The organism is Shewanella sp. SM87, assembly GCF_025653705.1.
Taxonomy (GTDB): Bacteria; Pseudomonadota; Gammaproteobacteria; order Enterobacterales; family Shewanellaceae; genus Shewanella; species Shewanella oncorhynchi.
Genome location: NZ_JAKKSC010000018.1, coordinates 1 through 57,671 on the forward strand (window position 1 = coordinate 1; position 57,671 = coordinate 57,671).

Consider the following 57,671-nt stretch of genomic DNA (forward strand, 5'->3'; position numbering starts at 1 on the left):
CAAATCATCGCGTCCATCGGCAATTTACGCCGTCTTAACGTCGCAACGCCCTGAGAGTCTAGGCAAGATTGAATTAACTCAGGTTCTAACACATCTGCTAAGCAGGTGAATTCGGTTAGGCGGGTAATATGAGTACGGGCGAGTGCTTCTGAGAGTTGCATAAAAAAATCCGATGACATGAGGTCATCGGATTTTGATCTTTTCAGCGAGATCGTCAAGCGATCTGTCTTAACTGATCGGCATTACGCCAATGGCGGTTTTTTTAGTTAACGAACCAGCAATAAAAGCTCCCTATGCTTTGACACTCTTAGCCGCTGCAATTTCGAGGGCAATATTCTGTTCGGCGATTACGGCGCTTTGATCTATGTCGGCATTATAATGCGCCATATCCAGCTCATCTTCAGACTTTGCAATAACAGTCGTCGCCACTAAGTCACCGGAGACGTTTACCACAGTACGCACCATATCTAAAATACGGTCAATTCCCGCAATCAATGCCACCCCTTCTAAGGGAAGCCCTACGGTTGTAAGTACTAAAGTCAACATCACTAAACCCGCACCGGGCACTCCCGCAGTACCAATAGAGGCCAACGTCGCCGTTAAAATAATGGTGAGATAATCGACGACAGTCAGGTCGATACCAAACGCCTGTGCCACAAACAGCACTGTGACACCTTGGTATAACGCTGTGCCATCCATATTGATTGTGGTGCCTAGCGGTAACACGAAGCTAGAGATCTTCTTATGAACTCCCAAATTTTCACTCGCACACTTCATACTCACAGGAAGCGTGCCCGCAGAGCTCGACGTGGTAAACGCCACTAACATGGCATTGCTAATCCCTTTAAAAAACTGCAGCGGGCTTAACTTCGCAAATCCGCGCAGTAAAAAACTATAGAATCCAATCACATGAATAATACAGCCAAGGTACACAGCAATAATGACTTTGATCAGTGGCCAGAGCATATCAATCCCATACTCCCCCGCTACCCAAGCCATTAGCCCAAATACACCGTAGGGTGCGAGCTTCATCACCATGTCGGCCATTTTATACATAGCCTCAGCTAAACTTTCGAACACTTTAATTGCAGGTTTTCCATGCTCGCCAATCAGCACTAAGGCGATACCTAAAACAATCGCAAATACTATAACTTGCAAAATTTGCCCGCTTGCTAAAGCCGCAATAGGATTCGTCGGTACTATGTCGATCAAAGTATCGACTAAAGAAGGTATTTCTTTGGCAGTTTGAGCCGTGCCATCTGCCAATGACAAACCTAAACCTGCACCGGGTTGAAGAACATAACCGACAATCAAACCGATAGTGATCGCGATAGCCGTGGTAAAGAGATAAAACGCAAAAGATTTAAAACCAATACGCCCCATCTTGTTCGTATCTTGCATCGAAGTGACGCCCACAATCAGTGAGCAAAATACCAATGGCACAATCAGCATCTTAATGGAATTAACAAACAAGGTGCCTATCGGTTTTAAGTGAGTCGCTTGCTCACCGAAGATGATGCCCACTAAAATACCTAGCACCATACCGATAACAATTTGCAGCCACAGCGGCACTGACATCCAGCGAGACCAAACACGGCCTAATGCTGACGACTTTTGTTTTGTCATATTGATAACCTTGAATTCGAAACTATGATGGGGCAAAGACCAAAACTAGCGCGCTAGTTTCTCAGTCTAAATGGGGCAATCGCCGAGTCTAGCAGAGGGGTTTTAATCGAGGGATGATCTGGGTCACGTTGAGCTAAACCGCCTTAAAATCAGTAATATTAACCAAACCAAGTTTGTTAAATTGGCCGCTGAAATGTTAGTTTTCCTGCTTAAGCATCAAAATATTCTGTGACTTTTTTTGGTGCTATTTGCTGACGATAAAGCGACGCAGGCGGTTGCTCACGCTCAATCAAATAACTCCAATAATCGTCATCAAAACCACTGAAAATAAAGTCGGACTTACCGTTAGCTTTTAAGACCAACCACCACCAAACTAAACCCCATAAACCGAAGCTCAACAGCGTTAAAATAAAATGCAGAAGATGATTTATCTGTTCATCAGCAGCAATATCATAGACGGGTAAAATTTTAAGTTTATAGCGGCGAGTAGACTTAATAAATCCCATCATTAACTCACTTAGTTCAGCGAAAGGACACTAAAGATAAGCCTAGCAGATAAGACTTTAGTCGTACAAATATCCACAGCAATAAATAATATCAGTGCCTAACTTGCCACAGCCAAACTCGTTATCCCTCGTCGTTCCATGATAAAGTGAATCACAAAATGTTGTTTACTAAGCAAGAGCGGTATTGCCAAATAACCGCCTAGGAGTTGTAGTATGTTGATTCGTAAAGCTAAGGCTCAAGACCTAATCGCCTTAGTGCAGTTTAATCAGGCCATGGCCCAAGAAACCGAAGGCCTAGCCTTAGATGAAGCGACACTGACTCGAGGTGTGGGCACGCTACTTGAGAGCCCGCAAAAAGGGTTTTACCTGGTCGCTGAAATCGCAGGTGAGCTAGTCGGCTCGCTCATGGTGACATTTGAATGGAGCGATTGGCGTGCGAAGGATTATTACTGGATCCAGAGTGTGTATATTCGCCCGAAAAATCGTCGCCAAGGCATCTATGCCAAACTCTACAGCGAAGTCAAACAACTGGCCGAAGCCAATGGTGGTGCCGCAAGCTTCCGTTTATATGTCGAGCAAGAAAATCTCGCCGCACAGCAGACCTATCAAGCGTTAGGGATGAAGCAGAGTTACTACTTAATGTACGAAGAAAAATAAGCGATTCAAATGTTATACGTAATAAAAAAGGATCGGGCCAATGGCACGATCCTTTTCTTTTTACGACTCACGATTCACATTCAAACCGCGTTTCTACTAAGATTAAAACTTAACGAAAGAAGCCAAACAGAATAGCCGTCATTGCCAATAAACCCGCTATAACCACGAAGATATTGCTGATGCGACCACGGTGCGCTTTTAATGCTGGCACTTTGTATACAGCGTACATAGGCATCAAGTACAGGATAGCCGCGATAATTGGGCCACCTAAAGCTTCAATCATATTCAAAATACTTGGGTTTTTGATTGCCACGGCCCAAATCGTCACAAACATAAACACCAGAATAAATTTGTTGATTTTTTGCTCTGAAATGCCTTTTTTATTCGTGTCTAACTGCTTAACAATAATCCCCTTCATGCCTTCTGTCGCGCCCATGTAATGGCCAAAGAAAGAAGACACAATCGCGATAAAGGCAATTAATGGACCAAAGTAGCTCACAAAACCACTTGAATGCACGTTGGCGAGATAAGACAAAATCGGTAGATTCTGAGCTTTCGCTTCGGCCAATTGTGCTGGCGATAATGACAGCACACAAGAGAACACAAACAACATCACAAAGCCCACTAACATCATGGAAGTATTACGTAAAATAACATCAGCTTTGCGAGAAGCATTCGCGCCATGGTCACGTTTCAATGACACAGAAAACTGTGAAATCGCTGGAGAATGGTTAAAGGCAAACACTAAAACTGGAATCGTTAACCAAACTGTGCCTAAAAATGCACCCGCTTCTGGTACAACGAGTAAAGCATCCATTTTCCATTCAGGGATCAGGTAGATAGACATAAAGGCCAAAATACCCACCAGCGGATACACCAGCAATTGTGTCACTTTGAGCATGAATTTCTCACCTGCGACCATTACAGCCATCATACCGAGGATCAATACACCCGATAGAATGAAGCGTGGTGGCGATGCCATGCCTAACTGATTGACGATAAAGCTATCAACAGTGTTGGTAATACCCACACCGTAAATTAATACAATCGGATAGATAGCAAAGAAATACAGTACGGTAATGGCTTTACCCGCGCCAACACCAAAATGCTCTTCAACTACTTGAGTAATGTCGCTACCAGGAATGCTTGATGAACAAACAAAACGAGATAAACCACGGTGGGCAAGATAGGTCATAGGACCAATGATCACTGCCATTAACACAAGAGGCCAAAAGCCGCCCATGCCCGCATTGATAGGTAAAAATAAAATTCCAGCGCCAACGGCAGTGCCGAACAAACTCAACATCCAAGTCGTGTCTTGGCGAGTCCAAGGTAAGTGTTTCGTTGAATCTAGATTCTGTGTGCTTTGAGGTGTTCCAAGAACACTGGTCGCATCTTTTTGCATATAAAAGTTACCTTACGGTGTGACTAGCATAATAAATTCGCGCTAAGGATAACCAAAAAAAGCCCATAAAAGTTGATCTGACACGGCTTTATGTAAGGGAATTTCATAATAAACTGATATTGAGATCTAGATCGCTGATTTAATGTAATAAGTTTTCAATACAGCATCAAAACATATACATAAAAAGCCACTTAAAAATACAAGGTATTCACCTCAAGCCAAATCCAGTGACATCGCATAAGCGCCGAGAAAAACAGCTAACCGGGCATGCGTCACAAAAATTAACAAAACGAGACCAGTCGCCACATACTCACACCTAAGGTAGATCGAGATCACAGTCGTTAATGTTAAATTTTTACAAATCGCTATCAGTCGCAAACACGCATAAAAAACGGCTCATCCAGATTCAACTCCGAAGTGAGCCGCTAACGATTAAAGCGCAAAATCTGACTTATGGTTTTTGTAGTGTCAGCTCCGTTGTCGACACTACAGCAGGTGCTATGTCAGCCTCTTTGAACAACAAAGGACGGAAGCTTTTAGCACTCGAGTAAAAGATACTTTGATCGGCAAACGCAGGCGTTAAGATATTACTCGACTCAGAGTAAGTTAAAATCCCCCGCGCCACAGGCCCCTCGTCGGTAAAGTTCACCGCCATCATCCAACTCGACCCGTAACGCACTTGGTACCCTTTCGCCGTTAAGCCAGAACTCATCGCCTTGCCAGTGACCACATCCATCACAGCAGCGTATTTGTGCTGCGGGATCAAAGTGTCATCACCCGACAAACTGGTTGAAAACACGTTGAATCCACCTTCAGCATTATGACTACCCGGCCAAGGTAAACGCGACCCGCTTGGCGTTCCATCTGGCAGCGATTTCTCCACAAATTGCACATCCCCTAATGGCGCATCTAAGGCAAAGCCTGCGGCCTCAAGGTTAAGCGCACTGTGCGCCAAGGCCTTTAAGGCACTACCATCCGTAGTCAAGGTTTTAGGTGTCGTTGCCGCATTAGCGGGATCGAATCCTTGGGTCAACATGGTTGTTTGGCTGAATAGATGGGCAAATTCACGTAGTAAAGCACCACCTTTACTGTCGTTATCTTGCTTACCGTTCCACGCCTTTAAAGCCGCACAAGCCGAAGAGATATCCTTAGATAAACTCGCCGACACCACCACAGGTGTACTGCCTTGGGCATCACACTGGGCAATCAAGTCAGGCAGCACTAACTCGGCGAGATAACTGCGATTCGACAGCACAGCCGCTTCGAGTTCTTCCAAGCTGAACTTGCCATCAGCCCCCGCGGCATCCTGCATTAAACTCAAGCCCATCCGTGTCCGCAGTGATAGCTGTCCAGCCTCTGCGCCGTACATAGGCGAGAAGTAAGTCAGCGGTTCATTCAAGTTAGTCGACCAAAAGGAGTCATTGGAGTTTTGCACAAAGTCGCTGCGCTCAAGCTTGGGCGCACGCTCATAGGGCGTAGGACCATCGAAGCTAAACAACGAAGTGTTACCGGGTAAAATCGTAAATCCGGCTTTTGCCTTAGCCGCTTTAATATCCGGTGAGGTTTTTAACAACACAACTGCCGATTCAGATAATCCTGGCACAGTTGAGTCGTCGATATAAAAAGCATTGCCCTCTTTATCGGCGTACATAGTGTTATTGAAGATGACACCATCGTAGTCCTTAAATGCCTGTTGGAACTCTTCTTTGTTCGTCGCCATGTTCATGGCTAACCAATGGTCAACAGGGTCCATAGTCCCCATATTGGCATCTTGGATCATAAAGGCACTGCCATCATCCCAACCAAAAGGCGCTAAAGCAGGAGGAGCTTCGACCATAGGGCCTTTGGCCGTAGTATAAATATCTTTCTCGGCGACCAGCATGCCCGCAGGACCTGCATTCACTAGAACCGATACTGTCTCTTTGGTGATCGGCATAGGTTTACCATCAAACAAATACTGCATCCGATCACCCGAGACTAACTCAAGGTTATACATCACAAAATGCTCAGCGGTAGAGAAGGTATGAGTCCAAGCTAGATCTTTATTGAAACCAATATTAATCGGTCCAGGCATACCCACTAACGAGCCGCCCATCATATCTAAATGCCCTGGGATCGTAATATGGGATTGCCAAAAACGCAGGTTACCCGTATGCGGGAAATGCGGATTACCTAGCACCATGCCCTTACCATTTTCGGTTTTATCCTTGCCTAAACCCCAACCATTTGAACCTAAATCGCGGGGATTGGTTTCTGGTGTCGTGATACGAGCCGCGCGGGCAATCAACTTAGACTGCATATCGGCCACAAACGCAGTTTGGTCTTGGCTAGGCGCGGGCCCAACGATACGCGGCATGTATTCCTGTGCATCTCCTGGGTTAGCGTAAAAAATCAGATCGAGAAAGTTAGCTGCGCCCGGTAATAAGGCGATAGAAAACAAATAAGTCACCACATCTTCTGGCACTATGGGTTTCACCCAAGGCTGACCGCCACAGAAAGGTTCTGCCGTTTGTGTGCCCGCTTCGACATCAGCAAGATATTGGTTATAACCAGAGGTAAAACCTTGGATAAGTGCCCGAGAGTTTTCACTAAATTTCGGCCATTTTTCTTCGGCTTGCGCTCTGATCTTTAACGCTTTATAGGCAAAATCTGAGATAAGGTTACCGTTATCTTCCGCCGTAGGTTGACCCGTAGTGAAGTCAATCGACGCATGGGGACCAAAGTACATAGAACGCTGTGAGTTCGCCTTGATAAAACCATCGGCTAATACACATAAGTTGTCCTGTGCCTGCGCATAACCACTACCAAAACCTAAACTTTCTAAGTTGTCTGCTTGGATATGCGGCACGCCATAGGTAGTACGGCGAATACTGGCTTTGAGTAAACCATTGGGGGCAAAAGCTTGCAGTTGAGTTTCAGGTTCGGTAGGCGTAGTGCTATCTTCGCTATCGTTACAGCCGGTCAGTATTACACCGCAGGCCATTCCCATAGCAATCACGAGTTTGTTGAATTTCATTATTATTATCTCTTGGTTTTGGTTCCTTCAATGACATAGCCTTACTGCCTATTCCAGCCCAAATTACTGAAGGAGCAATAGTTGCATGTCGCTTCCTAGTCCCTAAGGCTGGCTATTGCCTCCCCTACTGTTGGCTTTTTTACTGAGCTTCGCCGACGACTGTGGCAGAATAGAAAACCCAAACGCTTAGACACCTCAGACCATTTAAGCAATGATTCAAACGAGCGTCCACATTAAAATCCAAAATAAATAACTTATATGCAACAAAACATTATTAAGATAAAAGTGGGTTCTAAAAACCCAGTAAAAATCAACGCGGCAACTAACGCCATAGCACAGCTGTTCCCTGAGAGCATCATAGAAGCCAGCGGCATGGATGCCCCTTCTGGTGTTGCGGCGCAGCCAATGACAGATCTCGACACTCGCCAAGGGGCGATCAATCGGGTGCGCTATTGTCAACAGCAGGACCCGCAAGAGACTAAAGCCGATTACTATTTTGCGATGGAAGGCGGTGTCGATTGTTTCGACTTTGGCCCTGCCACATTCGCCTATATCGCGATTGGCCATAAAGACCAGCTTGCCATTGGCCGCAGTGCGATTTTACCTTTACCAATGCAAGTTTATCGGGCATTAGAAGCGGGGGAAGAACTCGGGGATGTCATGGATAGGTTGTTCAATACAATCAATATTAAGCAAAAAGGCGGTGCCATAGGTTTACTCACCCACGGCCATGCGACCCGTGAAAGTAATTACACCCAAGCGATTATTCTCGCCATGGCGCCATTATTGAATCCTGATATTTACACAGTCGATTGTTAGTAATATGTTGCAAGAGGAATTAAAGCCCGCTAACTTAGTTGTGACATGCAACCAAACCTATTCGACTATGGCTCAAACAAACGCACCTTTGGCTCAAGATCCCGCGAAGCCTGTGACTCAAACTAAGCAAACGACTGAGTCAGGCTCATCCGCCCAACTCAGGCATTTGTCTCGCTATCTGGTGAGAAATTTAGGCATGCTCAACGCCGCCTTTGGGGATTTACCCCTTTCGCCCGTGCAAGCCCATGCCCTGTTTGAGATAGGCAAGCAGCCCCTGACCATCAAAGAGCTTGCAAGCAAACTCAGCATTGATAAGTCCAATGCGAGCCGCGCTATCAAGCATTTGATCGATAAACATCTTGCCCAGAGTCAGGTGCACCCACGGGACAGTCGCTGCTTAGTTGTGCAACTGACACCTGCGGGTAAGAAGTTACTCGTTAAATTGGATACTCAGCAAAATCAATTGTTCCAAGGGATCTTAGCCCAACTGACTCCATTGCAAACTTCACAAATCGAAGAGGCCCTCGTGTTATATAACCAAGCCGTACATAACGCCAAGCAGCAAAGTAGTTGTCACATTCGCCAAGCCACAGCCCAAGATGATGCCGCAATTGCCAAAGTCATCCGCGATGTTTCGGCCGAATACGGCTTAACCGCGGATAAAGGCTATAGCGTGGCGGACCCGACCTTAGATTGCCTAAGCCAGATCTACTCCCAAGCGGGCGCCAACTATTGGATTATTGAATTAGAGGGCCGCATTTTAGGCGGCGCCGGTATTGCGCCTTTAGCTAACAATGATGGCGTCTGCGAACTGCAAAAAATGTACTTTATGCCAGAAATCCGCGGCAAAGGACTCGCAAAACGCGTAGCGTTAATGGCACTCGATTTCGCCCGCGAAACGGGTTATCAAAGCTGCTATTTAGAAACCACCGCTGTACTAAATGAAGCCGTAAAACTCTATGAGAAATTAGGCTTTGTACATCTGTCGGCTCCCCTAGGGAACACAGGCCACGACGCCTGCGAAATGCCGATGCTGCTAGATCTTAATCAATAGGATATGAAGCAGAATTCCAATCAAAGTAACAATGCCAAACATGTCATCATGCAACTTGTTTGGCATTATCAATTTGTATCAAAAAATGTTATTCAAACAGGATCATTTTAATTATCAGTCTTAGGGCATAGTTTTTCTTAACTTAAATGCATTAAAATATGGCAATTTTACCCCACTCAATTTTTAATAAATTGAAAGGTGTTTGATACCATTTTGTTAACGGCATTAAATAGGGAACATTATGCTCAGTTGGATTTTTAGTGATAAGAAACTCACACTTCGGGAAATATGCCTAGATAACACGCTTTCGACCTCGGCTAAAATAAAGAAAGTTGATCAATTTCTTGCCGATAGTGGAGATCTCAACTTTATTGATCTCAATATTTCGCCCTGCAATATATTAGTTCCACTATCTTGCAGTCCTCAGTCCGATTTAGTGCTTATAAAATACTTGCTCAGCAAAGGCGCTAAAATAGAATATAATGGTTTCAGTGCCTTGCATTCGGCTATTGAATATAACAACTCAGAACTCGTTACCCTATACCTAGACTCTAGTGCCAATCTTTACTTTCAAAATCAATATAATAATTGCTGGCTCAACTACCTATTTCATCCTAATCCGCAATATATCTATCAAGACCATCAACGTAGAGACATGATCGACCTTCTACTTGCAGCTAACTTAGATATCAATAAACCGGTGAGCTTTTGGACTAATGGTGAATTAAATCACCCACTAGAAATATTATATGATGAACGCAATAAAGATCTGTTCCTGCATATCATTAATAAAGATATCCCATTAGACATTGGCAAATTAAGCCTGATTGAAAACATTATTTCTTCGAGCGAATTTTGGGGAGTAGAAACATTTTCTCCCTTAGTTAAACGCTTCCCTGCATTTAAAAAGTCACGCTATATTATGGCCAACGATAGCAGCTTCTGGGATGATGCCAATTTACTCGAACTATGCGTTTACGCCAAAGCGCAAGACTACACTGAATACCTGTTAGACCATTATCCGCAGCTCAAAGCCGACTCCCATGCTAAAAGTTTGGTCTATGCGGCATTGACCTCAGAATTTGACCTTAGGATTATCAAAAAACTGATTAAGGCCACCGTCGATATCAATCGCATCTATAGGATGACACCGCCTGATGCCGACCATTCACCCTTGCTCAACCAATATATTAATAATGCCCAATTTACCGATCCGAATAAACGGAGCTACATCTACCAAGCCCTTGAACTGTTGCTCAAATATGACGCTAATCCAAATGCCGAATTTGTGAATACGGGTAAACCCTATGAGATGTTAGTCTGGTCGAATTTACGACTATTGGTTTATCCAATGGTCGAAAAGAAAACCTTTCTGCCCGAGTTTTTCGATCTGTTCCTGCAATATGGTATGGATATCAATAAAAAATTTGGGGCGGTGGATGAACCAACCTTACTCACTATCTGCCAGCGTGGTTCAGGGAAAGAAGATCAAGCAACGCTTATCCAAGTGATGGAATATCTGCTCACCAAGGGGCTAGATTTAAGCCTCACCAATATCTACAACACTAACTATGTGTCCGCGGCGGCCATCTCCTGTCGAAGCCAACTACTTGAATGGCTCATTCACCAAGGCGGGGATATTTTTACCCATTGTGGCCACGATAACTCACCCATTCTACACAAGGCGATTTCGACCTACTGGTGGGATGAAATTACCGGCCCTATGCGGCGAAAAACCGTAGAACTCTTACTGCGCCATGGAGCAAAGTTAGAAGAATTCTCAGTAGATGAGCAATTTACGCCATTAATGTGCGCCAGTTACTACGGCGCACAGTCCTGCGTAGAAGCGCTACTCGAACATGGCGCCAACCCAAATGCCATCAATGCCGAAGACACCACTCCTGCCCTTTGCGCTGTGATAGGTGGCAGTTCAATCGAGTTCCCCCGCTTTGAATCAACAGCTGTGCGGATCTTAAGACTTTTGCAGCAATATGGCGCCGACTTAACCGTGACCAATAGCTTAGGCAATAGCCCGCTAATAGCGGCTATTGAGCAAGAATATAAAGAGATTTTCGAAGCGCTGCTGCAGATAGCCTCCTACAGTGAAACTCAGCTTGAGCAAGCACTTAGCAAAGCCCTGCCGCAAAGCTATTTCCAGCGCCGCCTGCTACAAACACTGGGGCGCGAGATACCGCCAGCCCCCACAACCATAGCCCACAATCGCGCAATACCAGCAACAGCTTCGAGCAATGCCGATCCTATGACGGCCAATCCGCAAGCATCTGAGCTGAATGTGACACCTGCGCCCGTCAAGCAAACCAAATTAGAGGTGAGTAATGCGGCGGCAAATCGAGATCAAATCCCAACGCTATTCGATCTCAAAACCAAAGTGCAGAGCTTTTTTAAACTGATCGCCACCGATCCGACGATCACAGTTGAACAACTCAATTCGGTGAGAGTCCTTATTGATCAATTGATAGAAAAGCTCGACAACTTTAGCTTTTTCCGCAATCAAGCGACAAAGGCCGAATTTGAGGAAGGTATTCAGGAATATATCGATGAAATCGTCGAAGAAATTAACGAAATTATCGAGGATGATTATCCAGCGCTTACCGAAGCCTTAGTCGATTCAGTTTGGACGATTTTGCAGTACTTTAGGGTTGAGATTGATATCGAGACCGCACTTAGAAAGCGCTTTTGGTAAATGTAAGTCACAGATTAACGTCTCTTTGTTAGGGACGTTAATCATTAAAATAGAGTTTAAATTCTCTGTTAGCTAACAAACTTACACCCTTAACTAAAGAAAATGGCTCTTTAAAAGACACCAGTGCCGATAAAATCTATTCAATGAGGAGATTCAACCATATGAAACATCAAGTACTATTTGGTATAAAATCAACAAGTAAAGATGAAAAAAATTCATAATAAACTCAAAGAATTTCTAGCATTAATAGATAGAAAAACATCTACAGCTAAGAACCCTACTATGCTTGAGAGTTTTTTACCATTCAGGATAAAACATTACCATTGGAATCTAAATAAAGAGACAGGCACATTCATTAAATTATTTCCCAATGTAGATCTTGATGCAAATACTTTCGCACCATCAAAACCAGAATGCAGCTGGTTATTGAGTATCATTTTCCACCAAGATTTTCCTGGATACGAAAGAATTAAATCCGAAGATTATATAATTAGCTTGTTAGACTCATTGAACTATGAATATGAAATGATATATGAAACAGATAGTCGTGATTCAATTAAATATGGCGACATTAAGTAGTAAAAGATTATATTTATTCCCTTAACGCGGGAGATAGTAGCCATTATCTCCCGCAGAAACTATATATTAGAAATCTTTTAAGTACCGAAGTACCGTGCTTAATATCAGCATAAGGGCACTTATGTCAGTAGTCAGTTTACTCAAATCACTGGTGTAAGTGATGTTTTAATAAGCAGTAACTGGCTACGAATGATTTGACGTATCTGATTATGCAGTTCAAATACTCGAGCGCGATCATTAAGATTTAGCGATAGATTTTCCAGCATCACCAGATCCAAATTAAATTCAGGATAATGAAGTGTCATCGACATATAGCCAGATAAATAGCCCGTATGACTGTATTCGACGAGACCATCGTCCTTATTGATCCTCACCCCATAGCCATAGCGCATATTCGGCCATAAGAATTGGATCTCGGTATACGCCGTTGTCATCCGTTGATAACTCTCTGCGCTCATCAACTTGCCAGAATGTAATAGATGCTGAAAGGCGGCATAAGCTGGCGCTGAAGCAATTAATCCCCCAGCAGGCAACAAAGCTTCATCAAGCACTAAATCAGAGAGGGAAATCACCTCGCTTTCCTGTAAACCTACGGCGAGTGAAGGCACTTTGGCGTGAATCGCCTCAATACTGCCAAGCTCAGCACTCAGGCCATTAAGCTGGTATCGCGTTGCAAACTGCGCCACTTGCTCGGCAAAGGATTGGTGATTGACCTTCTCAAGCACTTGCCCAAGTAGTGAATAACCAAAGTTAGAGTATTCAAATTGGCTACCCGGCTCGAATCGATTGGCCTTACCAAGTTTATCGACACCCGATGTATGAGTTAGCAGTTGGTGCAGCGTAATCCGCGCATCATATCGACTGGGATTAAGTGCATCCGCACTTGGATTTACACCTGCATCCATGCCTTTTAGCGCCTTATTCTTCCCTTCGCATCACCAAAAAGGTAATGATTAAGCGATAGATTTAAGTCGATTTTCCCCGCATCGACCGCCTGCAATACCAAGGTTGCGGTAATCTGCTTAGAGAACGATGCCATCACAAAGCGTGAATCTTTGCTGATACCTTCGCCCTTTTGTAATTCAAGCTGCGGCTTACCCTGCTCGAGCAGGATAACACTGCCACTAAATGGCTGCGGCGAATCCTCTATCGCGGCTTGGATTAAGGTCTTAATCTCTGCCGCCTTTGAGACAGAGGACGCCGTTTGGCTTTCAACGGCAATCGACTTATTACCTTGCACGCTCTGCGCTTTTTCAGCCCCAGTCTCTAGTAATGCGGCAATACTATTGGCACTTGGGAATAATAACAAACCAGTCAACAGAGTACTGATTACACTTAAACGCATAGGTTATCCTTAACTTAATGAGTAGATACTACCTTATTAGAAAGCGGCCAGCTTATCACAGTGGAATGTTAAGTGATGCTGCTTTGAGATTGGGAATAAAAGTCAGAATTTAGTCTTTAAAGTGAGTGGATTAGATGCCGAGACTCACACACTCTTTACCAAATCAACAACGCTATTTGCCCAGCGGCAACTCCGAGGGGGATTGTGTGCCCCTTGAGCTCTGGTGATATGGGTAAATAATTAGGGCATAACAGTTATGCCTGTTGGCTCTTTCTAAAAGCAACCTAAGACGATTTAGGCATTAAGCAATGATAAATAGTTGACTAAAACAGTCAACAACCATAACATGCACAATATAAGCATGTTTGATAATTACTAGTCCTTAATAGATTAAATAGAGGTAGTTCTGATGAGTTCATTATTTACTAAGTTCACTAAAACTGACGATAAAACCAAAAATGTAGCCCAATTTGTGCCGAGCACGGATGATAGCACTGCGGCGGATATCACAACCACAGAGCAACCTGAACAGACGAATACAGCAGAAAAACCTAAATCCCCTGGTTTTTGTTGTGGTTCATGTTCATAAACCACTTACCCTGGAATTTTAATATCGACTCACATGCATAGCATAGATATAGCTAACGCATTGATAAAAAAATGCTCATTGGTGGCGTTTTTTTATTTGGACAATGGAAATAAGCTGACAATGCTTATCTCACTTCTATCCCATCTAGGCTATTTTATTGTTCTTTATGGTTGATATCGACATGTAAGAGTCAAGTTTTGCTCAGTCGATATCACTCCTCAAATACTTATGATTGGTTTACTAACACATAGGGCTAGAAAACACTCGATTTAATATGCCATGAATATTTGAAATCACGCCTAAACTATATTATTTACCAGCTAAGTTTTACAGTGCATTCAAACTTTCAAAATCAAAGTCTTAAAACAGACACTAGGAAACATAGAGGAAAATATGCGTTCACTATTTATTCGCATGAGGTTTATCCACTGGTTAGGTGCTATTGTACTTTTTATGAATGCAACTTTCTTCACTGAACTATTATTTTCACAGATAATTCAGTACATTATTACAATGTTTTTGATTATTCATGATATTGATGAAAAAGTCTGGGGAGTTGATTCCTTAAAGAAAGTTACCGAATACATGAAAAACTTTGAAAGAAAAGATCTGTCAATTCCATGCACCATCAATAGCCTATATAACAGTGAAATGGAAAAAGTGCTTAGTGTTGTCAATACATTTAGAGAGAATGTAAAAATTGCACTCATCGATATTCAGCAACAGGCCGTAGCTTCTGATGAAATATCAGATCTTCTAAAAGTAAAAGCACAAAATATTTCGTCACGTATCAAAGAGCAAGATAATCGGGTCAGTATTCTCACCTCACAAATAGAAGCCTTAGACCAAACCTCTCTAGCACTACAAGCTAAAGCGGAAAAAACACGCGAGCAAGTAGAAAACACGCAAATAGGGCTTGTTCGATCAAATGAATCTATGGGGGCTATGGTTAAAGATTTAAGCTCATTTATTGCAAGTAATGATGAGCTTCAGGCAAAATTTCATCAACTTTCTCAACAAACAAAAGCCATTGAGGGAGTGGTATCGGTTATCAACAACCTAGCCGATCAAACCAATCTATTAGCTTTAAATGCTGCCATTGAAGCAGCTAGAGCAGGAGAGCATGGACGAGGCTTTGCCGTTGTTGCCGATGAAGTTAGAAACCTAGCCAAATCAACCCAAAGCAGTTTAGATGAAATTAATCAAATCATATCAGGAATATCTAAAGCGGTTCTTGATGCTGGTAATCAAATGAAATCACAAACATCTGCGATTGTTCTATTATCGGATTACACAACAACCAGCCAATCGGAATTAGATATTGCATGTAAAAACATCAGTGAAATTTTAACTTTGATTGGGCAAGATAGAACAAATAATAATTTAGATATACTCTATGTTAATAGGTTAGTTGGTGATGTCAGTAAGGAAATCGAGGTATTAAAACACCTCTCAAGCTCCAACTCAAATGATTGCATCGAATTAGAGCAGCAGGGCCATAGCTTAACTCAAGTTACTGAAAAAATTGTTCACCAATTAGGGATGTTTAAAACCAAATAGCAACATAATGCACTTTTTTTGCCTCCACCCTGCTCTGGCTAAATCGGTGTAATCTTTAGCATAAAAGTTACGCCGGTTCGATTTTTTCGTGTTTATCAAACTTCGTTTGATTGTTTTTAAAAGCAAAAATATCTCACAATAGGTCAATCATTATAAAACGGCAACAGCAATAATTACCGCCCCTAACATATATAAGCCTGCAGAAAGTGATATCGATTTTAGCGGACTAAACTCCTCAACTTCCAACGTCTGTATATCTTCAATTTTGATAAGCTGTCCCTCCCCCTCGATCTGCTGTTCCGTTGCGCTTTCGACTTTAAATTCCATTTGTTCGCCAGATATTGTGGTGACTTTGACCTTTTCACCTATATAGTTGGATACCGATTGAGGGGCCAAGTTAACTTCATTGAGTGAAGAGCATGCGTTGAGGGAGAAACAGATAAGTGATACTACAGCTAACTTTTTCAAACAAACCTCCTATCCTACAAACTATGACATCCATGATAAGTTATACCTGTAGACACAAGCATTTAGGTATAAGCTACTCAGCTTACGGAATTTCGCCCATAAGTTAAAGAAACCTAGGCTAAACCCACTTAAATTAAATCCTTTGAATGAGGTTAAATAGCTATCAAATGAGCACTGAACTTATCGATGCGGTTAAAGCCAAAGATACACTTGCAGTAAAGCGTATTATTGCCAATAGCGCTGATCTTGAAGGCGTTGACGAGAATGGCATGACGGCACTGTTGCATGCCTGTGAGCTACAGTCTTTTGAACTGCTCAAACTATTAGTGGATGCGGGTGCCGATGTGAATCATCCAAATGCGCTGGGGTATCATCCGCTCGATATTGCTTACTGGCAGGGTGAGTTTCGCATGGGATGCTATACCGCTGAGAGTGAGCGCATGGTGAGCTATTTAACCCGCCACGGCGGCAAATCCTTTAGCAAGGTGAGGTGCTAAATAGCATCAAGATGCGAAAACTAAAACTGCGAAATGATAAAAAGCCCTATAAACAAAAATCGCGTTAAGCTGGGCTTAACGCGATTTTTTATTACTCACTTACAACCTAATCACCAAAGTCATCGAGTAGGATGTTTTCTGGCTCAACGCCTAGGCTTTCAAGCATCTTAATCACTGAAGAGTTCATGATTGGAGGACCACACATGTAGTACTCGCAGTCTTCTGGTGCCTTATGATTTTTAAGATAATTCTCATAAATCACATTATGAATAAAGCCAGTGTAGCCAGTCCAATTATCCTCAGGCAATGGCTCAGATAACGCCACATGCCAGACGAAGTTGTCATTCTCGGCCGCTAGGGCATCGAAATCCGCTTGGTAAAACACTTCACGGGTCGAACGAGCACCGTACCAGAAGCTCATTTTACGTGTGGTTTTCTTACTCTTAAGCTGATCGAAAATGTGTGAACGCATTGGTGCCATGCCCGCACCGCCGCCGATGAACACCATTTCCGCATCAGTTTCCTTCACAAAGAACTCACCGAATGGCCCAGAAATCGTCACTGTATCGCCCGCTTTCAGATTGAAGATGTAAGATGACATCTTGCCCGCTGGCACATTGGCCGATGGCGGCGTCGCAATCCGCACGTTCAGCATAATGCGGCCCTTTTCATCGGGATAGTTGGCCATAGAGTAAGCGCGCAACACTTCTTCATTAACGGTAGAGACAATGTCAAACAGACCGTATTTGTCCCAATCGCCACGGTATTTTTCAGGAATATCAAAGTCAGCGTATTTCACCACATGGGCTGGCGCTTCAATTTGAATATAACCCCCCGCTTTAAAGCGAACATCTTCACCTTCGGGTAACTCAAGCAATAACTCCTTGATAAAAGTTGCCTTGTTATCATTAGAGATCACCTGACATTGCCACTTCTTCACCCCAAAGATTTCTTCGTCGAGCTCAAGTTCCATATCGGTTTTCACTGAGACTTGGCAGGCGAGACGACAACCTTCTTTAGCCTCTTTCTTGGTGATATGGCCCATTTCAGTCGGCAGAATGTCACCGCCGCCCGATTTGATTTTCACTCGGCACTGACCACAGGTTCCGCCGCCACCACAGGCAGACGGAATAAAAATACTCTGACTCGCCAAAGCGCCGAGTAACTTATCACCCGCGGCAACTTGAATGCTTTTTTCGGCATCTTCGTTGATGCTGATCGTCACTTCACCCGTAGCCACTAATTTCTTTTTGGCGATTAGAATCACTATCACCAATAGACAGACCACTAGCGTGAACATGCCTATGCCAATTGCCATTTCCATCGTATTACCCTTTTCTAGCTCTTTTCTAAAAAGAATCTGGTTTCACTTTCTCAATTCTTGGCTCGCCTACTGTAGCTTTACAGCGAGATCCCTGAGAAAGACATAAAGCCCAGCGCCATCAAGCCTGTAGTAATAAAGGTGATACCAATACCTTGTAAGCCTTCGGGAATCGCGTTGAATTTCATTCTTTCGCGCAGTCCCGCCAGCAGTACAATCGCCACCGCCCAACCAAGACCCGAGCCCATCGCAAACACCACTGACTCACCGAAGTTGTAATCACGGTTCGCCATAAAGATCACCCCGGCAAAAATCGCGCAGTTCACTGTGAGCAAAGGTAAGAAGATCCCAAGGGAGTCATACAGGCTAGGAATGTACTTATCCAAAAACATTTCAAGGATTTGCACTAACGCCGCAATCACACCAATGAAAGTGATCAGTTGCAGGTAACTTAAATCGATACCGGGTAATCCCGCCCAAGACAGTGCGCCAGGTGCGAGCACTTTGACGTAAATCAGCTGGTTTAACGGCACGGCTAAGGTCATCACCACAATCACAGCGACACCTAGACCAAAGGCGGTTGACACCTTTTTAGACACGGCCAAGAAAGTACACATGCCCAAGAAGAACGACAGCGCCATGTTGTCGATAAAAGTGGCCTGCAAAAATAGATTTATATAGTGTTCCATATCTGCTCCTTAACCCCGTTTCCGCTGGATCACATTGATAGTCCAGATCAACACACCAATCAGGAAGAAGGCGCTCGGTGGTAACTTGAACATCTCGTTTGGCAAGTACCAGCCACCATTCTCGATGGTGGTAAACACAGGGTGACCGAATAAATTCCCCGTCCCTAACAGCTCGCGTACAAAGGCGACGCTGATCAAAATCAAGCCATAACCTGTCGCATTACCAAGCGCATCGACGACCGCTAAATGCGGTGGATACTTCATGGCGAAGGCTTCTGCACGGCCCATGATGATACAGTTAGTGATAATTAACCCAACGAATACAGAAAGTTGCTTAGATAACTCATAGGCTACATCCTGCAGAACCATGTCGACGATAATCACTAAGGAGGCGATAACCGTCATCTGCGCGATAATCCGCACACTGGTCGGGATAAAGTTACGGATGGCAGAGATAATCAGGTTAGAAAACACCAACACAAAGGTCACTGCCAGTGTCATCACCACAGCGGTTTGCATTGAGTTACTGACCGCCAGTGCCGAACATACGCCCAGCACTTGCATTGCGACGGGGTTATTGGCAAACACTGGCCCCGTTAACATGTCACGCATGGATAAAGTGTTGCTCATTTTGCCTCTCCCAACTCACCTTGCAATTCACCCTGCGCTGCCGACGCTTTCAGCTGGTTGAAGAAGGTTTGAAAACCTTCAACGCCAAACCAAAACTCCATTGCGCGCTGCACGCCGCGGCCCGTCATGGTCGCGCCACTCACCGCATCCACACCGTGAAGATCGCCTTCTTTAACGCCACCCTTTACAAGACGTATCGCAAATTTGCCTTTTTCATCAAATAATTGCTTCCCCTTCCACAACGATAACCAATGGGGATCGGTCACAAAGTCGCCGATACCAGGGGTTTCACCGTGTTCGTACACAACTAGCCCTTTAATGGTGTTGAAATCGGGTTCAACCGCCACATAACCGTAGATCATCGACCACAGACCTTTACCGTAGAAAGGCACAACCACGCTGTCTAACTTGCCGTTGGCATCGAGCACTTTAAACACGCGGGCATCGTTCGCACGGGTTTTAATCTTGGCAATATCTTTTTTCGGCGCACTTGAAGTCTCAGGATTAATTGCCGCCATACGCTCATCGAAATCGAGGACGTTAGCGTCTGAGTCCACCTTGCCTGTGTCTAGGTTGATCAATAATGGCTTAACAGATTTAGCAAAAATCTCTCTAAACTCATTGCCCTGACCTAAGTTCACATCGGCGGCCATCAACACATAGCGCTGCACTTCGTCACGTTTTTTGGCGACTTTACGTTCTTTCAATATGCCTGCTGTGCCTGTGATCATAAAAGAGCACAGGAGGCAGAGCGTGATGGTGAAGATCATGGTCCCCACCACAGTATCTTTCTTAAATACCATGACGTTTTAATCTCCGTTTGATGTTGGCGCGGGCTACCAGATAATCGAACAGCGGCGCCCAAAGGTTGGCGAACAGAATGGCTAACATCACGCCCTCAGGCATTTTGGGGTTAGCAACACGGATAAGCACAGTCATAAAACCAATCAAAGCACCGTAGGCAAACTTGCCTTGACGAGTGTACGAAGTGGTCACAGGATCGGTGGCCATAAACATCATTGCTAGCGCAAAACCGCCAGTGACAAGATGCCAAGTCCACGGCATTGCCATCATTTGATTGCTGCTAGAACCGATGTAATTACACAGCGTTGCTGTCGCTATCATGCCCAGCAACACACCGAGCACAATGCGCCAATCCGCTAAGCGGCTGATCAGCAATAATGAACCGCCGATCAAAATCGCTAAGGTGCTGGTTTCGCCAATCGCGCCCACGGTAAAGCCAAAAAAGTTGTTCCACCAGTTAGGATCGCTAAAGGCGCTAAACCAAGAGTAATCGGCAAAACTCAACTTGCCCGCTGCAGTTTGTGCCAGCGCTGTTGCACCAGAGAAACCATCAACGGCAACGAGCTGTTTAATGGTTGAAACTTCAGATGGATAGGCGAAGTAGATAAAAGCCAAGCCCGCCAGCGCAGGGTTAAGGAAGTTATATCCCATGCCGCCAAACAGCTCTTTAGCCACGACCACACCAAAGGAAATCCCCATGGCCACCAGCCACAACGGTGTCGATACTGGCAATATTAAGGTAAACAGCAGGGCCGTCACGAAGAAGCCTTCGTGCAACTCTTGACCACGAACCCGCGCAAACACCACTTCCCAAAACAAACTGGTGAGCAGTGCTGTCAGGTAAATCGGCAGATAAAAACTAAGACCATAGAGGAATAAACCTAATATCCCAGTGTCTTGGCTAAGGCTGCCAAACAGGGTATTAAAGATTTCTAACTTCCAAATATCTGGCGTCGATAATCCGCCCGCGAGCGCAAGCTGTGCCTGTAGGCCAATGTTATATAGACCGAATAAAATGGCGGGCAGTAAACACAAACCGACTAGCGTCATGGTACGTTTCACGTCAATCGCGTCACGCACATGCACTTGACCCTTAGTGCTACGACCATTGGCAATGACGAGTGAGCGCAAAAAGCCCTTCATCGACTTACCCGTTGCGTAGTACTCTTGTTGTAAATCAGAGGCGTCCTGTAAATCAGGTTTTTTCACTTGTTTGGTCATTAACCTTCCCTCTCAATAACATCTAGACAGGCACGTAATTCTTTACCAAAGTCATATTTGCCGGGACATACGAAGGTACACAGCGCCAGATCTTCTTCATCTAACTCCAATGCACCTAAGGCTTGCGCCTCGTCGGTATCACGCACCACTAAGTCTCGAACGAGTAAGGTGGGTAAAATATCCAGTGGCATCACGCGATCTAACTGACCAAAAGCCATCATGGCGCGAGCAGAACCGCCCTGATGAGTCGTAAACTCGAACAATTTAGTCGCACCAAACAGACGTGATGTTACGGCACGAGTGATGGAGAATTTGTCAGAACCACCGCGCACCCAAGGGAGAACATGGTGCTGCGAATCTTCGCTCAACACTGACACTTGGTTGTGGAATCGGCCTAAAAAGTCATGTACGCCCGCCGCGGTATGGCCAGATAACACAGATCCCGATACCACGCGGTTATGGCCAGGTTTGATTTCATCACTCACTAAGGCACTTAGCTCAGCGCCCAATTGAGTGCGTAGTAAGCGCGGGTTCAGCACGCTCGGGCCACCTAAGGCGACGATGCGGTCGGTATACAACTCACCGGTTTGGAATAACTTGCCGTAGGCAATCACATCTTGATAACCGATATGCCATACCTGACGTTCTAAACTCACTGGCAAAGTAAAGTGAATATGAGTACCCACTAAACCCGCAGGATGAACACCATCAAAACGGCGCACCTCAAGTTGTGGTAATGCTTCTTTAACAATCGCTTCGCCCTTATCCTGACACAGGTAAACCTTGCCTTCGGTTAAACGGCTCAACACCAGCAAGCCTGCTTTAAAAGCTTCGGTTTGCTCGGCGATGATCAAACGCGGATCAGCGGCCAGTGGATTAGTATCGATAGCGGTGACGAAAATACCTGCTGGCGTGCTATCGAGCGCAGGCACGCGCGAGAAAGGCCGCGTACGCAGTGCAGTCCATAGACCGCTTTTCACTAATTGCGCCTGAACGGTTGACCTTGCTAAAGCGGCGATGTCTTGATGGATATCGAAAGAAATCTGCCCATCGCGGTTTTCACCGTCATCACAACGAATGACGACTGATTGTAGAATTCGACGCTCGCCGCGGTTAATCGCTACGACTTGGCCACTAGCGGGTGCAGTGAACAACACACCAGGCGTTTTTTTGTCTTCAAATAGGGCTTGGCCCTTTTGAACAAAATCACCCTCTTCGACCAACATCGTCGGCTTAAGCCCAACGAATTCTTCTCCCAGAACAGCCACTTGGGATGGCTTAGCACCGAGTTCAATGACCTGTCGCGGCTCACCAACAATCGGCAAGTCGAGGCCTTTTTTGATCGTTACAATTTGGTTTGAAAAATCTGCCATCACAAATATCAACCATGAAAAATTTTTAGATAAATTTAGGGTAGAGATTTGTTAACGCAGATTCCGATATTGGCGTCACATTCCGCTGCAAATTCGTAAGTTAGATACGTAAATTTACGCAATTTTGTGACATAGATTCACATCCTTACTTACTGTAATCTGCAAATGTAGTTTTATAACAATTTATTCATAAATACGTCATTACTGATTTAGTAGTACCTAAGGTTTACAAAAATAAGCAAAAATCTCCATTTCAGTGCAGTAAAGCGCTAAAACCGTTAAAAGAGCAACTCAGCGAACAAACTTCAACCAATGGCATGCCTCAAAATGGGACAGGATGGCTAAACTTGCTGGCTATTTTTAGCGCACTAACATTTCAACCTATGGTTTAACCTTTGCTTTACAGCAAAAGCTTGGTAGCCTCAAACTAAGAGAGTTTCCGTAGGAGAAATAGATGGAATACAGACGCATACCGCATTCTAATCTTGAGGTCAGTAAAATTTGTTTGGGCACTATGACTTGGGGCGAACAAAATACCCAAGCCGAAGCGTTTGCACAGCTGGACTACGCCATAGGCAATGGCATCAACTTTATCGATACGGCGGAAATGTATCCCGTACCACCTAAGCCGGAGACCCAAGGGGAAACCGAGCGTATCCTAGGGCAATATATTAAGGCCCGCGGTAACCGAGACGACTTAGTGATCGCCACAAAAATTGCCGCACCTGGGGGTAAAAGTGATTACATTCGCAAAAATATGGCGCTGGACTGGAACAACATCCACCAAGCGGTCGATGCATCTTTAGCACGCCTCCAAATAGACACTATCGACCTTTATCAAATCCATTGGCCTGACCGTAATACCAATTTCTTTGGTGAACTGTTTTACGATCAACAAGAGCATGAGCATCAAACGCCGATCCTCGAGACCCTAGAAGCGCTCGCAGAAGTGATCCGCCAAGGTAAAGTGCGCTATATCGGGGTGTCGAACGAAACGCCTTGGGGCTTGATGAAATACCTGCAACTCGCCGAAAAACATGGCTTGCCGCGTATTGTGAGTGTGCAAAATCCCTATAACTTGCTTAATCGCAGTTTCGAAGTCGGCATGAGCGAAATCAGTCACCGCGAAAACTTGCCATTACTGGCCTATTCGCCACTGGCCTTTGGCGCCTTGACGGGAAAATATTGCAACGACCAGTGGCCTGAAGGCGCGCGCCTGACCTTGTTTAAGCGTTTCGCCCGCTATACAGGTTCGCAAATGGCTCTGGAGGCGACAAAAGCCTATGTCGATTTGGCCCGCGAGTTCAAACTCACGCCCTCACAAATGGCGTTAGCTTTTGTTAACTCACGTAAGTTTGTCGGCTCCAATATCATAGGTGCCACCGACTTATATCAACTGAAAGAAAACATCGACAGTTTAAAAGTCACCTTATCGCCAGAGCTATTAGTACGATTAAACCAACTGTCCGATCAATTTAGATTACCTTGCCCTTAGCCCCTAGGCTTAGTCGGCGAGTTGTTTGAATGACTGACCAATAGCATCGGGTCAAATCCCCCTGATGCTATTGATTTCAAATAGCTTTAGAGGCATAACTTTTTACCTTTATATCACCTCATCAATGGGCTCTCTGCTCCATTCAATCAAAAGCTACCTATTACTTAGTCTTGTTTATCTTATCCCTCCGGCTTAGCAAAAGGTCATCGTCTTCAGCTCCACGAGCTCACCAGCGCCAGGCTATGCGAGAAGGCTGCAATACATGGTCTAGGTTACATTCGGATACAGAGTCCTTTTAAGAAGTGAAATATAGTGGCATCACAGTCACTAGACAGATGTCTTAAGGATAAAAAAATGAAAAAACTTTGCTTTGTAATCACAAGTGTTTTGATGTCAAGCCACGCTCTTGCTGAAAGCAATACCTACATTCGTAACGGTAATATCTATAGTCATCAAGATCAGTTCTTTGCTGGCGCAGGTGTTGCTACTGGTAGTCAGTTTTATAAGGGTCAAGATCACCAAACAGGTGCCTACCTCAATGGCGGCTACCACGGTGAAGACTTCAACGCCGATCTGTCCGGCATCAACTACCGCTTTTTAGGCACGAACGATAGTGCCGTTAATTTCAGTATCTTTGCCGTTGCCAATCCCGGCTTTGATGCCGATGATGCGGATATTTTAACGGGCATGAAGGATCGCAAATTCAGTGGTGATCTGGGTTTAAACGCCGACATTCATTTAGGAAATGGCACGCTATCAACCAAATTCCAACACGATGTCACCAATATTTATGATGGTTTTCAGGCTGATATCACCTATTACCATCCAATAAATGTAGGCTTCGGTGATCTGGTGCCTTATGCAGGTGTGCACTACTTCAGTAAAGACTTCGCAAACTACTACACAGGTGTGACGTCATCTGAAGCTACGGCGCAGCGCCCTGCCTATCAAGCCGACGGCACCTTTGCATATAAGCTAGGCTACGCTTTGGTTATTCCAGTCACTAAGCATTTAGATATGACTCAAGCCACAGGTTACTCGTACATAGGTGCCAACATGGCAGACTCTCCGCTAATAGACAGTAACAACCAGTGGGTTACTACCCTTGGCGTGAACTATAGCTTCTAAACAACCTGACGAGACAAGACCATGACACTTATCAGAAAAACGTTTTTATGTGCTGGATTAGCTCTGATGCTTTCAGCTTGTGCCACTTCCTACGATACCGAAAAGCAATTTTGGTCTTTCGGTAAAGGATTTGAAACCGCACAGATTGCACCCGATAGCTGGCAGATAAGCTTTGTTGGCAATACCAACACTGACCGCGCATTGGCCCGAAAGTACGTCATGCGTAAGTCAGCAGAGTTATGCAAACAAGCGGGTTATAACTACTTCACTTTTACTCACGAACAAACCGATCGTGATGCAATTGGCCAGTTTGGAGTAGGAGCGAGCGCGAGTAAGGATATCTTGTGGGGGAGTTCGACGATGAATCAAGAAACCTCTGTCATGGTCGAAGTCACAGGTTTACATAGCAAGCCAGAAAATGCGAGTTCCCGCATCTATGAAACAGATTACATACTTAACAATGTCAATGTGAAAAGTTAATTGCTCATCAAAAATGCACCAGTCTAGATTCTCGTTAGGTATCAAGGCTGGTGCGTTTTATTTATAAATCCCCCCTGTTCAGCACCAATTCGTTAGGCACTCATTCGTATAGTGAGTTGAGTCATTCTGCCTCTATCTCTAAATCAACTCAGCAGATTAGATTACGTAGGCCTAGCCGCATTGCTCGCTTCAGCTCATGTTAAAGAAACAGACAAAAACGGCTCAAACCTCGCATTATACCAATCGTATTAAACCCCAACTTTAAACTTCAGCCTTGAATTTTAGTGACATGCGAGCCCCACCTAAGTCAGGAGCACGGCCAATACGTAATGGGGACCCCATCCAACAACCAATTCTATCGACAATCGCCAGACCCATGCCATGACCGGAATTTCCCCGGCTGTGCTGACCACGCACAAAAGGTTTAATCACTTGAGTAGATTCCTGTTCATCTATGCCAGGGCCATCATCGTCAACGTGTAACCACGCAATCCCATCTTCCGATGCCAACGTCAGCCGAATCTTTGCCTTACCAAAACGCAGCGCATTATTGAGCAAATTATTCACCTGCATTGATAAGTACTTGGGATCTGTCTTGATCTTGAGCGCTGTGGGATAGGGAACCAGTTCAACTGAAAAATCGGGGTACACTTGACCTTGATACTTTTCGAGTAACCAAGCATTGAGCTCAATCGACTGCCAATCGGGCTGGATATTCGCCTCATCGAGGCGGGCATAGCTGAGCAGTGTCATGACCAACTCTTCCATAGTGTCCAGATCGCGGTTCAATCGCTGAAAATACTTCACCCTAAGTTGTTCGCTTTGGGTTTCTTCTAACGCCGCAATACCAAATCGCAGCCGCGCAATCGGAGTTTTTAAATCATGGGAAACTGCCCGACTAAGCAATTTATTGTCATCGATTAATTGCTGGATGCGATCTGCCATACGGTTGAATTCGCTTTCTATTGTGCCTATGTAGGACGCTTTACTGACCACAATTCGCTGCTGTAATTCTCCCATACCAAATGCTTGAGTCACCTTACTGAGATTAACCAGTTGGCGGATTAAAGGAGACACCCACACCAACAAAATCACCACCACACCGCCATAAAAAAGCATGGTATACAGCTTATTCGCGTTAAAACTCACATCGGCTGGCGTCACTATCTGGGTATTGATATTCAGCACCTGACCCGTTTTAGGCAATAAATAGTGCAAAGAGATGCCGTCATCGGACTCCAGCAATAATGATTCCCCTGAATAAAACTCTGTCTTTAGGGCTGAGGGTAAGACAAAATCCGCTTCATTCACCAAAGACAATTGATCTGCATTTCGCTGATTCCAGTTGTCTATAAACGCATTATTTGGGGCGGGATCGTTATCTAACGTTTGCGCCAGTGAGCCGCCCAGCAGTTTTAATGCCGCGAGGTGAGTTGCTGGGCTAGACGTTTCATTATCAGGATCAATAAGTGTTGCAAACTCACTTATCGACCAGCCTAGGCTGGCAATGGCCACCAGCACGACCAGCACCAGAGAAGTCATTAACTTCTTCATAAAGCTTGCTCGGCCTCATCGCGGCAAAACAAATATCCCTTGCCACGAATGGTTTTGACTTTATAGGGCTGGCTCAACGCTTCCTGCAACTTCTTGCGTAAGCGCGATATGCGAATATCCACCGAGCGGTCTAGGCCATCGTATTCAATGCCCCGCAGTTGAGCCACCAATTCATTCCGGCTCACTATCGTACCCGCCTTCAATGCCAGCAGCCACAAGACATCAAACTCATTGGCATTCAAATCCAGCGGCTGTTTATCAATAGTGACTGATTTTGCCGTCGCATTTAACACTAAAGAATCAAACACTAATTGCTGCTTTTGCTCCTCATCACTCACTCGGCGTAACAGGGCCTTTATCCGCGCTAACAGCACCTGTGGTCGAATCGGCTTAGTGAGGTAATCATCAGCACCGGCATCTAACCCGCGGATTTCATCGCCGTCCTCAACGCAAGCCGTCATAAATAAAATGGGCCCAGTATAAAATGCCCTGGCCTCCTTACACACATCGAAGCCATTCTTAACGGGCATCATCACGTCGAGTAGCACTAAGTCAGGCATCTCATCGACAATCATCTCTAAGGCAAAATCACCTTGGCTGGCCACTGTGACTCCGTAACCGTGATCCAGTAAATAATCACTGATCCACTCTGCCAGTGAGGTATCGTCCTCTACGACTAAGATATGCTTTGCAACTGACATATTAGAATAACCTCCAACCGGACTGACTCTGTTTAGGGGCCTTATAAACCCATGTCACGACCACTTTAACTTGCGCGAGCGGTTGCACATCATCATTACGGATAAGACTAAAAGTCGCCGTTTTAACCCTTCAAAACTATATTGATATTCTTGCATAGCTTTGCCAGTCCAGCAGGTTAACTGGTGCTGACGGTCTGTCAGTATGAGGCAGTACTCGCCGCTCGCGGGTGTCTGCCATCGGAACAATACATCTTGATAGCAAGTTTGCCCTTTATGCAGTGCAATGCAGCGTTCTGGGGTTGCGGTAAAAATAACGGCATCATCCTGACTCCAAGCCAAAAAAGGCGCGCTCAGCATCACTACCGCTAACAATTGATAGAATCGGTTCATGCCCTCCTCCTAAAACACATAGCTAAGAGAAGCATTAAAATACGATGTATAACTCGCTTGATTGAAGGGACTCTCGGTCACTTCTTGGGATAACACATTGAAGCGATACATAGCCCGAAAGACAAAATTTTCACTCAGCGGATAGGCAACTCCTAACTCCATGCCGTAACTGAAAGAGCTATCTGGCCGATACTCAGGAAAGCGTTCAGTGGCTTCTTCCTTACTTATCCCAAAAAGATAGCGATTCAAGGTGGCAGATGAGTAACCTACGCTCCCCAATACGTGAAAATTCCAATTACGAACCTGCCAGGACTTACCCAATCTTGCAGAACTTTGAATACCTTGATCATCATAATAATCAGATACTAACCTATACTGAAAAACATAGTTATCGCCCCAATAACGTGTGGCACGAAAACCGGCACCAACATAGAGAGAATCTTCCGATAGTAGATAAGCATTGCGGCCAACTTCATCCAGCGTACTGGGATCCACATCAGGACGGGACCATGAACCTTGTAAGTTAGCCAATAGCAGTTCTAATGACCAATCCTCTGAGCTCCAAAGATTAAATCCCAGATTAATGCCATCTTGAGATTGATGGATCATCTCAACAAACAGCCCTTTGTACTGGTACATGCCACTGACTAACAGCGACAACTGTGCAGAACCAGAATCCGTTTGCCGAACATCGACTTGATTAATCCCGTAAACACTCATGCCTAGCTCAAAATCACCGCCATCAGCAAGGCGATTAGTTCCTCCAGTAACACTGCTCGCAATATCTGATGCCGCAGCAGTTCGAGGAAGAATGCTCAGCGTTAACACAAGAAGCCAAAGAATACGCATGCCCATTTAATTCACATTTTTAGTCGTTATTTAGCGCTACATATTACAACAGTTTGTTGCAAGTCACTGCACAACCAGTATCATTTTTACGGCAATTGTGTGTCGGATAACAAGAGAGACCTATATCCCAAACAACTTGAATCCTGCATCTTCAAATTGTTTGGGGATATACACACCTCACATTGAGTTAAGGCACAAATGAGGCTCAAGCTAGATGAAGTGGCGCAGTTAAGTTAACCGCTGTCAGTCGTTGGCACACTGAATTATGGGCTAATACATTTAAACAACTCGCACCTTAAACTGCTGCATCGTTTCCCTCAATGAATTAGCCTGGTTAGACAGTGACTCACTGGCTTTCGCGGTTTCGTTAGCGCTGCTGAGTACCAACTCACCCGAATCACGAATCGCATTAATGCGCTCACTAATATCTTCGGCGGTCACGGCTTGCTCCTCACTGGCGGTCGCGACTTGAGTATTAGCCTGAGTCAGTTCAGTCAACGCATCTAAAATCTCAAATAAGTGCTGCTTGGCTTGATTAACGAGCAGTAATGACTCACTGATTTGCTTATCGTTATTGGCGAAGGATTCGACTGAGGATTTGGCATCTTTCACGAGTGTTTGGATAAGATCGCTGATCTCCTGCGTGGCCGTTTGACTGCGCGTTGCCAATGCCCGCACTTCTTCGGCAACGACAGCAAAACCACGACCTTGATCTCCCGCCCGCGCCGCTTCAATCGATGCATTCAAAGCTAATAAGTTCGTCTGCCCAGCTATCGCATCGACCACAGAAACAAAGTTGAGGATTTTTCCCGTACTCGCCTGAACCTGTTGAATAAGTTGATTCGAATACTGGGCGCTGGCAACCAACTGCTTCGAGATTTTTTCGCTCGCATCGACAACCTCACAACTTTCTTTCACTTTATGCTCAGCTTGTCCCGCTGAATACGAAGCAGTTTCTGCACTACTCGCCACTTCAGTGATCGTTGCTGCCATTTGGGTCATAGAGGCGGCGACTTGGTCAGTGTTATCCTGCTGCCTCAACATGGCCTCACGATTATTCTCGGCCACCGCATTAAGCTCAGTCACCATAGAGGCAATTTCTTCACTTCGAGCAATCACTTGGCCAACAGTTTTACTTAAAGTCCACGCCATTTGATTCATACTGACGGTAAGTTCGCCTAATTCATCCTTGGAATCGACGCGCAGCTCTTGGTTAAAGTTGCCCTTTTCCATCATGGCGGCAGAATTACGTAACCGATTGATAGATTTGACCATGTATTGACTGCAAGCGATGCCAATTAATAATCCTATGACTAAAGACACTATCGAAATAATCGTTAAGCCATAAATGGCCCTAAGCTCTTCTTCCTCTGTTACAGAAACTGCAGCTTGAGTCATCAACGCTAAACGTTCTACGAATTGACTTAGCTCAGCATTAAACACATTTTGCGCTTCCTCTAAAGATTCAACCCGCTTAGCTAAAGCGGTATGGTCTTCTTTTTGCTGAATTCCCGAAATAACGGTGCCAAGCAGGACTTTATAATCTGCAAAATGTTGAATGATCGTGTCAATATCTTGATTTAGCTGCTGTGTTTTCTCACGTACTTGAGGAGTTTTAGCGTTTTTTAATGCCTCTCCAAGCATGGTTTGAGTCGAGAGCAACTCCTTGCTAATGTCTTCATTGTGCTGAACAACATCCGCAATAAAAGCCGCTAGAATGAGTGGGCTGGATACGGCGTCAACATCCGCGGCACGAAACGCTTTTTCTAGAATGACAGAGCTTTCAAGCTGCTTAATGGTGATGTCAGTCGATAGCCTGACTAATGGAATATTCTCTTCTGCAATGCCATGAATTTCCTCCGATACACGCTGCATCTTCAACAGACTAAATCCAGACAAAATCAAGATCAGTACTAACATCACCCCAACGAGGGCGATCATCTTATGTTTAATCCGTAAGTCTTTTAAAAACTTCACCATAAAACTACTCTCCAGCAAACACTGACAACGAAGGACGTCCAATTTAGGATAGTCGGAGTTTTAACTTTAGGTGGATGAATTGAGCCTAAAGTATTAGCTGAATTTAAAAGAGAAACTTAAACATTAGAAAAATCGCATCATAGCTAAGCTCAATGATACGTTAGAGTCTAAAACCGTTTAAGGCGTGCGAAATATCTATTAGGCAACAGTTTGAACAGACCTTAGTGAAATTAGGCGTTCAATACCACTGTCCGATACCAACGCCTCAACAAACCGCTAAAACTTGCATTCACATGGCAGATCACAGAAGATCCCTTGGCCTTTTTCATTGCCCTTAGCCTCGCCCATGACTCAACCTGCATCGCCTACGCCAAATACTGTGACTCACACAGCGACGAATACAATGGCTGACATTGAAACATCCCATGCCTCGGCGAGTGCTATGCCTGATACCACAGTGACACTTGGCTCATCTGAAGCATATCAGCAAAATGCTCAGATTCGGTCGCAATTCCCAGCGTTAAATCAAATGCTTGATGGTTATCCCCTATGTTATCTCGACACAGCAGCCACCAGCCAGAAGCCGCAAATGGTGTTAGATGCCATGGCACAGTTTTACACCAACGACAATGCCAATGTGCACCGTGCAGCGCATCAGTTATCAGCGCGTTCGACCTTAAGCTATGAGAAAGTGCGCGATCAGTTGCAGCAATTTTTGAAGGTAAAACGCCGCGAAGAAATCATTTTTACCCACGGCACCACAGAATCAATCAACTTAGTCGCCTTTGGACTGACTACCCAATTAAGCGCTGGCGATGTGATATTAATCGACGCCGCCGCTCACCACGCCAATATCGTGCCTTGGCAGGAACTGGCGAAACGCACAGGGGCAATCATTAAACCAATCCCGCTCTGTCAGGATTGCCGCTTAGATATCAACGCCTATAAAACCTTGCTCGAGTTAAAGCCTAAAATCGTCGCCCTGTGCCATGTTTCCAACGCCCTAGGTACAGTCAATCCCGTGGCTCAGCTAGTGCAGTTAGCGAAAAAACAAGGTGCTATCACCTTAGTTGATGGTGCGCAGGCAGTGGCGCATTTAACGCTGGATGTGACTGAAATCGATTGTGACTTTTACGTCTTCTCGGGGCATAAAATGTATGGCCCCACTGGTGTTGGCGTGCTTTACGGCCGTTTCGACGCCTTAGATAATCTCGCGCCACTATTAACTGGAGGCGAGATGATTAAACGCGTGAGTTTTGAGGCGACAGAATTTGGCAACCTGCCGAATCGCTTAGAAGCGGGCACACCGCCGATTGCTGAAGTCATAGGTTTGGGCGCGGCCATTACATTTTTACAAACCGAGCTCATGCCGCAGGTTCAAGCTTATGAAGCTGAACTAGTTAACTATTTACAAAGCCAATTGCGCGCGCTCGGTGAAGTGCATTTATACGGCGCCTTTGATGACAATATCGGTGTAGTCGCGTTTAATCTTGCCGGTGAACATCACCAAGATGTAGGCATTTTGCTGGACCAACAAGGGGTTGCCGTTCGTTGTGGCCATCATTGTGCCATGCCATTAATGCAGAGCCTGAATCTTAAGGGCTGTTGCCGCGCCTCTATCGGTATCTACACCAATAAAGACGATATCGACCGCTTTATTACCGCGTTAGCCTCGGTAAAAGACTTGCTGCTGTAATCCAGCATTTAGCCACTGATCTACGCCACTCATACGATGCTCAAGATAAATGAGACAGGATTTAGCCCTATGACAGATTCAATCATGCCAAATGAGGCCGATTTTCACTATTTAGTGCAAGATGCCGAAACCTTACTGGCGCGTTTTACCAATGCCCCTAACTGGCAGGAAAGATATCGCCAAATTATGTTGCTAGGGAAAGACTTACCAAGTTTAAGCCCTGAGCTTCGCATCGAGACCGCTCAAGTAAAAGGCTGCGAGAGTGATGCGTGGATTTACCATCTAGAACAGGCTGGCAAACACTATTATTTAGCCGACAGCGATGCCCGCATCGTTAAGGGATTGATTGGATTATTACTTGGTGCCTGCCATGGCAAAAGCCGCGCTGAAATCCAAGCATTTGATCCTACAGCTTACTTCAAACAATTGGGCCTAGAAGGTCAGCTCAGCCCATCGCGCACCAACGGCCTTAACTCACTGGCAAAAGCAATGGTTGAAGCCACTCGATAATCATAACCCGAGGGTTTTCATTTACTGCGACAAGCGATAATTGAAACCACTCGGCAACAACAAATAATCACAACTCTAGCTCAGGGGCAAAGGCCAAAAAAGGGATTTAATCAAAGACTTCTACGCCCTAAAAAGGTATAAAGAAGTTACATTTGCGTTATTGATAGGAACCGAGCATGCCCATCAAGGCAGTCAATCACTACCGTCGTACACTCCTTAAAGGTCTTGGCGCAGCAACTCTGTTAAGTCCACTCGCCAGTTTACCTAGCTTTGCCGCCGCACAGAGGCGGATATATGTCGATGGTTTATCTTTCCTTCCCGATGACTTAAGTGATGTAACTGCCGCTAAGCTCGATGCCTATCTTTGCGATATTTCGGCTATTGAGACCATAGAACAAGCCGATGGCACTCAAAACTACAAACGCACCTATAAAGCTTGCATGGAAAGCATTAAGCAGGCCGCTAAACGGGTGAGCGATCATCCCGATATTTTACTGCAAGGCCTGAGGGGACGAGATATTCAACGTGCACGCGACAGCCAGCGCACTGCGGTATACTTTCAAATCCAAGGCGCAGATTGTGTCGAAGAAGACAGTGAAGCTAACCAGTGGGCGCGGGTAGATGAGTTTCATCAACAAGGGCTACGCGTACTGCAACTCACCCACCATTACGGCAATACCTTTGCCGGTGGCGCCTTAGATAATGATGCCAGTGGCGGACTCAATAAACCACTCACGGCCCACGGGCACGAGCTTATCGCCAAACTCAATCACGCCAATATCTTAGTCGATGTGAGTCACTCCAGCGCTCAAACCGCTTTAGATGTCGCAAAAATCACTAAATCACCCATAGTGCAAAGCCACGGCGCAGCGCGCGGTATAGTAAACCATGCCCGTTGTTCCCCCGATGAAGTGATCCGCGCCATCGGCGATAGCGGCGGCGTATTCGGCGTGTTTATGATGAGTTTCTGGCTCACCAATAATGCCGTGCCCACGATTGATGATTATATTCGACAACTGGAATACGTTATGCGTGTTGGTGGAGTGGACTGCGTGGCAATCGCGAATGACTTCCCGCTCCGTGGCCAAGAAAACCTACTGGCACTGGGTAATGACAACGCCAAAGGCATTAAAGAATATCAAGAATGGTGGTACAGCCTGAGGGCGAAAGGCGTGCTAGGTTTTGATGCAGAGCCAAGGCATGTAGTAATCCCCGAGCTGAATCATATCGACCGCATGAGCCGTATCGACGATGCCTTAGCCAAGGCGCGCTTTAAATCTACCGACCGCGACCGTTTTATGGGTGGTAACTGGCAAAGAGTGCTCAACAAAGTGCTACTGTAAATGCCATTGTTTTATCGTCATGTTTAATTTACTTTGTCGATAAATTTACTGGTTTATCAGCTTGTTTCAGTCTTGGATATTCTATGCTGACCACACTCGCTATTTTCAATTATCGCTCTCTGCGTGAAATCGTCTTGCCCCTAGGGCAACTCAATTTGATCACTGGGGCGAATGGCAGTGGTAAATCGAATCTATACAAGGCACTACGTTTACTCGCACAAACGGCGCAAGGCGGCGTTGTCAATGCTTTAGCCCAAGAAGGCGGACTCGACTCCAGCTTTTGGGCGGGACCAGAAAACCCCACCAAAAGTATGCTAGCAGGCGACACTGCCATTGAAGCCACCGTCAGGCAAGCGCCAAAACGCCTAAAGCTTGGATTTGCTGGCGAAGATTTTAGCTATCTTATTGAACTCGGTTTACCCAAACCCGACGCCACCACGCTGTTTGGCTTAGATCCACAAATCAAGCGCGAAGCCATTTGGAACGGGCCTAAGTATCGACCCTCAACTGTATTGGTTGAGCGCCGTGGTCCTATGGTGAAGAGTCGCAGTGCTGACGGACAAGGCTGGGTAACCTTAGGCGCACACCTGCAAACCGGCGACAGTATTTTTACCGAACTTGCCGATCCAGAGCGCAGCCCTGAAGTGCTAAAACTTCGCGATAGTATCCGCGCATGGCGTTTTTACGATCACTTCAGAACCGATGCAGAAGCGCCAGCCCGTCGTCCACAATTAGGTACAGCCACGCCAGTATTGCACCACGATGGGCGCGACCTTGCATCAGCAATTCAAACCATTTTTGAGATAGGTGATAAAGCGGCTTTTGATCATGCGGTGAGCGATGCTTTTCCCGGTGCTAAAGTTCGCATTGAACCCCAAGCGGGCGGTATTTTAGTACTCGCATTTCATCAAAATGGCTTATTAAGGCCACTCAATGCCAGTGAATTGTCGGATGGCACCTTGCGTTATTTGCTATTAATTGCCGCCCTACTCACCCCAAGGCCGCCAGAGCTTATGGTGCTAAACGAACCAGAAACTAGCCTACATCCCGACTTATTACCTGCGCTTGCACGCTTAATCGCTAAGGTATCGGAAGAGTGCCAGTTGTGGGTGGTTTCCCATGCTAATCGGCTTATCAATGCCTTAAGCCAATTTGAACACTGCAATACCTTGGCCTTAGACAAAACCTTAGGCCAAACGCAGATCCAAGGCCAAGACTTACTCAATACGCCCAGTTGGCTATGGCAGAATCGTTAACCTATAGCCTTAATCAATCGTAAAATACCGCGAGCCATAGGGTTTCTGAACTTATAGAAGTCGAAGCGACTCGATGTTTTTGATGGGGCGGAATCGTTAAGTAACCTGAACTCGGGATAAGAAATGTTGAACTAATAGCCCTCCAAGTGATCGGATCTTTCGACCAAGAGAAACCCCATCACACCGGAGGGCCTATGCATAAATTAGTGGAAGTGTTTTGCGATGTCGATGATTTTTGCGCTGTTTTTATTCCAGAATGGGAAAAAACGCTGTTAATCGATGGTACACGCAAGCGTCATCGCGCTGGCCGTATGACGATGAGCGAAGTGATGACCATCATCTTACTTTTTCAGATGTCCCACCACCGTGATTTCAAGAACTTCTACATCGGCTATCTGGCTCATTTCTACAAATCCGCTTTTCCCAATTTACTCAGCTATACCCGCTTTCTTGAGGTGATGCCCACTGCTTTAGTGCCGCTTTGCAGCTACTTTGCCAGCCTCAAGAGTGACCCCACTGGCATCGAATTTGTAGATTCAACCAGCATCAAAGTGTGTCATAACCTACGTATTCATCGCCATAAAACCTTGGCGGGGCTGGCGTGCAGAGGTAAAGGCACCATGGGTTGGTTCTATGGCTTTAAGCTGCATTTGATTGTGAATCATCAAGGCGGAATAGTGGCGGCCAAAGTGACCCCAGCGAATGTACATGACACAAAACCGGTGAATGAGATGGTGCACAGTGACATGAATAAACTCTATGCAGATAAAGGGTATATCAGTAAAGCGCTGTCCAGTGAATTGCTTGAGAAAGGCGTGAAGTTGGTGACGAACGTGCGTAAGAATATGAAAGCGAAGGCAATGTCGTTGTGGGATAGAGCGATGCTGTCGAGACGTTTTATCATAGAAACCATCAACGACCAGTTAAAAAATATCTCTCAAATAGAGCACTCAAGACACCGCAGCGTGCATGGTTTTATGCTCAATATGATTGCGGGACTCATCGCCTATCAATTGAAAGACAATAAGCCACAACTGAACCTCACTAATGCGGAGTTTAATGCTATTACAGTTATGGCTAGTTAAACCGATCTCAGGTTAAGTAATCTCCAGGGGTTAGCGTAACGGGTTCACCTTGTTCAAATTCAAGCGTCGCCTCGCCTTTGAGCAGCATCACCCATTCATGTTGAGTTTGATCGTACCATTGACCTTCGGGTAGATACCCAAACCACCTGAAGATGCAGGATTCAGCGGGAATTTAACGCACTTTAGGCAAGGCGGCTATTTACAGACCTAGTGGACTAAGTTAAAAATAGCCAACACGGCATAGAGTGCGTTAAAACCCGCCGGGACGGAGCGCTTAGGGCACTCCACTTCCGTGTTGCATCAATTCAGAAGGTGGCCGACATTCTGTCATTGATGCGCCTTGAATTGAAGCACCCTAAGCGCTCTGAAACTCGTATCTTCAGGTAGCTTGGGTATATTGCCCATTGGAAACGATGCGTTCTATGGTCACAGTGTCATTACCCGCCAGTTTTTCAAACACTTCCGCCGATAAATCTGTGGGTAATTTTGCAAAAAAGTTATCAAGCATTTTGTCTTTATTCCTCTGCTTTTATTAATGTGCCACTCTGATTAAACGGTATTTTGAGCAATCAAGCATTGAGAAACGAATCCATAAACCGCTATGATATGCGCACAGAAATACTCAGTTGCCATGAGTATCACTCAGATAAGCTTATTGTTTTACATATGGATATGGAGATTTCCCCCAATGTCGTTGTTTCGCGCACTCAAAGCCAAGTTATTTCCCTCAAACCAAACTAGCCGCGATCCAAAAGACATTCATCTTCAAACTGAATCACAAACACTCAGCCAAGAACAAGATTTAACGCAGGAGCCGTCAGTCGCTGCACCGCTATTCCAGCGCTACTTCAGCTTAAAAATCCATGCGACAAAGGCAGACGCAACTTCTTGCGAAGAAAATGCCGACCACGGCTTAACTCTCTATCAGTATGATACGCCTCAAGTCATAGAACTCTTGGGCTGGGAAAACGCCAATGAATGCTGCGACTTCCACCATACCGAATTCGACCGCCTCGAAATCAGCAATCAATTCCCTTTCCCCGAGCAGCACTTTTGGCTCGACAAGGTAAAAGTGTGCAGTATCACCCCCAAAAAGAACAGCCAAATAAAGGCGTTGTGGCAAGTTGAGCTTAACAATCTCGATGCATTATTGATAAGCCACTTTACCCTCGATGCAGACAATATAGTGCAAGGCGATATTCAAGATTACGCCAGCCTAACAGGCCAACTGCACCGCATTTTTCACCAACTCAATACTGAAGAAGGTGCAGGTATACTTAGAATCATCACCCAAAGCCCAGGACTTACCCAAGCCGTCGATTCAAACTATTTTGGCGAACGTAATGGCGTGACCCGCCAATTCAATGCCCTAGGTACCCTGTTATTTGAAGGTAACTTTATTCATGATCAGCAACTTGGAACACAAACGTGGTACGACCATGAGGGCAAGATCAATCAAATAGAAGATCGCCATCCCCAAGGTCAATTTATTCAATACTTTTATGGCAATGGTCAGCTTAAAGAAACCGCCGAACAAGATAGCAATGGCTATTATATCAATACATTAACTCGCTACTATGAATCTGGAAAAATACAGCTGATCCGGCCCTTAGTGCAAGATGTTATCCACGGAATTGAAAAACAATATTACCTTGATGGTTCACTAGAAGCTGAAAGATATTACAACCAAGGCTATGAATATGAAGCCGTTTGGTATCATCCCAATGGAGCGATTAAACAAAAAGTGTTTAATGATGTGACGGGCAAAGTCATTGAAGAGTTTTACGACTCAGGTAAGCCTGCATGGCGTGAACCCTTCAATACCGAAGGCCAATTACATGGCGAACATGTAAAATGGTATCCCAATGGTCAACTTGAAGAAAAAATCTATTTTGAGGATGGTAAAGAACAAGGCATGGCCCTTTGGTATCACGACAATGGTCAACTCGCCCTTGAGATCTATCTTGAAAAGGGACTAAGGGAAGGTCTGTTTAAAAGCTATTATAAAAGTGGCGTGCTTTCGGCCGAAGGCCAATATAAAAATAACCTCTCGGTAGCCCCTTTTATTGAATACCACGAAAACCAGCAAATTCAGATGTACCTACCGCACACACAGGGCAACCGTGATGGCACTGCTCGCTGGTTTTATGAAGATGGCACGATACGTACAATTTCTGAATATGAAGTTCGTGATGGCCAAGGCTACCTCAAAGAGTCCAGCTTTTATAATAACAAAGGGATCCTCGAATCCTATCAGAGTCACTCGAATACCCGCTGCGGCTATAATCTTGATAATAATCAAAGGGAATACTATCAAGAAGGTATTGCCGATACTCGCATCGAATACTATGAAGATGGTGCCATTCGCTGGTTACTCACCCGTACGCAAGGGGATTTATTTAGCTCTAAATCCTTGTCCCCTCAAGGTTTAATTTTAGAAACTGGCACAATCCAAATTACTAATGGTCGTTACCTCGATATCGGCCATTGGCAACGTTTTACGCCCCAAGGAAAAGTGTACCGCGAAGCCTGGCTAGATGAACAAGGCCAACTGATAGAAAGCCGTCACTACTTTGATTTCCATGAAAATATAGCAACTCAGGAAGATGAAGAACCTGAATGGGATAGCCCAGAAAATCCTAGTTATGACTATGATGAAGACGATGCTGATGGGCAAAGTAACGGACCAAATAACCGTACGGATAACAGCGAACATCATGCTAGCAATAGTAGAAATAACGCATATTTATCTCGTCAGAAGTATCACGCCCCCAATGGCAATGCCACGACAAAACAGCGAGAAGATAAAACAATAGCAGATGTCGCCGCTCACACCGAAGAACCCATATTGGCTTATCATTTAAAATTTGATGATGAAAGCAAACTTTATGCAATGAAACGCTATCATCCCAATCGCCAGATTGCCGAAGAAGGTAATTTACAAATTCAGGGACAGGAGCAATTCTGGGTCGGCATCCACAATCAATACGATGAGCAAGGCAAACTCAAGCTTTCCGAAACCTATACTATGGCGGGCGAACCGATAGAGCACTCCACTAGCACAAGTAGGATAGTGTTAAATTAATCAAGCAGATTTGAATCACACTCGATAGCGAGGATAGGTAAGCCCAGATAAAACTTGGCTTACCTTACTCACATTAACCGTCAGCTTGCGATAACAATTCCAAGCTTGATAGCACTAAATGAATCTAAGTCGCAGCACTAAGACTAAAGTGCAAAAAAACTAAAGTGCAAAAGTGGCAATAGTCTTTTGAATACCCACGACATCCGTGCCACGCTTGAGTTCTTTGACTAAAGGTTCACTCTGGCCTGAGATCCAAATTTTAAGCTCTGCATCCATATCAAAATGCCCTGTCGTTTCCACTTCAAAATGGGTAATAGATTTATAAGGTATTGAATGGTAAGTAACCTTCTTGCCTGTAAGTCCCTGCTTATCAATTAAGATCAGGCGTTTATTGGTGAAAATAAACAAATCACGGATCACTTTGTAGGCGAGTTTTAATTCTTCTTGAATGCCCATGATAGGCCTTAATTCCTCGGCTAATTCCTGTAAATCAACCTCAGCAGCATTACCGAGTAAACCGTCTAACAATCCCATTTTAACATCCCTTATTATTGATATTATTTTCAATAAGATATCTGCTCATTACCGCATGTGCAATATAAGGCTTTGATGAAAATATGAGAGTGACGCTGGTGAGAGCAACATCAATGAGAGGTAGGCTGGTGTAGGTGCGTGGATGTAGCTGAATAGGTGCTAGGAGCATTGCACTCGGGCAATGCTCCTAATGACAAATATTAAAGGTGCTTCTGGCCTCGCACTTGACGGTTTTCACCGACCACCATCATTTCGCATTTAGGGCAGTCGAATACCAACTTGAGCACATCATTGCCGATTTCAAGCACCATAGGATCGGCCTTGATGCCTGGTACTTCCTTCGGACACAGATTGAAGTTAAAGCGTAGGCAATGCTTAGTGATCATCAATGGCACATCTTCGGTAACGCCATTTTTCTCATAGGTATCTTGAATTTCAATCACGCCGTGGCGTTGATAAAAATCCTTGGCCTTTTCGTTGGCAACGTTGCCTAAGTAACTCAAATGCTTGACGGGATAGACTGCATCTTGATTATGCTTCCACGGCAGTGGACGCACATAGCCTTGCACACGGGCAGCTTCTAAGGCGGCCACACCATCACGGCGCAGACCATTTAACACTGATGCGGGCAAGAACCAAGCTTGGGCCGTATCGATACTGATGCTACGGGCAACAAAGTCGGTACTGCCGAGCTTACCCAACTGAGTGCGAGTATTTTGTAAGGTCTTATCGACATCAGTCGCAGGCGTCTTCTCGACCACTAAATTCACTGTAGCGGTTAGGCCATAGATATCCGTCAAGGTCAGCGCCAGTCCATCTTGGGTGTCGCTCAACCGTAAATCGACGCCGATAATCCGCTTAGAAGATTCTTTCGATAACAGTGCTTCGAAGGCTTGGTTATGGTTACGATATAAAGTCATGCCAACTTTTAAATCCTTTGGCACCTGCAATATATGCAGTTTTAACCCTTCGGCGCGGTTAACCCGCAGGCCTTGCAGCTTGTCATCGGATTGTTTTGCCATAGCAAAATTCGCGGGGAAAAACGCTAAGCCATCGCCGTTATTAAACTCATGGCTAGAGCTCACTTGGATAAAGTCTTTACCTATGCTGACCACTTTACCGACTTCTTCGCCTATGTATTTGGGCGAGCGGAAATCTTTAATTCCTTGGCTACGTTCGTTAACAAAGTAATCTGTGCTGCCACGGTTAAAGGTCTTTTCAGGATCAGGGGTAAAACTATGTTCGCAGCGGCCGTGGGACGAAGCCTTAAACTCGGGACGACGCGCCATAATCGCATCTAGCTTTTGGCGATAATGCGCGGTGACGTTTTTAACGTAACTTAAATCTTTTAGGCGACCTTCAATCTTAAACGAGCGAATGCCCGCATCGATGAGCGCTTCGAGGTTTTCAGTTTGGTTATTGTCTTTTAAAGACAATAAGTGTTCATTCTGCGCTAATACATCCCCTTGACGGGTTTTAAGATTCCCCGGCAGGCGGCACATTTGCGAGCATTCACCGCGGTTAGCACTGCGGTTACTAAAGGAATGACTCAAATTACACAAACCACTGTAAGCCACACACAAAGCACCGTGGATAAAGAATTCGAGTTGCATATTGGTATGCGCGGCGACATCACGGATTTGGCTTAAGCCCAATTCACGGGCGAGCACCACCTGAGAAAAACCAACTTGCTCTAAAAACGCCACTTTTTCTGGACTGCGGTTATCCATTTGGGTACTGGCATGCAGGGCAATCGGCGGCAAATTGAGCTGTAATACGCCCATGTCCTGCACAATCAGCGCGTCAGCTCCCGCTTCGTACAATTGCCAAATAAGTTTTTCGGCGTCGGCCAGTTCGTTATCCATCAAAATGGTATTGAGGGCGACGAATACCTGAGCATGATATTGATGAGCATAAGTACACAGGCGCGCGATATCTTCAACACTGTTACCCGCCGTTGCCCGCGCACCAAATGCAGGACCACCTATGTATACCGCATCGGCACCATGGCGTATGGCTTCGATACCGTAGTCAGCATTTTTTGCAGGCGCCAATAACTCAAGACGGTTATGGACGTGAGAAAGATTCTCGGGAGTGTATATCTCTGGCTGGCTCATGGCTTCACAGACTCAAAATGATCATTAACGAAAAGGACGGGAGTATAACAAAAACTCAAATACAGCTCTATCAGCAAATCATCAACTAATCCGCTTTACTTTTGTCAGCAAGGATAATGACACAGCCGATCTTTAGGCCTCACACTTGCGCCCTCAAGCCGAGCAGAGTATCTTTGCCCCGCATTGACGAATAGGCACTATTTATGACTGATTTTATTTACCAACCACCGACCACTCCTTGGCTAGATATTCTTTATCAAGATAAAGACATTATCGTCATCAACAAACCTTCAGGATTGTTGTCTGTGCCCGGTCGCGACCCCGCCCATTACGACAGTGTCTATGCCCGGGTAAAAGCAGAGCATCCCCATTGTCAAATCGTCCATCGCCTCGATATGGCGACCTCTGGCGTGATCGTTGTCGCCCTTATTCGTAGCGCCGAGCGGGAATTAAAACGTCAGTTCCACGATAGAGAAACCAGCAAAACCTATTATGCAAGGGTTGCAGGCCATGTCAAAAATGACACTGGCAGCGTTGATTATCCACTGATCTGCGACTGGCCAAATCGCCCTAAACAGAAAGTCGATCATCTTGTTGGCAAACCGTCTTTGACTCACTACCAAGTAATGAGCCGCGCCAAACGCTCAACGCTGGTTAAACTGACGCCAATCACAGGCCGCTCACACCAATTACGGGTGCATATGATGGCGCTAGGTCATCCGATCTTAGGCGATGGTTTTTATGCCGACTCACTGGCAAAATCCTTAGCGCCTCGACTATTACTACATGCAGCAGAGCTCACCATCAAACATCCCTACTCGGGCGTCAGTATAACTTTTAGCGCAAAAGTCCCTTTTTGTGAGCCTTTGGGCGAACAATGATCACTAAAATCAAATAATACGGGCAAAATCGCTAGCAATTCCCCATAAAAAAACGTAACTTTATGACAATTCACTACGTTATAGAGAGTTTATTTATGGATACCGCATTTCAGCGCGATCAACTCGATAATCATATCCTCGAAGCCCTAATGCAGGATGCCCGCACACCCTTTGCCGAACTCGCTAAACGCTTTAGCGTTAGCGCCGGCACTATCCATGTTCGGGTAGAAAAAATGAAGCAAGCGGGGATCATTACAGGTGCGCAAATCACGGTAAACCCTAAAGCCCTAGGCTATGACGTTTGCTGTTTTATCGGTATCAACCTTAAAAGCGCTGGCGATTACCCCGCCGCTATCGCCAAACTCAACGCTCTCGAAGAAGTCGTCGAAGCCTATTACACCACAGGCAACTACAGCATTTTCGTAAAGGTCATGTGCCAATCCATCGACGGCTTACAACACGTGCTCATCAATCGCATTCAATCTATCGATGAAATCCAATCAACAGAAACCTTGATCAGCCTACAAAACCCAATCGTCAGAGCGGTTAAGCCTTAAACAGGAAAAACAGCAAACTACCTGCAAACAACATAACAAACCGCAAAGTGTGATTAACATCTTTTTTACCGCAAAAGTGTTAACCATACGATATATTTGTGTTACAACTTCATTGCTGACACCAAAGAGTACAGCAAAAACTATAACAATTCAGCTACGGGCACGTTTAATAAAGTGCTGAAAGCATTAATTGACAAGGAAGAAGTTGTGAAGACAAAACTATCGATCGCTATCTCCGCTGCACTACTCTCAAGCGCAGCTATTGCTAACAGTGAATTTACATTTAAACCTTACTCACCCGAGATCACATCTCACGATAAATTTAGCAAACCTAAAGTGGCAACAACAAATTTAGGTGCACCACAACGTTTTATTGTTGAAATGGAATCTCCTGCACTCGCTAAATACCAAGGTGGTATTGGCTCGTTTGCTGCAACAGCTTCAGCAAAAAAAGGTCAAAAAATCAACGTACAGTCAGCTGAAGTAAAAAGCTACGCCAATCATCTTACAAAAGAGCAGAACAATTTTTCTTCTGCTCTAGCTAAAACAGTACCTAATGCAAAAATAGAACGCCATTTTCAAACATTATTTAATGGTGTCACTGTTGTTGGCCAAGGATTAACCGCTGAAAAACTGGCTCAAATGCCAGGTGTTAAATCAGTCTATCCAGAAACCATGTATGAAATAAACATGGATGCTTCTCACCAAGTTATTAATTCCCAAGCAATGTGGGAAGCCGTTTCTGGGATGGAAAATGCAGGTAAAGGAATTAAAGTCGCAATCATTGATGGTGGCATTCGTCCTGAAAACCCCATGTTTACTGACGCTGGCTTTACCGCACCAAGTGGAAATTTACCATCGGATGACTATTGCTCGACTGTTGATGCATCTTTCTGTAATAACAAACTGATCGTTGCGCGTTGGTCGCAACCTACATTCCCTGTTTGCGCTGATGAATACATGAGCCCACTCGGTTTTGGTGGCCATGGTACTCACGTAGCAGGAACCGCCGTTGGCAATAAAGTATCAACAACCTTCAAAGAAATCCCTGTTGAGTTATCAGGTGTTGCTCCAGCTGCTTACTTAATGGTTTATAAAGCTCTTTATAGTAAAGCTGACTGTACTGGTGGTAGTGGTTCAAACATCATGTTAATGGAAGCCTTAGAGCATGCTGTTAATGATGGCGCAGATGTAATCAATAACTCTTGGGGTGGTGGCGCAGGTGGTGACCCAGCCAGCAGCCCATACAAAACCATGTTTGAAGCTGCAGAAGCTGCGGGTGTTGTTGTAGTTAGCGCTGCCGGTAACGATGGTAATGGTCCTCAAACTATTGGCTGCCCAGCTTGTATTGAATCAGGAATAACTGTTGCTAACACTACAACAGGGCGTTTTTTCGCTAATAGCTTTAATACCGGTGGAGGTGATTTACTTGCTATCCCAAGTTCTGATGCTGTGCTCTCAGAAGATGTTACCGCTCCAGTGATTGCGGCCGTTAATTTAGACGCTGAAAATGCTAATGGTTGTGATGCCTTTGCTGCGGATTCGTTCAAAGATGGCATTGCATTGATTTCTCGCGGAACATGTAACTTTTCATTGAAAGCAACAAACGCAAAAGCTGCAGGCGCTAAAGCCCTTGTAGTTTATAACAATGCGGCAGGTGCACCGACGACTATGTCTATGCCTGGCGAACCATTCCCTGCAGTCATGATTACGAAAGATGCAGGTTTAGCTGTAATCGAAGCAATGGGAGATACTGCAACAACTGGTACTATAGTTGCAAAAACTAAACGCATCATGGTTACTGAACTTGCTGATAACCTAAATAGCACCAGTTCACGCGGTCCTGATGGCAACCAAAATATTCTTAAACCGGATATCGCAGCACCTGGTACCAACATTCTGTCAGCTTTTTCTCCTGATGATGGTGGTGAAGACTTTAATATGATCTCTGGCACCAGTATGGCAAGCCCTCATGTTGCAGGTGCAGCAGCTCTTATGAGCCAACTGCACCCAGAGTGGAGCGCAAATGATATAAAAACGGCTCTCACTTCTACGGCTAAATATGAAGACATTCTCGATGATGATGCAACAACCCCAGCAACTCCATTTGACATGGGTGCAGGTCGCATGGATTTAGATGCTGCAGCCAAGGCAGTATTAACCTTTGACAAACCTTCAATTGCTTCAGACTCTTGCGTTGGTCCATGCACCTTCACTCGTACTGTCTATAACAAAAGCGATGCAACGACATCTTGGAGCTTATCAACTTCATCAGATAGCACAGGCATCACAGTATCCCCCTCTACCTTAGAACTTGCCGCAGGAGCCTCTGCCACGTTTACTGTAACCGTTGACTCAACTTTCGCTGAATATGGCGAGTGGATCTTCGGAAACATATTAATCAACAGCGCGGAAGGGTTACAAAATGCTCATTTACCTCTAGCTGTTTTGGCTAAAGAATCAAGTAATGCATCCTTAATTTCTACACTAACAACCAAAACAGATATTACTGCGAGTGACGTGATCCCATTGGTTGCAACTGTGAACAATAATGTATTTGCAAATACAGTCACAGTAACAGCACAAGCGCCTAAAGGTACTAAACTAACCTCAAAAGATGATGTAAAAGTCACTTTAGCAGGTGCAACACAAAATGGATTGCAGGTAAATGAAGATTTGGGCTTAGTGACATGGGTAGGCCAACTAAATTTACCTAAAATGGCAACAACCAAAGGTGCTCAAAGATTTCCAAGTATCGTTGGCTTAGGTGTTGTTCCCGTTACTTGCCCTGAAGGCTGTGATGAACAAGCCTTTACTTTTACAGTTCCAAGCTTTAAATACAACGGCGTGAGCTACAGCAAAATAACAATCTCAGACAATGGTTTAGCGATTGTTGGAGGCGGAAGTGCAAGTGGTACTTTTGCAAATAAACAATTACCAGATGGTAGTAACCCAAATAATATCCTTGCTCCATTCTGGTCTGATTTCGACTTATCAGATAAGTCTGTCGGCGATACTGGTGGCGGTGATTTAGCTGTTGGAGTATTCACAGATGGCGCTGGAGTGAAATGGTTAGCTTTAGAGTGGAATAAAGGCCAACTCTATGGCGACACATCAGGTACAGCTTATACATTCAGTGTTTGGATTAGGACAGGTGATACTGAAGAGGTTGTCTTCAACTATATCAATATTCCAAATATACCTGCAAACGTCACTATTGGTGCTGAAAACGTAGGCGGTACTATTGGGACGACTTATAACTTTAATGGTACAGGTGGCAATATTTCTACAGGTGATGCATTAACCTTAAAAAATACAACGGCAGGAAATGTCACTATTAACTACGATGTTACAGCGACATCACTCAATGTTGGACAAGCCGATGTAATTGAAACCAACGAAGAAGCTTTAGTCTCAATTGATGTCTTAAAAAATGATATCAAACCAGATATGAAAGTTGCTCGAGTATCAATTACAGGTGATGGCATTACGGCAAATGCCCAACGCATTATTGATATCATGCCAAAAGGAGCATTAGGCAGCTTAGCTATTGTACAAGCACCTTCACACGGCACTGCTTCAATCAATTCAACAGGTGGAATTGATTATACACCTGCAGAGAATTACTTTGGTCCGGATATGCTTAGCTATACATCTGCAGACGAAGATGGCAATACTGGCGCTGCGGCAATTGTTACCATTGACGTAAAAAATGTAAATGACGCACCAACAGTCGCTCCAGTCGGTTCAACTGGTGTTGAAGGTTCTGTGTTAACAGCAAAAGCTAATGGCGCGGATATAGATCAAGATACCTTGACTTATACTTGGACTCAGACGAGTGGAACTCCAGTGACCTTCACCAATGGTGGAGAGGTAATAAGTTTCACCGCACCTAGTGGAGCACAAGATCTGGTCTTTACAGTAACAGCGTCTGACGGAAAATTAGAAAGCAATCCTAGTACAGTAACGGTTAAAGTAACGGCAAAACCAATACCTCCAGCTAAAAAAGATGATGGCGGAGCATTAGGTTGGCTAACCGCCTTATTGTTACCACTGGCGGCAATGCGTCGTCGTATGAAGTAACGAGTTGTTGACACTAAAAAGGGAGCCTTAATGGCTCCCTTTTTCTATTACGCTCTAAAGAAATATGTCTAGGAACGCAGGCCAATTCCGCGCGAGACTAAGTAATACGCTAAGGTCCAAAGTGCAACACAGAAACCGATCATAATGGCGATGGATAATGGCACGCTGATATCGGCAAAGCCTAAAAAGCCGTAGCGGAACACGTTGATCATATAGACCACAGGGTTAAGTGCCGACACGCCTTGCCAAAATGGGGGCAAGAGTGACAGGGAGTAAAATACGCCGCCAAGGTAAGTTAATGGGGTAAGCACAAAGGTGGGGATGATACTGATATCGTCGAAGCTTTTGGCAAAAACAGCGTTAATTAAGCCACCCAATGAAAATAACACTGAAGTTAAAAACACTGTCATCACCACTAAACCTGCGTGATGTAAGCTAATGTCGACAAAGAACATGGCCACTAACGTCACTATCAGGCCAACACACAAACCGCGCGCCACGCCGCCACCTACGTAGCCAGCAATCAGCACATAATGGGGCACTGGTGCCACCATCAACTCTTCTAAATTACGTTGAAACTTGGCACTGTAAAATGAGCTAGCGACATTCGAGTAAGAGTTAGTGATCACCGACATCATGATCAAACCAGGGGCGATAAACTCCATATAAGATACGCCGCCCATTTCTCCAATCCGGCTGCCGACTAAGTTACCAAAGATCAAGAAATACAAGGTCATGGTAATCGCAGGCGGCACTAAGGTCTGGATCCAAATTCGCGTAAAACGATTGATCTCTTTACTTAAAATACTTTTAAAGGCAATAAAGTAGAGCTGATTCATGCTGAGGCTCCCTGAGTTTTCTTCACAAGTTCGACGAAGAGTTCTTCTAACCGATTAGACTTGTTACGCATCGATAGCACTTCAATATTGGCTGCGCTCAATTGGCTAAAGACATCGTTAAGATTATGCTCTTTCGCTACATCTACCTCTAAGGTATGAGAGTCGGTTAAGCGACAAGCCATACCATCGAGCACGGGGGCCGTTTCAGTATCGCGACGAAGATCGAGAATAAAAGTCTCCATATTCAGCTTACTCAGCAACGCCTTCATGCTAGTGCATTCCACTAAAATACCTTTATCGATAATACCGATATTACGGCAAAGCATTTCCGCTTCTTCAAGGTAATGAGTGGTCAGGATGATCGTCACGCCCTGCTGGTTTATTTGTTTGAGGAACTCCCACATAGAGCGGCGCAGTTCAATATCCACACCTGCGGTAGGTTCATCTAAAATCAATAACTTAGGTTCGTGCATCAGCGCGCGCGCAATCATTAACCGTCGCTTCATGCCGCCAGATAATTCTCGCGAAGGGCTATTGCGCTTTTCCCACAGATCCAGTTGACTTAAATATTTTTTGGCACGCTCAAGGGCGATAGGTTTTGGCACACCATAGTAACCCGCTTGATTCACCACAATTTGCAGCACGGTTTCAAACTGGTTGAAGTTAAACTCTTGTGGCACTAAACCAATGCAGAGTTTGGCGTGTTCTAGCTGCTTATCGATATCATAATCAAAGACTTTGACCGTACCTGAACTCTTCTGCACTAAGGAGCTAATAATACCAATCGTGGTGGATTTACCCGCACCATTGGGGCCGAGCAAGGCAAAGAAATCCCCTTGATTGACGGTGAGGCTAATGCCTTTGATCGCTTCTACGCCGCCTTTATAGGTTTTTTTAAGCCCTTCGAGTACCAGAGCATGGGTAATATTCGCCATATTTGTACCGATCCTTACACATTAGAAAGTAATAAGATGGTGCTAAAAAACACAATTACAATGATGGGTTGCAGAACTAAAGCAAAAAATTAGCTAATTGATTGAAAAGAAAAATTTAATGATTCAATCATTAATGCTTTTTATATTGCCGCAAAAAGCAAAACTCCCGCCTGTTGCGGGAGTTTTAAACTGTATCGGACACTTAATCGAGTGGTACGACTTTGGCGATATAAGGTAGATTGCGATACTGCTCAGCATAATCAATACCATAACCTACGATAAACTCATCAGGGATAGTAAAACCGATAAAATCGACCTTCACATCCACTTCACGACGCTCAGGTTTATCCAACAGGGTGCACAGTGCAAGACTCTTAGGCTCCCGCAGTAACAACATCTCGCGCACTTTGCTTAAGGTGTTACCTGAGTCAATCAAGTCTTCCACAATCAATACATCGCGACCGGCGATATCTGATTGCACATCTTTCAGCACTTTCACATCCCGTGAGCTGGTCATAGTATTGCCATAACTGGAAACCGACATAAAATCGATTTCAACATGGCCTTTAATGCGGCGACACAGGTCAGCCATAAAGACCACTGAGCCTTTTAACAAGCCTACCATCAGCAGACGTTCACTGTGGGCATAATGGGCATTGATTAGCTCGGCCATTTGATCCAATTTCTGGCTTATCTCTTCAGCAGAGATCATCACTTCGGTGGTGTGTTTCATATAAGTCTCAATTGTCGAGGTCGCGGTTAGACTGTTTGTCATAACCCCAGCGACTCGTTAATGCATGGTCAACGCCCAAATGATCGAGAATTCGAGCGACCATGAAGTCTACCAGATCTTCTACCGATTTGGGATTGTGATAAAAGCCGGGTGCAGCGGGCATAATGGTCGCGCCGAGGCGAGAAAGGCTTAACATATGCTCTAAGTGTATGGCACTAAAAGGAGTTTCCCTAGGTACTAGGATAAGTTGGCCGCGCTCTTTAATCACCACATCAGCGGCGCGTTCGAGTAAATTATTACTCATTCCGGTAGCAACTGCCGCTAACGTCCCCGTTGAGCAAGGACAAATCACCATTTGTTTAGGTGCAGCGCTACCCGATGCAGGCGGTGAAAACCACTCATCTTTGCCTAATACCACTAACTCGCCAGCAATAATCACGCCTTTTTCGTGCAGCAAAGCCAACAACTGGGCATGGGCTTTGTCACTGTTGGCGCTTAACTGTAAGCCGTGTTCCGTCGCCAATACCACTCGAGCGGCACTAGAGATCATCAAAAACACTTGATATCCCGATACCAACAGACACTCGAGTAACTTAAGCCCATAGGGAGCACCCGAGGCGCCCGTCCAAGCTAAGCTAATCGCCTTAGTCGACTTTGCATAGGCCATCTTAGCTAACCTGCTCTACAGTTGAAGCCTGTTCTAATGCGGCCAGCAGCTTCTTATGTAACCCACCAAAACCGCCGTTACTCATCACCACTATGGTGTCACCTGCTTTGGCGGTTGCTGCGACTTTGGCGACCACATCATCAATTTGATGTAACACAGTCACAGGGATCACCGCCGCTTCCATAGCTTCTTTCATATTCCAGTCGATGGTATCGGCTTGATATAAAAAGGCTTCGTCGGCTTGCATCATAGAAAAGGCTAAAGTGTCTTTATGGACACCGCTCTTCATGGTATTTGAGCGCGGCTCGAGTACCACAGTAATCTTGCTCTGCCCAACCTTAGCCCGCATACCTTTTAACGTGGTCGCAATGGCCGTCGGATGGTGGGCAAAATCGTCATATACGCTAACACCGTTAACGGTTCCGAGTAATTCGAGTCGACGCTTAGGTGGCATAAACTTAGCTAAAGCTTCAATTGCAGCACTCGGCTTAACGCCCACGTGGCGTGCGGCAGCAATAGCCATCATGGCGTTTTCAATATTGTGTTGACCAATCAAATCCCATTCGAGAATGCCTTGAGATTCGCCATCAAAAAATACTTCAAAGCGATGGCAATCATCACTTAACGCTTTGCCATACCAACCGCTGGTCGATTCGGCTAAATGATAGGTTTCTTGCTCACTCCAACAACCCATATCAATCGTTTGCTTAACGGCATGGGAATCGGCGGGCCAAATGATCTTGCCTTCACCAGGAACGGTGCGAACTAAGTGGTTAAACTGTTTTTGAATCGCAGCCAGATCGGCAAAAATATCGGCATGATCGAACTCAAGATTGTTGATCACTAAGGTACGCGGATGATAATGCACGAATTTCGAACGTTTATCGAAGAAGGCACTGTCGTATTCGTCGGCCTCAACGACAAAGAAAGCGGTCTTGCCTAAACGTGCCGACACACCAAAGTTTTGCGGTACGCCACCGATTAAGAACCCAGGCTCATAACCACAATCATCTAAAATCCAGGCTAACATGCTAGAAGTCGAGGTTTTACCGTGAGTCCCAGACACTGCCAGCACCCAACGCTCAGGCAAAATATGATCGGCTAAAAACTGTGGGCCAGAGGTATAAGGGATGCCAATGTTCAACACGGCTTCCACACAAGGATTACCCCGGCTCATGGCATTACCAATCACAACTAAGTCAGGATAGTGCCCAGCTTCGCCCAGCTGGCTAGAATCAAAACCTTGAATAAGCTCAATGCCTTGGTCCTCTAGTTGCGTGCTCATTGGAGGATAGACATTGGCATCCGAGCCCGTCACTCTGTGCCCTTTGGCCCTAGCCAATAACGCTAGACCACCCATGAAGGTTCCACAAATCCCTAAAATATGTACGTGCATACCGCTCGCTCTGATGTGTTGAATTCACCGCCATTCTAATCCATCGAGCGACAGATTGGCAGGTAACAATCGGGGAAAAGCACAGCAATCACAAATGACAGTTTCAAAATCAGTAGATTTCACATTTGAGCTGCAGAACTGAGATTTTTAGATAACAGGTCAACTAACACAAGGCCGAAAACTGTCGCAATGCAGGTACTAACGTAAGTCACGGTAGAGCTGAGCGTGCTGGCTACGGTGCCGACTAAATAAGAATTGACGTAACGCTTCACGCTCTTCGGTTTCGGCCTGAAACTTAACGAAAGCCAGACCTTTCTCGCTACGAATAGGCTCGATATCGACGCGCATAGTCTCGCCATTGGGCAATTGTAATTGCAAGTCTTTACTGCCTAACAATTGTTTAAATTGCTGCTGTGATTTAGCACGAATGGCCATGCCAGAACTAGATAGCGAGGCAACAGACCATTGCTCACCTTGATCGTGGTCGAATATCCACACATCATCGGCTTGAGTTAACCGCCAACTGCGCTCCACTCCCGAGGCATCTAGCACTTCAGGTACACCTAAAGTGGGTTGAAACTGTCCAAAGTCATCCACTTTCATCAGTAGCGGAAACCAGAGTTTATAGGGTCCGACTTCGGCCAATAAAGTGAGTTTTGCCTTGCCGAGAATCGAGGCGATAACTTGCGGCACTTCAGTTGTGACTGTGAGCACATGATTGACCAGGGGATCGTTAGTCAAGGCAGTGCCCACACGAGTCGGCGAAAAAAGTTCGCTAAAACAAGCAAGCTCCTCCGCGGATAATCGAGGTTCATCCATCATGATAAGTCCTCCCGAGTTAAATTCCTTACCCCAAAAAGTACCACCAAAGTATGGGATTGTACATTTTTACACCAAAACAGTGGCAAAAAACGGAATATAGGCTAGCAAGGCTAAATTCAAGACTCTATTAGCCATTTGCGCTATTTAACTTGGAAAATGCAGTGAATTGTTATTCTTCGCTTTTTAAACTGCTGGAAGGCGGAGCAAACAAGATACGCAGTCGTTGTTTAACACTCAACCCTGTCGCTGTGACCTCTGCAAACATGTCTCGCCATTCACTAAAAGTCACTTTAAAGGGACTAAAACTATTCACTGGCTTAGTGATGCCGTAAATCACAGTATCTACCTCGGGCTCAAAAGTGCCAAACAGCTTGTCCCAAATAATCAGCACACCCGCATAGTTTTTATCTATATATTGGGGATTACGACCGTGATGCACCCTGTGATGTGATGGAGTATTGAAGACCCATTCCAGCGGTCCGAGTGATTTAATCGCTTGGGTATGCACAAAAAATTGCAATCCCAGATTGAGTAATACCACAAACACCACCCAGTTTGGATCGAAACCTATGACCACCAGCGGTAACCAAAATACCCACATGCCTGCAAAGGGATACATTAAACTCTGACGAAACGCAGTGCTAAAATTCATATTCTCAGAGCTATGGTGCACCACGTGAGCCGCCCACATCCAGCGGACTCTGTGGCTCGCCCTGTGGAACCAGTAATAACAAAAGTCCTGCGCGACCATCAAAGCAATAAAGCTCAATGGGCCCATTTCAATATCGAATAACTTCCAACCAAAAATCGCCAAATACAGCTTAGCGATCAACAAACCAGTGAGTAAATCAGCACCTTGATGCATGGCCGCGAGGCTGAAATTACACAGCACTTCTTGGCCGCGATAACGTGCACTTAACGGTAGCCTTTGTCTTTTATCGCCAAAGTACCATTCCAGCAAAATACACACGAAAAACAAAGGTGCGAGCACCAGCAGTAACAATTCTGGGTGCTGGATCAGCGAGGCGATATCCATATAAGATCATCCTGTTCTATTTTTATTTTATGATTATTTTTATTGTTACTTTTATAAAAACTCTAACTGCATTCTATAAACCGCATTCAACGCCACAACGCAGGCAGCTGCGGTTCGTTAGTCGCCGTTAGCTACCAGCGGGCATAATGATCTTCGGCGAGTCCCAGAACATTATTTAACTGGTAACTGTGTCCTTGATTATCGGTAATCGTGCCGCTGAAATGACCGATGAATTGGCGGAAATTACTCTTAAGCAAGAGCAAATTACGCTTTTCACTGCGACAATTGCGCGCCGCAAACTGCAAATCCACTTGGCCATTTTGACTGTAGACTCGCCAAACCTCGGCGCCGAGCGTGGCATGGCGATCAAACTCAAATTGCACTGGCCCGAGTAAATGACGTTCACCATTAATCCAAAAGACATTTTCAGTAGCCCCAGTTTCATTGACACCCGCCGCTAAATTAAGTCCCATAATGCCCTCATGGATCCGCGCGTTAATTGACGCCCAGCGCCAACTGGTATCACGGCGCATGTAACCCGCCGAAAAGTCATAGCCTGCTAAAGCTTGATTCAGCGGCTGCGGCTCATGACCCACAGTCAAACTACCTTTAACGGTCAAACCATTATGCTTTTGTGTGTAAGTCCAGCCGTTGTATCCAGTAGGACTACACATAGCCATAGGCAAACTTAAGGGGGCTGAGTGCAAAGTCACATCGGCTTGAATGTTTTTAGTATCAATCACTAACCGCCAACCGCCCTCTACAATCTCAAAGCTTAACTGCGCCCCTTTACGGCCAATACTACTTCGGCCCTCGGCTGGCGATGGCGTCATTTGATAGCCAAACCTCAAAGGTTTTAGCCAATCAAGCTGGGTGAGTGTGTTGGTTTTTATGTCGTATAAATAACAAAAAGCACTGCCGACGTAGGCAATATCGGCAAGCGCGATGCCTAGGACATAACGCGGCGTGACCAAAGAGACAAACTGAAATTGTTTATAATCGAAATGCTTAGCCCACGCTGAAGCAGATTTATCCATAGTATCGAAATAGGCAAAGTCCGCTAAACCTAAAGTTTTGACTATGCCATCGAAATGACCAAAATGGGGTAACCCCTTCGGATTGATCAGGCTATCTGGGGCGATTTGCGTTGCTATCGTTAACATGACTAAGCCTTACAAAAAAGACGCGGGAGCATCTATGCTCTCTCATTCTAAACATCGAATTTTTACTCTAACCTGTCCCCCATTGCATTAAAAGAGTGCAAGGACAAAATGTTGTAATTTTGTTGCCAACCAGTATTCGGTTTAATGTTTTAAATTCCTTGTTTGTAAAACGATTAAAGCGCCTAAAGGCGCTTTAATCGTTGGATAAGGAAAGATTAGAATCGGTAGCTAATACCAAAGTTGATCCCCTGTAATTCAAGCTCTTTCATCGGGATATATTGGTATTCCAAATTCAAACCGAATCCTGACTTAAATCGATATTGCCAGCCTGCAGCGCCATAAAAACCGACATCATCCGAGTCCATATCTTGTTTATCTATCTCATAGCTGACTTGAGTGTAAGCAGCGCCTAATTTGGCATACAAGCTGTTACCACGAGACAAAGCATACTCACCGTAAGCCGCGGTTCTAACACCTTGGTAACGTAAATCTTTTATCTCACTGATGACGCTAACAAGCGCACTCGCCACCCCACCTGAACCCGCTAAATAACCCGCCTCAAACCCAAAATGCTCGTTGAGCATATAGCGGTAATATAAGTCGCTGGTTAAGGTGTCACCCGCATCATATTTACCGTTCTTAGTTTCAAATTCTTGGGTACCGTAACCTAAACTACCACCCAGTATATGGGCAGAATCGCCCGCGAGCGCATTGGAGCTCATCATGCCTGACGCCAGCATCAGGCCAACAAATAACGAAGTGAATGATATTTTTTCCATATTTAACCTGCCTTCCATGCCTTGTAACTATGCGAATAAATGATGTGAATGCACAGAAAACACGGATGTGAATAATGAGCACAAGATATTAGCAATAAAAGCTGTACCTCAACTGAATCACGGTGTTCTGTAGCATCAAAAGTGATTTCTGGTATGCTGTAGCCACTTTTACTTGTACGAGAGATCCCATGAAACGGCTATTACTGACCTTGACTTTCCCCCTGCTGTTCGCGGGCTGTGCCAGCCAAAATCCGACTCATATGGCTTTCAGCCCTCAAGTGCCCAATATCAGCCAACAAACGGCGCAACTTGTACCTATCGCTCTTGAAACGGTAGATACACGCACAGTCGATTATGTTGCTCGTTTTATTGAAGAAGGGACAAAAACACGTTTAGTTGGCCCGAGCGAACCGCCTAAACTGTTACTTGATGAAGTATTCCGCGCAGGTTTTGCTCAAGCGGGCTACCAAATCGACCCAAGCGCAACTAATTCAGTGCAAATTCAATTAGAAGAATTGCAAATGGATATCACTAAAAAGACCTTTGGCTATGAGGCAAAACACAGTGTGTTAATCGCAGTTCAAGCCAAAAACTCCACCCAAGAGCTGGTTAAACGCTATAAAGCCAAAGGCACTTTAAAAGGTCCTTTAACGCCCGATTTTGCAACTTTAGAACTGGATATGAACAAATTGCTCGGCCAACTTACCGGCGAGA

Annotated in this window: 49 protein-coding genes and 4 pseudogenes (1 of these 53 running past the window's edge); 21 read left to right on the top strand and 32 right to left on the bottom strand. The window is 45.1% G+C overall.

What is annotated here, in order from left to right; genetic code table 11:
* The 3 genes from L5M11_RS14730 to L5M11_RS14740 form a co-directional block, all read right to left on the bottom strand.
* On the bottom strand, nucleotides 1-179 hold a 179-nt coding region (locus L5M11_RS14730; RefSeq protein ID WP_263185606.1), incomplete at its 3' end, for a transposase domain-containing protein.
* Between the two features lie 112 nt (nucleotides 180-291).
* The gene (locus L5M11_RS14735) at nucleotides 292-1,626 is read right to left on the bottom strand and encodes a dicarboxylate/amino acid:cation symporter (protein ID WP_028761637.1); all 1,335 of its coding nucleotides are present in this window, start codon (nucleotides 1,624-1,626) and stop codon (nucleotides 292-294) included.
* Between the two features lie 209 nt (nucleotides 1,627-1,835).
* Nucleotides 1,836-2,132: a hypothetical protein gene (locus L5M11_RS14740; protein WP_105250106.1), complete on the bottom strand. Its 297-nt coding sequence runs from the start codon at nucleotides 2,130-2,132 to the stop codon at nucleotides 1,836-1,838.
* 213 nt (nucleotides 2,133-2,345) lie between these two features.
* On the opposite strand from L5M11_RS14740, the gene L5M11_RS14745 reads away from it, so the two are divergent.
* Complete coding sequence (locus tag L5M11_RS14745; RefSeq protein WP_105250107.1) at nucleotides 2,346-2,789, top strand: GNAT family N-acetyltransferase; 444 nt, start codon at nucleotides 2,346-2,348, stop codon at nucleotides 2,787-2,789.
* 109 nt (nucleotides 2,790-2,898) lie between these two features.
* On the opposite strand, the gene L5M11_RS14750 is transcribed toward L5M11_RS14745, so the two are convergent.
* Nucleotides 2,899-4,194, bottom strand: coding sequence for an aromatic amino acid transport family protein (locus L5M11_RS14750; RefSeq protein WP_028761640.1), 1,296 nt, complete (start codon nucleotides 4,192-4,194; stop codon nucleotides 2,899-2,901).
* A 451-nt stretch (nucleotides 4,195-4,645) separates the two neighbouring features.
* Nucleotides 4,646-7,210, bottom strand: a complete 2,565-nt coding sequence (locus L5M11_RS14755) for an acylase (protein WP_263192594.1) — start codon at nucleotides 7,208-7,210, stop codon at nucleotides 4,646-4,648.
* A gap of 258 nt (nucleotides 7,211-7,468) precedes the next feature.
* On the opposite strand from L5M11_RS14755, the gene yjjX reads away from it, so the two are divergent.
* From yjjX to L5M11_RS14775, 4 genes are all read left to right on the top strand, one after another.
* Entirely contained in the window at nucleotides 7,469-8,029 is a 561-nt protein-coding gene (yjjX, locus tag L5M11_RS14760) for an inosine/xanthosine triphosphatase (RefSeq protein ID WP_263192596.1), read from the top strand.
* A gap of 4 nt (nucleotides 8,030-8,033) precedes the next feature.
* Nucleotides 8,034-9,083, top strand: a complete 1,050-nt coding sequence (locus L5M11_RS14765; RefSeq protein ID WP_263192598.1) for a bifunctional helix-turn-helix transcriptional regulator/GNAT family N-acetyltransferase — start codon at nucleotides 8,034-8,036, stop codon at nucleotides 9,081-9,083.
* A 241-nt stretch (nucleotides 9,084-9,324) separates the two neighbouring features.
* A complete protein-coding gene (locus L5M11_RS14770) occupies nucleotides 9,325-11,787 on the top strand; it encodes an ankyrin repeat domain-containing protein (protein ID WP_263192599.1) in 2,463 nt (820 codons plus the stop codon).
* A 204-nt stretch (nucleotides 11,788-11,991) separates the two neighbouring features.
* Nucleotides 11,992-12,366 (top strand): hypothetical protein, encoded by a 375-nt coding sequence (locus tag L5M11_RS14775; RefSeq protein WP_263192600.1) that lies wholly within the window; start codon nucleotides 11,992-11,994, stop codon nucleotides 12,364-12,366.
* Nucleotides 12,367-12,506: 140 nt separating this feature from the next.
* Here L5M11_RS14775 and L5M11_RS14780 read toward each other — a convergent pair.
* A pseudogene (locus L5M11_RS14780) lies at nucleotides 12,507-13,711 on the bottom strand (serine hydrolase domain-containing protein).
* A gap of 409 nt (nucleotides 13,712-14,120) precedes the next feature.
* Between L5M11_RS14780 and L5M11_RS14785 the strand changes: the two are divergent.
* Nucleotides 14,121-14,300: a CCGSCS motif protein gene (locus L5M11_RS14785; RefSeq protein WP_248066318.1), complete on the top strand. Its 180-nt coding sequence runs from the start codon at nucleotides 14,121-14,123 to the stop codon at nucleotides 14,298-14,300.
* 393 nt (nucleotides 14,301-14,693) lie between these two features.
* Nucleotides 14,694-15,860 (top strand): methyl-accepting chemotaxis protein, encoded by a 1,167-nt coding sequence (locus tag L5M11_RS23895; RefSeq protein WP_317233122.1) that lies wholly within the window; start codon nucleotides 14,694-14,696, stop codon nucleotides 15,858-15,860.
* A 150-nt stretch (nucleotides 15,861-16,010) separates the two neighbouring features.
* Here the strand turns inward: L5M11_RS23895 and L5M11_RS14795 are convergent, their stop codons facing one another.
* The gene (locus tag L5M11_RS14795) at nucleotides 16,011-16,328 is read right to left on the bottom strand and encodes a hypothetical protein (RefSeq protein WP_248066316.1); all 318 of its coding nucleotides are present in this window, start codon (nucleotides 16,326-16,328) and stop codon (nucleotides 16,011-16,013) included.
* Between the two features lie 167 nt (nucleotides 16,329-16,495).
* Here L5M11_RS14795 and L5M11_RS14800 point away from each other — a divergent pair, with 167 nt between their 5' ends.
* A complete protein-coding gene (locus L5M11_RS14800; protein WP_263192602.1) occupies nucleotides 16,496-16,825 on the top strand; it encodes an ankyrin repeat domain-containing protein in 330 nt (109 codons plus the stop codon).
* 106 nt (nucleotides 16,826-16,931) lie between these two features.
* Here L5M11_RS14800 and nqrF read toward each other — a convergent pair whose 3' ends face one another.
* From nqrF to L5M11_RS14830, 6 genes are all read right to left on the bottom strand, one after another.
* A complete protein-coding gene (gene nqrF, locus L5M11_RS14805) occupies nucleotides 16,932-18,149 on the bottom strand; it encodes an NADH:ubiquinone reductase (Na(+)-transporting) subunit F (protein ID WP_105250115.1) in 1,218 nt (405 codons plus the stop codon).
* 77 nt (nucleotides 18,150-18,226) lie between these two features.
* Nucleotides 18,227-18,835: an NADH:ubiquinone reductase (Na(+)-transporting) subunit E gene (gene nqrE / locus L5M11_RS14810; RefSeq protein ID WP_105250116.1), complete on the bottom strand. Its 609-nt coding sequence runs from the start codon at nucleotides 18,833-18,835 to the stop codon at nucleotides 18,227-18,229.
* Nucleotides 18,836-18,844: 9 nt separating this feature from the next.
* Complete coding sequence (locus tag L5M11_RS14815; protein WP_028761892.1) at nucleotides 18,845-19,465, bottom strand: NADH:ubiquinone reductase (Na(+)-transporting) subunit D; 621 nt, start codon at nucleotides 19,463-19,465, stop codon at nucleotides 18,845-18,847.
* Nucleotides 19,462-20,268, bottom strand: coding sequence for a Na(+)-translocating NADH-quinone reductase subunit C (locus L5M11_RS14820; RefSeq protein WP_131523704.1), 807 nt, complete (start codon nucleotides 20,266-20,268; stop codon nucleotides 19,462-19,464). The genes L5M11_RS14815 and L5M11_RS14820 overlap by 4 nt, the downstream gene beginning before the upstream one ends.
* Entirely contained in the window at nucleotides 20,258-21,490 is a 1,233-nt protein-coding gene (locus L5M11_RS14825) for an NADH:ubiquinone reductase (Na(+)-transporting) subunit B (RefSeq protein ID WP_028759366.1), read from the bottom strand. Before L5M11_RS14825 ends, L5M11_RS14820 begins: the two co-directional genes overlap by 11 nt.
* On the bottom strand, nucleotides 21,490-22,863 hold the full coding sequence (locus L5M11_RS14830; RefSeq protein ID WP_263167506.1) for a Na(+)-translocating NADH-quinone reductase subunit A: 1,374 nt from the start codon (nucleotides 22,861-22,863) through the stop codon (nucleotides 21,490-21,492). The genes L5M11_RS14825 and L5M11_RS14830 overlap by 1 nt, the downstream gene beginning before the upstream one ends.
* A gap of 454 nt (nucleotides 22,864-23,317) precedes the next feature.
* On the opposite strand from L5M11_RS14830, the gene L5M11_RS14835 reads away from it, so the two are divergent.
* The 3 genes from L5M11_RS14835 (at nucleotide 23,318) to L5M11_RS14845 (ending at nucleotide 25,966) form a co-directional block, all read left to right on the top strand.
* Nucleotides 23,318-24,358, top strand: coding sequence for an NADP(H)-dependent aldo-keto reductase (locus L5M11_RS14835; RefSeq protein WP_168824823.1), 1,041 nt, complete (start codon nucleotides 23,318-23,320; stop codon nucleotides 24,356-24,358).
* A 354-nt stretch (nucleotides 24,359-24,712) separates the two neighbouring features.
* On the top strand, nucleotides 24,713-25,486 hold the full coding sequence (ompV, locus tag L5M11_RS14840) for an outer membrane protein OmpV (protein ID WP_317629875.1): 774 nt from the start codon (nucleotides 24,713-24,715) through the stop codon (nucleotides 25,484-25,486).
* A gap of 21 nt (nucleotides 25,487-25,507) precedes the next feature.
* Nucleotides 25,508-25,966 (top strand): CC0125/CC1285 family lipoprotein, encoded by a 459-nt coding sequence (locus tag L5M11_RS14845; protein ID WP_028761861.1) that lies wholly within the window; start codon nucleotides 25,508-25,510, stop codon nucleotides 25,964-25,966.
* A gap of 261 nt (nucleotides 25,967-26,227) precedes the next feature.
* Here L5M11_RS14845 and L5M11_RS14850 read toward each other — a convergent pair whose 3' ends face one another.
* The 5 genes and pseudogenes from L5M11_RS14850 to L5M11_RS14875 all read right to left on the bottom strand — a co-directional run bounded on the left by L5M11_RS14850 (nucleotide 26,228) and on the right by L5M11_RS14875 (nucleotide 31,440).
* Nucleotides 26,228-27,520, bottom strand: coding sequence for an ATP-binding protein (locus L5M11_RS14850; protein WP_263180369.1), 1,293 nt, complete (start codon nucleotides 27,518-27,520; stop codon nucleotides 26,228-26,230).
* Entirely contained in the window at nucleotides 27,517-28,221 is a 705-nt protein-coding gene (locus L5M11_RS14855; protein WP_263192606.1) for a response regulator transcription factor, read from the bottom strand. Before L5M11_RS14855 ends, L5M11_RS14850 begins: the two co-directional genes overlap by 4 nt.
* Before the next feature lies 1 nt (nucleotide 28,222).
* Nucleotides 28,223-28,611 (bottom strand): annotated as a pseudogene (locus tag L5M11_RS14865) (DUF3019 domain-containing protein).
* A 9-nt stretch (nucleotides 28,612-28,620) separates the two neighbouring features.
* Nucleotides 28,621-29,460 carry a MipA/OmpV family protein gene (locus L5M11_RS14870; protein WP_317629876.1) on the bottom strand — a complete coding sequence of 280 codons (840 nt, stop codon included), beginning with the start codon at nucleotides 29,458-29,460 and terminating at the stop codon, nucleotides 28,621-28,623.
* A 279-nt stretch (nucleotides 29,461-29,739) separates the two neighbouring features.
* Nucleotides 29,740-31,440 (bottom strand): methyl-accepting chemotaxis protein, encoded by a 1,701-nt coding sequence (locus L5M11_RS14875; protein ID WP_263192610.1) that lies wholly within the window; start codon nucleotides 31,438-31,440, stop codon nucleotides 29,740-29,742.
* 346 nt (nucleotides 31,441-31,786) lie between these two features.
* Between L5M11_RS14875 and L5M11_RS14880 the strand changes: the two genes are divergently transcribed.
* The 4 genes from L5M11_RS14880 to L5M11_RS14895 all read left to right on the top strand — a co-directional run bounded on the left by L5M11_RS14880 (nucleotide 31,787) and on the right by L5M11_RS14895 (nucleotide 36,245).
* Nucleotides 31,787-33,136, top strand: a complete 1,350-nt coding sequence (locus L5M11_RS14880; RefSeq protein WP_263192611.1) for a cysteine desulfurase — start codon at nucleotides 31,787-31,789, stop codon at nucleotides 33,134-33,136.
* A gap of 69 nt (nucleotides 33,137-33,205) precedes the next feature.
* The gene (locus tag L5M11_RS14885) at nucleotides 33,206-33,646 is read left to right on the top strand and encodes a SufE family protein (RefSeq protein ID WP_263192612.1); all 441 of its coding nucleotides are present in this window, start codon (nucleotides 33,206-33,208) and stop codon (nucleotides 33,644-33,646) included.
* A 176-nt stretch (nucleotides 33,647-33,822) separates the two neighbouring features.
* Nucleotides 33,823-34,989, top strand: a complete 1,167-nt coding sequence (locus L5M11_RS14890; protein WP_263179480.1) for a dipeptidase — start codon at nucleotides 33,823-33,825, stop codon at nucleotides 34,987-34,989.
* Nucleotides 34,990-35,072: 83 nt separating this feature from the next.
* Nucleotides 35,073-36,245: an AAA family ATPase gene (locus tag L5M11_RS14895; protein ID WP_263192614.1), complete on the top strand. Its 1,173-nt coding sequence runs from the start codon at nucleotides 35,073-35,075 to the stop codon at nucleotides 36,243-36,245.
* Nucleotides 36,246-36,258: 13 nt separating this feature from the next.
* Here the strand turns inward: L5M11_RS14895 and L5M11_RS14900 are convergent.
* A pseudogene (locus L5M11_RS14900) lies at nucleotides 36,259-36,348 on the bottom strand (cupin); the annotation flags it as partial.
* Between the two features lie 91 nt (nucleotides 36,349-36,439).
* Here L5M11_RS14900 and L5M11_RS14905 point away from each other — a divergent pair.
* Nucleotides 36,440-37,330: an IS982 family transposase gene (locus L5M11_RS14905; RefSeq protein ID WP_263186917.1), complete on the top strand. Its 891-nt coding sequence runs from the start codon at nucleotides 36,440-36,442 to the stop codon at nucleotides 37,328-37,330.
* 10 nt (nucleotides 37,331-37,340) lie between these two features.
* Here the strand turns inward: L5M11_RS14905 and L5M11_RS14910 are convergent.
* Together L5M11_RS14910 and L5M11_RS14915 are read right to left on the bottom strand one after the other, a co-directional pair.
* Nucleotides 37,341-37,502: pseudogene (locus L5M11_RS14910) on the bottom strand (cupin domain-containing protein); the annotation flags it as partial.
* A 207-nt stretch (nucleotides 37,503-37,709) separates the two neighbouring features.
* The gene (locus L5M11_RS14915) at nucleotides 37,710-37,838 is read right to left on the bottom strand and encodes a hypothetical protein (protein ID WP_006080295.1); all 129 of its coding nucleotides are present in this window, start codon (nucleotides 37,836-37,838) and stop codon (nucleotides 37,710-37,712) included.
* Between the two features lie 180 nt (nucleotides 37,839-38,018).
* On the opposite strand from L5M11_RS14915, the gene L5M11_RS14920 reads away from it, so the two are divergent.
* Entirely contained in the window at nucleotides 38,019-40,415 is a 2,397-nt protein-coding gene (locus tag L5M11_RS14920) for a toxin-antitoxin system YwqK family antitoxin (RefSeq protein ID WP_263192616.1), read from the top strand.
* Nucleotides 40,416-40,574: 159 nt separating this feature from the next.
* On the opposite strand, the gene L5M11_RS14925 is transcribed toward L5M11_RS14920, so the two are convergent.
* Together L5M11_RS14925 and L5M11_RS14930 are read right to left on the bottom strand one after the other, a co-directional pair.
* Entirely contained in the window at nucleotides 40,575-40,949 is a 375-nt protein-coding gene (locus tag L5M11_RS14925) for a PH domain-containing protein (RefSeq protein ID WP_105250128.1), read from the bottom strand.
* 200 nt (nucleotides 40,950-41,149) lie between these two features.
* Nucleotides 41,150-43,066, bottom strand: coding sequence for a peptidase U32 family protein (locus L5M11_RS14930; RefSeq protein ID WP_263184404.1), 1,917 nt, complete (start codon nucleotides 43,064-43,066; stop codon nucleotides 41,150-41,152).
* Between the two features lie 203 nt (nucleotides 43,067-43,269).
* Between L5M11_RS14930 and rluA the strand changes: the two genes are divergently transcribed.
* The 3 genes from rluA (at nucleotide 43,270) to L5M11_RS14945 (ending at nucleotide 48,587) form a co-directional block, all read left to right on the top strand.
* On the top strand, nucleotides 43,270-43,947 hold the full coding sequence (gene rluA, locus L5M11_RS14935; protein ID WP_263179478.1) for a bifunctional tRNA pseudouridine(32) synthase/23S rRNA pseudouridine(746) synthase RluA: 678 nt from the start codon (nucleotides 43,270-43,272) through the stop codon (nucleotides 43,945-43,947).
* A gap of 95 nt (nucleotides 43,948-44,042) precedes the next feature.
* Nucleotides 44,043-44,504: a transcriptional regulator AsnC gene (gene asnC, locus L5M11_RS14940; protein ID WP_006080290.1), complete on the top strand. Its 462-nt coding sequence runs from the start codon at nucleotides 44,043-44,045 to the stop codon at nucleotides 44,502-44,504.
* A 207-nt stretch (nucleotides 44,505-44,711) separates the two neighbouring features.
* The gene (locus tag L5M11_RS14945; protein ID WP_263184407.1) at nucleotides 44,712-48,587 is read left to right on the top strand and encodes a S8 family serine peptidase; all 3,876 of its coding nucleotides are present in this window, start codon (nucleotides 44,712-44,714) and stop codon (nucleotides 48,585-48,587) included.
* Between the two features lie 68 nt (nucleotides 48,588-48,655).
* Here the strand turns inward: L5M11_RS14945 and L5M11_RS14950 are convergent, their stop codons facing one another.
* The 9 genes from L5M11_RS14950 to L5M11_RS14990 form a co-directional block, all read right to left on the bottom strand.
* Nucleotides 48,656-49,426, bottom strand: coding sequence for an ABC transporter permease (locus L5M11_RS14950; protein WP_006080287.1), 771 nt, complete (start codon nucleotides 49,424-49,426; stop codon nucleotides 48,656-48,658).
* Nucleotides 49,423-50,361, bottom strand: coding sequence for an ABC transporter ATP-binding protein (locus L5M11_RS14955; RefSeq protein ID WP_263192617.1), 939 nt, complete (start codon nucleotides 50,359-50,361; stop codon nucleotides 49,423-49,425). Before L5M11_RS14955 ends, L5M11_RS14950 begins: the two co-directional genes overlap by 4 nt.
* Nucleotides 50,362-50,563: 202 nt before the next feature.
* Nucleotides 50,564-51,094 (bottom strand): hypoxanthine phosphoribosyltransferase, encoded by a 531-nt coding sequence (gene hpt, locus L5M11_RS14960; protein WP_028761726.1) that lies wholly within the window; start codon nucleotides 51,092-51,094, stop codon nucleotides 50,564-50,566.
* A gap of 7 nt (nucleotides 51,095-51,101) precedes the next feature.
* Entirely contained in the window at nucleotides 51,102-51,761 is a 660-nt protein-coding gene (locus L5M11_RS14965; protein ID WP_028761725.1) for a flavin prenyltransferase UbiX, read from the bottom strand.
* Between the two features lies 1 nt (nucleotide 51,762).
* Nucleotides 51,763-53,157: a UDP-N-acetylmuramate:L-alanyl-gamma-D-glutamyl-meso-diaminopimelate ligase gene (mpl, locus tag L5M11_RS14970; protein WP_263192619.1), complete on the bottom strand. Its 1,395-nt coding sequence runs from the start codon at nucleotides 53,155-53,157 to the stop codon at nucleotides 51,763-51,765.
* A 198-nt stretch (nucleotides 53,158-53,355) separates the two neighbouring features.
* Nucleotides 53,356-53,979 (bottom strand): hypothetical protein, encoded by a 624-nt coding sequence (locus L5M11_RS14975; protein ID WP_006080282.1) that lies wholly within the window; start codon nucleotides 53,977-53,979, stop codon nucleotides 53,356-53,358.
* 169 nt (nucleotides 53,980-54,148) lie between these two features.
* Complete coding sequence (locus L5M11_RS14980; protein WP_263192621.1) at nucleotides 54,149-55,015, bottom strand: sterol desaturase family protein; 867 nt, start codon at nucleotides 55,013-55,015, stop codon at nucleotides 54,149-54,151.
* A 131-nt stretch (nucleotides 55,016-55,146) separates the two neighbouring features.
* Complete coding sequence (locus L5M11_RS14985; RefSeq protein ID WP_263192623.1) at nucleotides 55,147-56,178, bottom strand: DUF2804 domain-containing protein; 1,032 nt, start codon at nucleotides 56,176-56,178, stop codon at nucleotides 55,147-55,149.
* Between the two features lie 215 nt (nucleotides 56,179-56,393).
* Nucleotides 56,394-56,918: a porin family protein gene (locus L5M11_RS14990; RefSeq protein ID WP_372833719.1), complete on the bottom strand. Its 525-nt coding sequence runs from the start codon at nucleotides 56,916-56,918 to the stop codon at nucleotides 56,394-56,396.
* 227 nt (nucleotides 56,919-57,145) lie between these two features.
* Here L5M11_RS14990 and L5M11_RS14995 point away from each other — a divergent pair, with 227 nt between their 5' ends.
* On the top strand, nucleotides 57,146-57,671 hold the 5' portion of the coding sequence (locus tag L5M11_RS14995) for a YajG family lipoprotein (RefSeq protein WP_105250136.1). It continues 41 nt past the right edge of the window; only the first 526 of its 567 coding nucleotides appear in the window; the start codon lies at nucleotides 57,146-57,148; the stop codon falls past the right edge of the window.

Bases quoted from the DNA above. Each gene is read 5' to 3' on its own strand.
- L5M11_RS14735 (WP_028761637.1), bottom strand. From the start codon at position 1,626: ATGACAAAACAAAAGTCGTCAGCATTAGGCCGTGTTTGGTCTCGCTGG.
- L5M11_RS14740 (WP_105250106.1), bottom strand. From the start codon at position 2,132: ATGGGATTTATTAAGTCTACTCGCCGCTATAAACTTAAAATTTTACCC.
- L5M11_RS14745 (WP_105250107.1), top strand. From the start codon at position 2,346: ATGTTGATTCGTAAAGCTAAGGCTCAAGACCTAATCGCCTTAGTGCAG.
- L5M11_RS14750 (WP_028761640.1), bottom strand. From the start codon at position 4,194: ATGCAAAAAGATGCGACCAGTGTTCTTGGAACACCTCAAAGCACACAG.
- L5M11_RS14755 (WP_263192594.1), bottom strand. From the start codon at position 7,210: ATGAAATTCAACAAACTCGTGATTGCTATGGGAATGGCCTGCGGTGTA.
- yjjX (WP_263192596.1), top strand. From the start codon at position 7,469: ATGCAACAAAACATTATTAAGATAAAAGTGGGTTCTAAAAACCCAGTA.
- L5M11_RS14765 (WP_263192598.1), top strand. From the start codon at position 8,034: ATGTTGCAAGAGGAATTAAAGCCCGCTAACTTAGTTGTGACATGCAAC.
- L5M11_RS14770 (WP_263192599.1), top strand. From the start codon at position 9,325: ATGCTCAGTTGGATTTTTAGTGATAAGAAACTCACACTTCGGGAAATA.
- L5M11_RS14775 (WP_263192600.1), top strand. From the start codon at position 11,992: ATGAAAAAAATTCATAATAAACTCAAAGAATTTCTAGCATTAATAGAT.
- L5M11_RS14785 (WP_248066318.1), top strand. From the start codon at position 14,121: ATGAGTTCATTATTTACTAAGTTCACTAAAACTGACGATAAAACCAAA.
- L5M11_RS23895 (WP_317233122.1), top strand. From the start codon at position 14,694: ATGCGTTCACTATTTATTCGCATGAGGTTTATCCACTGGTTAGGTGCT.
- L5M11_RS14800 (WP_263192602.1), top strand. From the start codon at position 16,496: ATGAGCACTGAACTTATCGATGCGGTTAAAGCCAAAGATACACTTGCA.
- nqrF (WP_105250115.1), bottom strand. From the start codon at position 18,149: ATGGAAATGGCAATTGGCATAGGCATGTTCACGCTAGTGGTCTGTCTA.
- nqrE (WP_105250116.1), bottom strand. From the start codon at position 18,835: ATGGAACACTATATAAATCTATTTTTGCAGGCCACTTTTATCGACAAC.
- L5M11_RS14815 (WP_028761892.1), bottom strand. From the start codon at position 19,465: ATGAGCAACACTTTATCCATGCGTGACATGTTAACGGGGCCAGTGTTT.
- L5M11_RS14820 (WP_131523704.1), bottom strand. From the start codon at position 20,268: ATGGTATTTAAGAAAGATACTGTGGTGGGGACCATGATCTTCACCATC.
- L5M11_RS14825 (WP_028759366.1), bottom strand. From the start codon at position 21,490: ATGACCAAACAAGTGAAAAAACCTGATTTACAGGACGCCTCTGATTTA.
- L5M11_RS14830 (WP_263167506.1), bottom strand. From the start codon at position 22,863: ATGGCAGATTTTTCAAACCAAATTGTAACGATCAAAAAAGGCCTCGAC.
- L5M11_RS14835 (WP_168824823.1), top strand. From the start codon at position 23,318: ATGGAATACAGACGCATACCGCATTCTAATCTTGAGGTCAGTAAAATT.
- ompV (WP_317629875.1), top strand. From the start codon at position 24,713: ATGAAAAAACTTTGCTTTGTAATCACAAGTGTTTTGATGTCAAGCCAC.
- L5M11_RS14845 (WP_028761861.1), top strand. From the start codon at position 25,508: ATGACACTTATCAGAAAAACGTTTTTATGTGCTGGATTAGCTCTGATG.
- L5M11_RS14850 (WP_263180369.1), bottom strand. From the start codon at position 27,520: ATGAAGAAGTTAATGACTTCTCTGGTGCTGGTCGTGCTGGTGGCCATT.
- L5M11_RS14855 (WP_263192606.1), bottom strand. From the start codon at position 28,221: ATGTCAGTTGCAAAGCATATCTTAGTCGTAGAGGACGATACCTCACTG.
- L5M11_RS14870 (WP_317629876.1), bottom strand. From the start codon at position 29,460: ATGCGTATTCTTTGGCTTCTTGTGTTAACGCTGAGCATTCTTCCTCGA.
- L5M11_RS14875 (WP_263192610.1), bottom strand. From the start codon at position 31,440: ATGGTGAAGTTTTTAAAAGACTTACGGATTAAACATAAGATGATCGCC.
- L5M11_RS14880 (WP_263192611.1), top strand. From the start codon at position 31,787: ATGACTCAACCTGCATCGCCTACGCCAAATACTGTGACTCACACAGCG.
- L5M11_RS14885 (WP_263192612.1), top strand. From the start codon at position 33,206: ATGACAGATTCAATCATGCCAAATGAGGCCGATTTTCACTATTTAGTG.
- L5M11_RS14890 (WP_263179480.1), top strand. From the start codon at position 33,823: ATGCCCATCAAGGCAGTCAATCACTACCGTCGTACACTCCTTAAAGGT.
- L5M11_RS14895 (WP_263192614.1), top strand. From the start codon at position 35,073: ATGCTGACCACACTCGCTATTTTCAATTATCGCTCTCTGCGTGAAATC.
- L5M11_RS14905 (WP_263186917.1), top strand. From the start codon at position 36,440: ATGCATAAATTAGTGGAAGTGTTTTGCGATGTCGATGATTTTTGCGCT.
- L5M11_RS14915 (WP_006080295.1), bottom strand. From the start codon at position 37,838: ATGCTTGATAACTTTTTTGCAAAATTACCCACAGATTTATCGGCGGAA.
- L5M11_RS14920 (WP_263192616.1), top strand. From the start codon at position 38,019: ATGTCGTTGTTTCGCGCACTCAAAGCCAAGTTATTTCCCTCAAACCAA.
- L5M11_RS14925 (WP_105250128.1), bottom strand. From the start codon at position 40,949: ATGGGATTGTTAGACGGTTTACTCGGTAATGCTGCTGAGGTTGATTTA.
- L5M11_RS14930 (WP_263184404.1), bottom strand. From the start codon at position 43,066: ATGAGCCAGCCAGAGATATACACTCCCGAGAATCTTTCTCACGTCCAT.
- rluA (WP_263179478.1), top strand. From the start codon at position 43,270: ATGACTGATTTTATTTACCAACCACCGACCACTCCTTGGCTAGATATT.
- asnC (WP_006080290.1), top strand. From the start codon at position 44,043: ATGGATACCGCATTTCAGCGCGATCAACTCGATAATCATATCCTCGAA.
- L5M11_RS14950 (WP_006080287.1), bottom strand. From the start codon at position 49,426: ATGAATCAGCTCTACTTTATTGCCTTTAAAAGTATTTTAAGTAAAGAG.
- L5M11_RS14955 (WP_263192617.1), bottom strand. From the start codon at position 50,361: ATGGCGAATATTACCCATGCTCTGGTACTCGAAGGGCTTAAAAAAACC.
- hpt (WP_028761726.1), bottom strand. From the start codon at position 51,094: ATGAAACACACCACCGAAGTGATGATCTCTGCTGAAGAGATAAGCCAG.
- L5M11_RS14965 (WP_028761725.1), bottom strand. From the start codon at position 51,761: ATGGCCTATGCAAAGTCGACTAAGGCGATTAGCTTAGCTTGGACGGGC.
- mpl (WP_263192619.1), bottom strand. From the start codon at position 53,157: ATGCACGTACATATTTTAGGGATTTGTGGAACCTTCATGGGTGGTCTA.
- L5M11_RS14975 (WP_006080282.1), bottom strand. From the start codon at position 53,979: ATGATGGATGAACCTCGATTATCCGCGGAGGAGCTTGCTTGTTTTAGC.
- L5M11_RS14980 (WP_263192621.1), bottom strand. From the start codon at position 55,015: ATGGATATCGCCTCGCTGATCCAGCACCCAGAATTGTTACTGCTGGTG.
- L5M11_RS14985 (WP_263192623.1), bottom strand. From the start codon at position 56,178: ATGTTAACGATAGCAACGCAAATCGCCCCAGATAGCCTGATCAATCCG.
- L5M11_RS14990 (WP_372833719.1), bottom strand. From the start codon at position 56,918: ATGCTGGCGTCAGGCATGATGAGCTCCAATGCGCTCGCGGGCGATTCT.